We start from the raw sequence: 56,993 nt of genomic DNA on the forward strand, positions 1-56,993 counted from the left end.
AACCTGAATATTGATGCAGCTTTACCGGCCCCATCGCGGGCAAGCCCGCTCCCACAGTGTTCTGTTGTGTGAAGAAAATTTATGCAACACAACCAATCCCTGTGGGAGCGGGCTTGCCCGCGATGAGGCCGGCAAAAGTCACCGCAAATCTTTTAAACCACTGCAGCCCGACGCTGAACAAACCGGTCGACATATTCATCCGCCGGCGAATGCAGGATCTCGCGCGGGGTGCCGACCTGAATCAGGCGGCCGTCCTTGAGGATCGCGATACGGTTGCCGATGCGCACGGCCTCGTCGAGGTCGTGGGTGATGAAGACGATGGTCTTGTGCAGGGTCTTTTGCAGTTCCAGCAACTGGTCCTGCATCTCGGCGCGAATCAACGGGTCAAGGGCACTGAACGCTTCGTCCATCAGGATGATGTCGGTGTCGGCGGCCAAGGCGCGGGCCAGGCCCACACGCTGACGCATGCCGCCCGAGAGCTGATGCGGGTATTTGTTTTCGTAGCCCTTGAGGCCCACGGTGTTGATCCAGTGCAGCGCGCGCTCGGAGCACATTTGCTTGCTCTCGCCGCGCACTTTCAGGCCGTAGGCGACGTTGTCCACCACAGTCTTGTGCGGCAGCAGGCCGAAGCTCTGGAACACCATGCTGATCTTGTGCCGGCGAAATTCGCGCAGGGCTTCCATGTCGTATTGCAGGATGTCCACGCCGTCCACCAGGATCGCGCCGCTGGTCGGGTCGATCAGGCGGTTGAAGTGGCGCACCAGGGTCGATTTGCCGGAACCCGACAGGCCCATGATCACGAAGATCTCGCCCGTGCCGATGCTCAGGGACAGATCGTTCACGCCGACTACGCAGCCGGTTTCGGACAGCACCTGGTCTTTGGTCTTGCCCTGGCCAATCATCGCCAGCGCATCCTTGGAGCGGTTGCCGAAAATCTTGAAGACGTTTTTGACTTCAATCTTGCTCACGGTCGCGTTGTTCATTTGCTCACCTCATGCCGTGCCCGACCGTACGCCTGAGTAATGCGGTCGATCACCACAGCCAGAATCACGATCGCCAGACCGGCTTCCAAGCCACGTCCGACGTTGAGGGTCTGAATCCCCACCAGTACGTCTTCGCCCAAGCCACGGGCACCAATCATCGAGGCAATCACGACCATCGACAGCGCCATCATGGTGGTCTGGTTGATCCCGGCCATGATGCTCGGCAGGGCCAGGGGCAGTTGCACGCCAAACAGTTGCTGCCAGCGGTTCGCACCGAAGGCGTTGATCGCCTCCATCACTTCACCATCAACCTGGCGAATGCCCAGGTCGGTCAAGCGAATCAGCGGGGGGGCGGCGTAGATCACGGTGGCGAAAATCGCCGGGACCTTGCCCAGACCGAACAGCATCAGCACCGGGATCAGGTACACGAAGCTCGGCATGGTTTGCATGATGTCGAGCAACGGCATCAGCACCGAACGCAGGCGATTGCTACGTGCCGAGAGAATGCCCAGCGGAATGCCGATCAGCACCGAAATGATCGTCGCGACCATCATCAGCGCCAGGGTTTGCATCAGCTTGTCCCAGAGGCCGACCGCACCCACCAGGAACAACAACCCGACAATCACGGCCGTGGTCACGACTTTGCGCGTGGCGTGCCAGGCAATGCCCGCGACGATGGCGAGCATCAACCACCAAGGCGCCGCACGCAGCAGGCCTTCAAGGTTGACGATGGCCCACAGCAGCGTGTCAGAGATCTGCCGGAACACGTCGCCGTAGTTGGTGACCAGCGAATCGACCCAACCGTTGACCCAGTCGGCGATGGAAAAGGTAAAGCTTTCGGGAAACATAGGAGACTCTCAATCAAGGGGTTGCGATCAAGCGTCCGACTGCCGCTACCGGCAGTCGGAGAGGCTCAACCTACAAGGCCGCGTCGATTTTCTTGGCTGCGTCTTCGCTCACCCACGCGTGCCAGACTTCAGGATGTTCCTTCAAGAAGATCTTCGCCAGTTTTGGCGACTCGATCCGCTCTTTGGTCATGCGCCCAAGGTTCTGGTTGAGGATGTCGATTGGCACGTTGACCTTTTCCAGCACGGCCACCAGTTCCGGGGCCTGTTCGTGGAAAGTCTTGGACAGGCCGACCTTGATATCCACGGTCTTGTTCACGCCTGGTTTCTCTTCGAGTTTCACCGCGTCGATCTGGCCCATCAGTGGGGTTGGCGACCAGTAGTAGAACAGGATCGGCTCGCCACGCTTGTAGCTCGACAGCACGGCCGCATCCAGCGCCGGGCCGGTGCCTGGGCGGAAGTTGGTGTAGGTGCTTTCCAGGCCGTAGCTCTTCAGCATTTCGCTGTTGTCCAGCTCGCAGGTCCAGCCGGCCGGGCAGTTGTAGAAACGGCCCTTGGAGGGCTCTTCAGCGTCCTTGAAAATCGCCGAGTATTTGCCCAGGTCGGCAATGTTTTTCAGGTCGGGAGCTTTGGCTTCCAGCTTGCGCTTGGCATCGCCTTCGATGACGTAACGCGGCACGTACCAGCCTTCGATAGCGCCCACCACAGGTGCGCCGACACCGACGACCTTGCCGGCCTTCTCGGCCTTGTTCCAGACTTCGCTGCGACCGACCCACTCTTCGGCAAACACCTGAATGTCGTTGCTGCTCAGGGCGTTTTCCATGGTGATGGAGTTGCCCGGCAGGCTGTCGGTCTTGCAGTCGTAGCCCTTCTCCAACACGACTTGCATCACGTCGGTCAGCAGCATCGCGCTTTCCCAGTTCAGGCCGGCAAATTTCACCGGTTTGCCCGACTCGCACCAACCAGCCGCCTGAGTGGCGCCAGCACTGGCCAGCAGGCCTATGGAAAGCAATGTGGTCAGCAGGGTCTTGTTCGATTTCATTGTTGTGACGCTCCTAATCATGAATTGGCTTACGGCAGTCAAGAGGCATCCAGCCCTGTCCACGTCCAATCAGGCCTGCGTCGCAACGCGACCGGTCCCGTTTGTTTTAGGTTGTACAACACTGTCCTGCTCGATCGGCAGAATCAGTTGATCGGGCACGGTGCCGTGCCATTTTTTCGCACACACGTAATACAGGGCCGCGGGAATCACCAGACCGATGATCCAGGAGATATCCACATCACCCAGGGCCGCCACCAGCGGACCGGTATAGAACTTGGTGGAGATGAACGGCAACTGCACCAGCACACCGAAGACATAGACGCTGATACCGAGGGCGTTCCAACGGCCGTAGCGACCGTTAGGATCGGCCAGTGCCGGCACGTCATAGCGCTCGCGGGTGATGCAGTAGTAATCCACCAGGTTGATCGCGCTCCATGGCGTGAAGAACGCCAGCAGGAACAGGATGAAGGACTTGAACGCACCGAGGAACGAGTGCTGGCCGAGCAACGCCATCAGGGTCGCAGCACCAACGATCACCAGCACGAAGACCAGACGCTGCAGGCGCGATACTTTCAGGTCACCACGGAAACCGCTGATGATGGTCGCAATGCACATGAAGCTGCCGTAGGAGTTCAGCGTGGAGATGGTGACCTTGCCGAACGCGATGCTGAAATACAGCAGCGCAGCGGTGGCACCGGTACCGCCCAGACCAACGATGTAGGCGACTTCATGCCCAGCGAATTGGCCATTGGCCGATGCAGCAGCGAACACGCCGAGGACCATCGCGACCTGCGCACCAATGACCGAACCTGCGCCTGCGGCAAAAAAAGTTTTCACCGAAGAAATCTTGCTCGGCAGGTAGCGCGAGTAGTCAGCCACATAAGGGCCGAAAGCGATCTGCCAGGAGGCCGCGAGCGATACCGCAAGCAAGAAACTGCTCCAGCTGAAGTGGCGGATTTGCAACAGTGCGCCCACATCAACCTGGCTCATCAGACGGCTGAACAGATAAACAAAGGCAATCACGCCAATGACACTGGCCACACGGCCGATCCAATGGATCACCCGATAACCGAGCACCGTGACCAGCACGATGACACTGGCGAAAATAAGGATGCCGACGCTGTCGCTGACGCCAAACAACTGGCCCAGCGCCTGACCGGAAAGCACGGTACCTGTTGCGGTGAAGCCCAGGTACATCAAGCAGACCAGCACGATCGGGATGGCCGCGCCATACACGCCGAACTGGACCCGACTGGAAATCATCTGCGGCAGGCCCAGCTTGGGACCTTGCGCCGCATGCAACGCCATGACCCCGCCGCCGAGCAGTTGACCAATCAACAGACCGATCAACGACCAGAACACATCACCGCCCAACACCACGGCCAGGGCCCCGGTGACAATCGCGGTGATTTGCAGGTTGGCACCCATCCACAGGGTGAACTGGCTAAATAGACGACCGTGTCTTTCCGCTTCCGGGATGTAGTCGATCGAGCGCTTCTCGATCAACGGTTTGTTGCCTGCACGTTCGCTGACAGCCATGGTTCAACCTCTGTGGATTGTTTTGTAGGTTTACGCAATCCCTGTAGCAGCTGCCGCAGGCTGCGTTGGGTTGCGAAGCGACCCCGGCATTCCAATGTGGAACGAAGGTCCTTCGGCCCTTAACGCAGCCTTCGGCAGCTGCTACTCGGGTTGTTTATTTGCCGGTAATCATCGGCAGGTTCAGCCCTTGTTCATTGGCGCAGTCGATCGCGATCTGGTAACCCGCATCGGCGTGACGCATAACGCCGGTCGCCGGGTCGTTATGCAGCACGCGAGCAATACGCTCGGCCGCTTCGTCCGTACCGTCGCAGACAATCACCATGCCCGAGTGCTGTGAGAAGCCCATGCCGACACCGCCGCCGTGGTGCAGGGACACCCAGGTCGCGCCGCTCGCCGTGTTCAGCAGAGCGTTGAGCAGTGGCCAGTCGGATACGGCATCGGAACCGTCCTGCATCGATTCGGTTTCTCGGTTCGGGCTGGCGACCGAACCGGAGTCCAGGTGGTCGCGACCGATCACGATCGGCGCGGACAATTCACCGCTGCGCACCATTTCGTTGAAGGCCAGGCCGAGCTTGGCGCGCAGACCCAGGCCAACCCAGCAGATACGCGCCGGCAGACCCTGGAAGCTGATGCGCTCGCGGGCCATGTCCAGCCAGTTGTGCAGGTGGGCGTCGTCCGGGATCAGCTCTTTTACCTTGGCGTCGGTCTTGTAGATGTCTTCGGCGTTGCCCGACAGTGCAGCCCAACGGAATGGGCCGATGCCGCGGCAGAACAGTGGACGGATGTAAGCCGGTACGAAGCCTGGGAAGTCGAATGCGTTTTCCACGCCTTCTTCCTGGGCCATCTGACGGATGTTGTTGCCGTAGTCGAAGGTCGGGATGCCCATTTTCTGGAAATCCAGCATCGCTTTAACGTGCACGGCCATCGATTGCTTGGCGGCTTTGACCACAGCAGCAGGCTCGGTCTTGGCGCGAGCGCGGTACTCTTCCCAGGTCCAGCCGGCCGGCAGGTAACCGTTGAGCGGGTCGTGGGCGCTGGTCTGGTCAGTGACCATGTCCGGGCGTACGCCACGACGAACCAGTTCCGGCAGGATTTCAGCGGCGTTACCCAGCAGTGCGATGGAAATCGCTTTGCCTTCTTTGGTGTATTTTTCGATGCGCGCCAGTGCGTCGTCGAGGTCTTTGGCCTGCTCGTCGACGTAGCGGCTGTTCAAACGGAAATCGATGCTGACCTGTTGGCATTCGATGTTCAGCGAGCAAGCGCCAGCCAGAGTGGCGGCCAGAGGCTGGGCGCCGCCCATGCCGCCCAGACCGGCGGTCAGGACCCAACGACCTTTCAGGTCATCGTTGTAGTGTTGGCGACCGGCTTCGACGAAGGTTTCGTAGGTGCCCTGGACGATGCCCTGGCTGCCGATGTAGATCCAGCTGCCGGCGGTCATCTGGCCGTACATGGCCAGGCCTTTGGCGTCCAGCTCGTTGAAGTGTTCCCAGCTCGCCCAGTGTGGCACCAGGTTGGAGTTGGCGATCAGTACGCGCGGTGCATTGGTGTGAGTCTTGAACACGCCGACCGGCTTGCCGGATTGCACCAGCAGCGTCTCGTCGTCGTTCAGGTTGGTCAGGCTTTCGACGATCTTGTCGTAGCACTCCCAGTTACGTGCCGCACGTCCGATACCACCGTAAACCACCAGTTCTTTAGGGTTCTCGGCGACTTCCGGGTCGAGGTTGTTCATCAGCATGCGCAGCGGCGCTTCGGTCAGCCAGCTCTTGGCGGTCAGCTTGTTACCGCGTGCGGCACGGATTTCAACGTTACGAAACTTGGTAGGTTTCTGGGTATTGTCAGTCACGAAAAAGACTCCTCAGCGATCAATTCAAACCAACCCTGGCAGTGGGCAAGCCAGCCTGTGCGCATCGTTGCGCCACAAGCGAATCAGTGGACGCTGCGGAGAGTCTCGGTCGACTCATACGCATACGTCTTTACTTGTACATACAAGCATATGCAATCAAGCGGCCAACTTGTTTGATGGGTGTTCAAGAAAGTTTTTGGATGGGCTGGAACGCTTGTAGATCAAGGGTTCTGGTAGAGATGAAATTTTTCGGGGGGATTGTTGCAGAAGGGTGACGGCTGTTACTTGAGCGAGGTTTTGCGCCACGCTGGGGCGTTCGGTAACAAGATGGTGCGCGCAGGGGAACAGTTTTTGCGAGGCAAAAAGCATCGCGGGCAAGCCCGCTCCCACAGGGAAATCATCGTACCTGTGGGAGCGGGCTTGCCCGCGATAGAGGCGACTTGATATTGAATCAGTGCGCAGTCAGTTCGATCACACAGCATGGGCCATTGCTGGAGACTTCCAACAACCCAGTGTTACCGTCCAGTTGCAGGCAATCATGGCGACCCAGTTGCGAAACGCTGTTACCGGCTTTCACCTCCAATGCGTCGGCGATGCTGAACACCAACACGGTCCCCGCCGAACTGAAAAACCGCTGCTCACCCGCCAGCCACTGCAACCGCGCGCTGTAACGTTGCGGCGCATAAATCAGGTTGAAATCGCGGATCGGCCCGCCGAGCAGTGTGCAGGACACTTCGCTCTCACCACTGAAGGCAAACGGGTGCAGCGGTAACAACGGATGCGTGTCCTGGCCATCCACCCGCAAGGTCATGCCGTCACCTTGCAGCACAGTGATGACCCGCTCGTAACCGGTGAATGTCGAGAAACCACCCGACTCGCCGATGTCGGCAATCGACAGGCGCCAGCCGAAACCCTCAAGGCCAACGCCCGCATCGCGGGTGATTTCTTCAGTGCTGCCGCCGCCGTTTTTCCACGGCATGCGCGGGTAATCTTTGGCGCGTAAAACCATTGTTCTCATTTATGAAACCGACCTTCCAGACGATGACGGGAACCGGGGTGGATCAAACGGGCGGCGGTCACGGGCTGACGGCCGGACCAGGTGCGGCGACGAATCAGCAGGCACGGCTCGCCCTTTTCAATCTGCAGCAATTTGCACTCCGACGCCTCGGCCAGAATCGCCTCGACCACGTGCTCACCTTCGGTCAGCGGCGCGACCTGGTTCAAGTAGGCATAAGGCGTTTGCAGGGTGAAATCCTGCTTGAGGTACTCCGGGGCGACCAGCGCGTTGACGAAACGGTCTTCGATTTGCACCGGGATATCGTTTTCGAAATGCACGATCAGCGAATGGAAAACCTTCTGCCCTTCGCGCATATCCAGCGCCAAAGCGCGCTCGGAGCCGGCGGCCTCTTCTTCAAGGGTGATCACCTTGCAGGTATGGCGATGGCCACGGGAGGCGATCTCGTCGGCGATGTTGTGCACTTCAAACAGCGCGGACTGGCTTTTCGGCTCGGCGACGAACGTACCCACGCCTTGCATGCGCACCAACAGACCGTCGGCGGTCATCTCGCGCAGGGCACGGTTGATGGTCATGCGGCTGAAGCCGAGCTGGCTGACCAGCTCGCTTTCCGACGGAACGCGGTAGTGCGGCGGCCAGTTTCCACTGTCGATTTGCTGGGTAATCATCTGTTTGACGCGGGCGTACAAGGGCGCCGGACTGTCGCCCATGTTCGCGGCCAACGGTGACACTGGGGGCGGAGTCGGCACGGTTAATCCTTGTTCGTTTGAGAAGAGTTGCTAGCTTGCCGGAGTTTACCGAGCAGGCAAACGTCTGTATATGTATATACAAATAACACACGATGGGGTGCTGAACCATGTCCGCCTTCTTTGCCGAACGCGCGCTGCTGCCTAGTGGATGGGCCAACAATGTACGTCTTGAGGTCAACGCCGAGGGCGTATTGACCCATATCCAGGCCGATTCCCATGCAGATGGCGCCGAACGGCTAAGCGGTCCGCTGCTGCCGGGGATGCCGAATCTGCACTCCCATGCCTTCCAGCGAGCGATGGCCGGTTTGGCGGAAGTGGCGGGTAATCCGAACGACAGTTTCTGGACCTGGCGCGATTTGATGTATCGCCTCGTCGGAAAAATCAGCCCGGATCAACTCGGCGTCATCGCCCGTCAGCTCTACATCGAAATGCTCAAGGCTGGTTACACCTCGGTCGCGGAATTTCATTACGTGCACCACGACACCAATGGCCAGCCTTACGCCGACCCGGCCGAACTGGCGCTGCGTATCAGCCAGGCGGCGAGTTCCGCCGGTATCGGCCTGACCCTGCTGCCGGTGCTCTACAGCCATTCCGGTTTCGGTGGCCAGACGCCCAACGAAGGCCAGCGCCGCTTTATCAACAGCACCGAGAACTACCTGAAACTTCAGTCGCGCTTGCAGCCGATCCTGGCGCAGCAACCGGCGCAGTCGCTGGGCTTGTGCTTCCATTCGCTACGCGCAGTAACCCCGCAGCAGATCAGCGAAGTGCTGGCCGCCAGCGACAAACAATGCCCGGTGCACATTCACATTGCCGAACAACAGAAGGAAGTCGACGACTGTTTGACCTGGAGCGGTCGTCGTCCGCTGCAATGGCTGTACGAAAACAATGAGGTCGATCAGCGCTGGTGCCTGGTTCACGCCACCCACGCCAACGCGGAAGAAGTCACGCTGATGGCCAAGAGTCGCGCCATTGCCGGTTTGTGCCTGACCACCGAAGCCAACCTTGGCGACGGAATTTTCCCGGCGGTGGATTTCCTCGCTCAGGGCGGACGCATGGGTATTGGTTCCGACAGTCATGTGTCGTTGAGCGTGGTGGAAGAATTGCGCTGGCTGGAATACGGCCAGCGTCTGCGCGATCAGCGGCGTAATCGTTTGTATGGCGCGGAGCAGCCGATGGTGGGTCGCACGCTGTACGACGCAGCACTGGATGGCGGCGCTCAGGCGTTGGGTCAGCCGATTGGCGCATTGGAAGTCGGTAAGCGTGCGGATTGGCTGGTACTGGACGGCAACGATCCGTACCTGGCGACGGCCAGTGGCGACGGGATTTTGAATCGCTGGTTGTTTGCCGGTGGTGATCGTCAGGTGCGTGATGTGCTGGTCAATGGCCAGTGGGTCGTGCGTGACGGGCGTCATGCGGGAGAAGAAGAAAGCAATCGCGCCTTCACCCAGGTCCTGCGCGATCTTCTGGGCTAACCCCAAACAAAATGTGGGAGCGAGCCTGCTCGCGAAGGGGCCATCAGATTCAACAGAGATGTTGACTGACAGTCCGCCTTCGCGAGCAGGCTCGCTCCCACATTGGGTTTCTGCAAACAGTTAGTTCGAGGTCTTGGCCATCTGCGTATCCGTCGCACGCCAGATCAGCCGCGTGGTGTCGTAACCTTGCTGACGCGCCTTGCTCAGCAATTCCTCTCGAACCACGCCATTGACCGTCGGGGTCCGCGACAGCAGCCACAGGTACTTGCGACTCGGGTCGCCCACAATGGCTGTCTTGTAGTCATCGCTGACGTACAACACCCAGTATTCGCCCTTCGCCGTACCGGGCAGCAGACGAGAAAACCAGGTATCGAACTCGACCCACAGTTTGTCGAATTTACCCGACACCTGTGGATAAGCCGTGCCCTTGACCTCTTCCCACTGCCACTGCGGTGTCAGGCAGCGGTTCAACACCGCCATGTTGCCGTCAGGCTTGAGGCTGTAATGGGCTTCGGACTGCGCGCAGTCGCGCTGGAAATACATCGGCAGGCGAGCCAACTCGTACCAGGTTCCCTGGTAACGCTTGAGGTTGACGCTGTTAACCGTTTTTGGCGCCAACGAATCATGGCCAGAAGTGGCGCAGCCAGCCAATACCAGGCCGGCAAAAAGTACGAACAGGAACCGCTTCATTGTTTTTCTCCCGTGGGCGCAACGCCCCGGTTTACTTCAGGCCTTGGCCGGAAAACATCAATACTTTGTCACCGGCGTACTGCACGCTGATAAAGCTGTTTTTGTCGCCCCAGGTGCAACTGGACATACCGAGCGCGCCCGAGCAATCAGCAGGTTGACCCAACAACGTTTCGACCTCGGCCTTAGGCATGCCGGTCGACAGTTTCGAGTAGTTTTCCTGATTGACCTTGCTGCATGCGGCCAACAACACGCAGAACGAGAGCAAGGCGATAGATCGCAGCGACATGGTGAAACTCCTGGAGCGAAGGGGAATGGCATGGCTGCCAAGCAGAAGCTTAGAAGAGAAAACCCTCTTCTGGTTCCCCGACCGTCACGCTATTTATCAGGCCACTCGTCTGCCTTTTTTCGAAAAATCAGCCACTTTCTTACGCAAATGGGTATTTCGTCAGTTTTTGCAAAAAGACGCCTAATCTTTGGCGCTGGCCAGTCGACACAGAGGGATCCCACAGCCCTGACTGTGGCAAATTGACGCCCCCAGTTGATCAGCCCCTCCGCGGTAGCTCATTTAATGACCAGAAACATGAAGTTCAGCCACAAGATCTTGCTGGCTGCCGCCCTCGTGGTGGCCGTTGCATTCGCTTGTTTCATCCTGTTCAACGACTATCGCCAGCGCCAGACCCTGCGCAGCAGTACCGAATCTTCGATGCAGGAACTCGGCAGCCTGACCACCAGCAACATCCAGACCTGGCTGGAAAGCCGCATTCAGTTGCTGCAATCGTTGTCCCAGCAGATCGCCATGGATGGCAGCGCACCCGCCAGCCTGAAACGCGCCATCGACCTGCCGGCTTACACCAGCAACTTCCAGCTGAGCTATTTCGGCGGCACTGACGGGGTGATGTTCTCGGTCCCGGCCGGCAATCGCGCCGCCGACTACGACCCTCGCGCTCGCGGCTGGTACAAGGCGGCCAACAGCGCGCAACAGACCATCGTCACCGAACCGTACATCGCTGCGTCCTCGGGCAAATTGGTAATCACCGTCGCCACGCCCGTGAAGAATCAGGGCCAGATGATCGGTGTCGCCGGTGCGGACATCGACCTGTCCAGCGTCAGCGCAATCATCAACTCGCTGAATTTCGGCGGCCACGGCCATGCATTCATCGTCAGCGCCGACGGCAAGATCCTGATCCACCCGGACAGCAAACTGGTGCTCAAAGGACTGGCCGATGCCTACCCGAACGGCGCGCCGAAAGTCAGCCCGGGCATGAAAGAAGTCGAGTTCGACGGCAAGACCCAGTTCATCTCCTTCACCCACGTCAACGGCGTGCCGTCGGCGGACTGGTATGTGGCGCTGGTGCTGGATCAGGACACCGCGTTCTCGATGCTCAGCGAATTCCGCACCTCGGCGATCATCGCCATGGTCATCGCCGTGGTGATCATCATCGCGTTGCTGGGCATGTTGATCAGCTTCCTGATGCAGCCGCTGCTGACCATGGGCCGCGCGATGCATGACATCGCCGAAGGCGAAGGTGACCTGACCAAACGCCTGACCATCCACGGCCAGGACGAATTCGGCGCACTGGGCACCTCGTTCAACCGTTTTGTAGAACGTATTCACACCTCGATTCGCGAAGTGTCCTCGGCCACCGGCCAGGTCAACGAAGTCGCCCTGCGTGTGGTGGCCGCGTCCAACTCGTCGATGTTCAACTCCGACCAGCAAGCCTCGCGCACCAGCAGCGTGGCCGCCGCGATCAACGAACTGGGGGCCGCCGCCCAGGAAATCGCCCAGAACGCCGCCCTCGCCTCGCAGCATTCGAGCGACGCCCGCGCCCTCGCCGAGGACGGTCAGCAAGTGGTGGATAAAACCATCGCTGCGATGCAGCAGCTGTCGGCGAAGATCAGCGATTCGTGCGGCAACATCGAAACACTCAACAGCAACACCGTGAACATCGGGCAGATTCTGGAAGTGATCACCAGCATCTCCCAGCAAACCAACTTGCTGGCCCTGAACGCGGCCATCGAAGCAGCCCGTGCCGGTGAAGCCGGTCGTGGCTTTGCCGTGGTGGCGGACGAGGTGCGCAACCTCGCCCACCGCACTCAGGATTCGGCGCAGCAAGTGCAGAAGATGATCGAGGAGCTGCAAGTCGGCGCCCGTGAAGCGGTCAGCACCATGACCGACAGCCAGCGCCAGAGCGAAAGCAGCGTCGGCATCGCCAACCAGGCCGGTGAACGCCTGGGCAGCGTGACGCAGCGCATTGGTGAAATCGACGGGATGAACCAGTCAGTGGCGACGGCGACGGAAGAACAGACCGCGGTGGTGGAGTCGATCAACGTCGACATTACCGAGATCAACACCTTGAACCAGGAAGGGGTGGAGAACTTGCAGTCGACCTTGCGTGCGTGTGCGGATCTTGAGCAGCAGGCGGCGCGATTGAAGCAGTTGGTGGGTAGCTTCAGAATCTAAGGCGCTCTTACTGGCCTCTTCGCGGGCAAGCCCGCTCCCACAGGGATCTTCGGTGGACAGAGATCATTGTGGGAGCGGGCTTGCCCGCGATGGCGGCATTAGCAAAAAAGAAGCATCAGAACCGAGATCCAGGCCCCGAAAGAAACTCTATTTCCTCAGCCGTAGACGCCCGCCCCAACACCGCATTGCGATGCGGAAACCGTCCAAACCGCGCAATCACGTCCCGATGCCGCTCGGCATAATCCAGGTTATCGGCAAACACCGCCCGATCAGCCTCCGGCTGCTGCGCCACCAATTCGATGAACCGCGAAACAGCTTCGTTCTGCACCGCCAGATGCTCGCAATGCTCCAGCACCAGGTAAATAAACACCCGCTGAATCGGCTGCAGCTGCCGATCAAAATCCGCAGCAATGCCTTGCGCCACCAGAGCCTGAGCCCTGAGATCGCCGGAAAAGGATTTGGGAGTGTCGCGGTAGATCATTCGCGGGAGTTGATCGAGCAGCAGCACCAGAGCCAGCCAACCTTCGGGGCGTTGCGCCCAGTCAGTCAATCCGCCGACCAGTGCCTGCTCGACCCAGTCCCCGAAACGCGTTTGCGCTTCGAGGTCCTGGCTGTTGCGCTTGCCGAACCATAACTTGCCCTTGGCGGCCGCTGTTTCGTTCGCTGATCCGGAAGAACCGAACCACCAATCGAGCAACGGCTGCCAGGGCGCGGTCATGGTTTAGGCCTTGTGGTAAGCCGTGACGCGTTCGACTTCTTCTTTCGAACCGAGGAACACCGCGACACGCTGGTGCAGGCCGTCCGGCTTGATGTCGAGGATGCGTTGATGGCCATCGGTGGAAGCGCCGCCGGCCTGTTCAACCAGGAACGACATCGGGTTGGCTTCGTACATCAGACGCAGCTTGCCCGGCTTGGACGGCTCGCGGCTGTCGCGCGGGTACATGAACAGACCGCCACGGGTCAGGATGCGGTGCACGTCCGCGACCATCGCGGCGACCCAACGCATGTTGTAGTTCTTTTTCAGCGGGCCTTCTTCGCCAGCCAGCAATTCGCCGACGTAACGTTGTACCGGGGCTTCCCAGTGACGCTGGTTGGAGGCGTTGATCGCGAATTCCTGAGTGGAGGTCGGGATCTTGATGTCTTCGTGGGTCAGCACGAAGCTGCCCATTTCACGGTCCAGGGTGAAGCCTTTAACGCCATCACCCAGGGTCAGGATCAACATGGTCTGTGGACCGTAGATCGCGTAACCGGCAGCCACTTGCTCGGTGCCTGGCTGCAGGAAGGCCTTCTCGTTCAAAGGCTCGTTCTGGCTCAGGTATTCGTTCGGGCAACGTAGCACCGAGAAGATCGTACCGACCGGTGCGTTGATGTCGATGTTCGACGAACCGTCCAGCGGGTCGAATACCAGCAGGTACGCGCCTTTCGGGTATTTGCCCGGGATCTGGTAGGCATTGTCCATTTCTTCGGACGCCATGCCGGCCAGGTGACCGCCCCATTCGTTGGCTTCGAGCAGGATCTCGTTGGAGATCACGTCGAGTTTTTTCTGCACTTCACCTTGGACGTTTTCAGTGCCCATGCTGCCCAGAACACCACCCAATGCGCCTTTGGACACGGCGTGGTTGATCTCTTTGCAAGCACGCGCCACCACTTCGATCAGGAAACGCAGATCGGCAGGGGTGTTGTTGCTACGGGTCTGCTCAATCAAATAGCGACTCAGGGTAACGCGGGACATGGAAGGCTCCGGTGGAATGGGGGGCTAAAAACCCGCGCAGTTTAACGCGAGTCGAGGCGCATTTCCTCCTATCAGACGTGATACGCCCAAGAGAGTTCATGCACCGGGATGAGCGTAGTTCGAAACGGGCATTTTTACCGGCCGATAAACCGCTATCGCGAGCAGGCTCACGCCCACTTGGATCCCATGAACACGGGAGATCCACTGCGGGAGCGCGCCTGCTCGCGATGGGGGCGCAACACCCACTTTCAGGGTTTGACAGGGGGCTTGCGCAGCAAGCTGAACGCCATCGCTGCCAGGAACAGCACACTCAGCAACAACACCGCCCACAACCCGATTTTTTTCCAGCTCGTGCCCGCCGTTGCCGTCGTGATCACCGTCGATGTCGGCGTCACCACCGCCCCGCCGTCCACCGTTGCCTTGCCCAATGTCGCCAGTTTCTGCGCGCTGTAATCCGGAATCAGCGTCGACAACGGCAAGCTCGCCGCTTTCACCGTCGCACTCCCCAGCGCCAGCATGTAAGGCCCGGGGCCGCGTGCCAGGAACACCAGTTGCGTCGAACGCACAGCGAACTTCAGCGTCGGCGCTTCGGCACCCAGGCCGCCGCCACGCTCGTCCACCACCAGTCTCAACTGCTGCACGGTTTGCCCCGACAACTGCAATTCGTTTTGCACCACGTCCTGGCCACTCTGGGTCAGGCGATACAGCAAACCGCTGCCCAGCGGCTGCCACGGCAAACTGCTCTCGCGGCGACCCGACAACGTCACCGGCGCCAGACTGTTGGGCTGACTCAGATCGACCTGCACCCGTTCGACATTCAGCCCCATCGGCAACTGCCAAGTGTATTCACCGACCTTCGCGCTGCTGCCGGCCAACGCTTGAGACCAGACCAACGGCAGCGGCAGGCTGCGGGTGCTGGCGCTTTCCAGCTGCGCCGAGGTCAGCGCTGGCGCCGATTGCGGCGAATTCCACAGCAAGCGCAGATAGCGCGCCGATTGCCCCGGCAACCCGACTTCATGCTGCTCGACCTGTTCGTCGGCAAACGTCAGCCGTGCGACCTGCCCTTCGCCCCACGATTGCCAATGCTGCAAGTCGTCGCTGGCTTCTATGCTGAATCGCTGGAAGCCGTCACGCTCGCTGGTCCAGTCGAGGACCAATTGCTGCAACGGCGCCTTGATGCCACTGGCATCGAGCAACCAGCCGCGCAGGACTTCTTCGCCCGCCTCCAACTGACTGGACGGCTGCACTTCGACCAGGGTGCCGTTGGCACTCGATTGCACCCGCACGCTGGGCGCGCGCTCGGTGGAATCCGCCGAGTTGTACAGCGGGAACCACTTCACGTCGGTCAGCGTGCGATCTTTGCGGGTCTGGGCCGATTCCCGCGCCAGGGCATACGCCTGAACCTGACCGGCGGCGTTGAACACACGCACATCACTCAGGTCGGTTTGCCGCGCATTCAACTGCACGCTCAACGGCAATTCGAGGCGATACCACGGGCCTTCGCCGCTCACGGACAACGGCACTTGAGTGGTGAAATCCGCCGGTTGCTCCTGGGCGCTGACTGACAACGTCACACCCAGCGCAACGGCACCCAACCATCCCAGGTTCAGCTTCTGACTCAAGACGACACTCCTTCGGTTTCCGGGGCCGGTTTTTCAGATTCCGGCACAGCCTCGGCACGCTTGGGCGGCAGCGGCGCGAAATAGCCCACCACCAGTAGCAGCACACCCACGCCGATAAACGACACGATCCGCGCGAGCCCGCCGCGGTTACTCAATTCCACAAAGAACAGCTTGGCCACCACCACGCCAATCAACGCCGCACCGATCAGCCAGACCTCGCGACGATGGCGCAAATGGCCACCGATCATCAGACTCAGCGCCATCAGGGTCCAGACGATGGACAGGCCGGCCTGCACCAGCATCGATTCCAGCAAGGCATCGAATTCGAACGGCACACCGCCCCATTGGTGCGCGGTGCGCATCACCAACGCAGTGAAGAACACGAACAGCGAAACCCCGGCGATCAATTGCGTGGCGTGTTCGGCGTAATCCTTGCGGATCGCCAGCTGCGTCACCGCGCTGCGCGACCAGACGTAGACGCCGAACAGCGCACATAGCAGGCCCAATTCCAGCGGGTTGATCAGCGGCACATAAGGCAGCGGTTCGGCGGTGCCGTCGCTGACCACGTTCGCCAGCCAGAACCAGCCGAGCATCAGCAGCGCCAACGGTGCCGCCGCATACAGTCGGTACTCGCGGGGATACGCCGACACCGGCCACGGCCAAGTGCGCGGCGCCGCCATCAGCACCAGGTACAGACTCGGCAGAATCGCCCAGCCCAACCAGCGCCAGGCGTTGTACTGCTCGGACAACAACAGCAAGCCGTAACGCAGTTCCAGCGCCAGCACACCGATCAACAACCAGCAGCCAAGCACATGCGCGGTGCTGAGCGCGCGCACCCGCAACATCGGCGCCAGTCGTTTCAGCGAAACGAAATGCACGACAAACACCGCCGCCCAGGCCAACCAGCCAAAACTGGCCGCCGGGTGATAACGCGAATGCCACGCCGCGAGCAACACCACGCCGGCCGCGGGTATCAGCAAGGTGCAGAGCAAACCCAGCGAAGACCATTTCAAGCGCAGTGCCAACAGTGTCCACAGCGCCACACTAATGGCCGCCACCGCCAGCAGCAGCGGCGCTTGCAGATTCACCGGCGCAAAGCGCAGCACTTCACTGACCCACGCCAGCGCCCACCAACCTGCACCCCACACCAGCAGCACTTCGGACAAACGCTGCAAGCTCAACACATCGAACGCCGAAGCATGGTTGCCCAGCTGCAATCGCCAGGCCCCGACCAGCGCCGCCAAGCCCAGTACCAACGGCGTCCAGAAACCGCTGTGCGCCAGTGGCTTCAGTCCTTCGCTGGCCAACGGTCCGAGCAGGTCCGGCCCGGCAAACAGGAACGCCGCGCCGCCAATCACCTGCAACAGCAAACCGAAGACAAAACTCACGCGCTGCTTGAGATACAGGCTCAACCAGATGATGAACAAACCACTGGCCGCCCACACCGCACTCGCGGTCTGCCATGGCAGCACGAACAGCACCGCCAGATTGATCAGCACCAGGCCGGCCAGCAACACCACCGACAAACCGCGCAGCAGTCGCACGTCGCTGCGCACCATGTCATCACGGGCCGCCAGCAGCATGCCGGCGATCAACGCCAGGCCGATCAGCGAGGCACTGAGCAAACCGCTCCAGCCGGCACTGAACACCGCCGCCGATTCACCGCCAGCACCTTGCAGACGCAGCAGGAACAACGCGCCACCGAGCAATTGCACAGCAAACGCGGTGAACAGGAACGTGCGCGATTGCAGGCGCAGACCGACAAACAACGTCGCCAGCCCGGCCAGCGCCCAACTGATCGCCGTACCGTGGGTGAATAAAAACAACGGCGCCAATAGGTAAAGGAACATCAGGCCGAGGCAAGCCAGTACCGGCAGCCCTTTGCGTTCCCATTGCGCCGTGTGCTCCGGCGAGGCTTGGCGCAATTGGTAGAAGCTGAACAACAACGCCACGCCGAGCATCAACGCACCCAACGGTGCGCCGTCGAGCAGGCTGCTTTCGCCGATCCGCAGCTCGCTGAGAAACGCCAGCGCCGAACCCAGTTGCAGCAACAAGGCAAAGGCCCTGGCCAACGGGCGTTGCTGACGCAAGCCGAGCCAGAAAATCCCGGCACCTTCGACGGCCCAGGCCGCCGACGTCCAGCGCGCATCCAGCCCCAATGGAATCGCCAGACTGGCGAAAATCACACCCAGTGCCAGACAGGTTTCTGCCACCAACAACGCGCGGCCGCCCATCAGCAATCGGGCCAGCCCCATGTAAATCATACCCAGCGCCAATGCGCTGAACGCGGCGGCAAACTCAAGGTGCTGGACCAGCGCGAACTGCAAGCCGAAGCCCACCAACGGCGGGCCAAACAGCATCGTGCCGTCGACGTAATCACCTTTACGCGCCGACCAGCGCAGCAACGCCTCGCGACTGTCGTCCTCGGGCGCATCGCTCATTTCCAGTAACTTGCGCCGGGCGAACAGCAGGCCGATGGCCAGGTACATCAGGAAAAACAGGATCAGGAACGGCTCGGTGCTCCACAGCAACTCTGGCGTGTAGGAACGCAGGCCCCAGGCGAAACCGATACCGAAGGTGCCGACGAAGCCAATCAAGTTGAGCAATCGCCAGGCCTTGAACCAGGCGATGGCGAGGATGCCGGCGTTGAGCAATGCAAAGTAGCTGAACAGCGCGACGTGATTGCCGGCGCCAGTGGACGTGAGAATCGGCGCGGCAAAACCGCCCAGCGCGGCGACGCAGGCCAACGCCAGGGAGTCCTGGGTGATCGCCAGAATGGCCGAGAACACCGTCACCGCCACCAGCAAGCCAAGCGCTGCGGTGGGATCAAGCAACGGATGCAAACGCATGGCGGCGAACACCGTCAGGTACAGCACGGCAATGCCGGTGCCTTGCAGCATCAATGCGTAATGGGTGTTGCGATGACGCAGCCACCAGCCCAGTCCGAGCAGGCCCAATGCTGCCGCCGCAACCCCGGCGTAACGCAGTTCAATCGGCACCACCATGCCTTCGGTTGCGTAGCGCAGCAGAAAGGCCAGACCGAGGAACAACAGCACCACACCGACCCGCAGCACAGTGTTGCCACCGAACAGCCAGGCGCGGGCGCCACTGATGGCGCGATCGATAAAGTTAGGGCCGCGCGGGATGGCAGGTTCGCGGGCAACCGGCTCGGGTTTCCAGACATCGGCCGGCAGTGGCTGACTGGACTCAGTCGCCGCAGTGGTGATCGGTTCGAGTTCGGCAGGGAGGTCCCAGATCAGTTCCGGGGTGTCGGCAGGGATTTCGTCGAGCGTAAATTCAGGAGGTGCAACGGACTCGCTGGCGATCGGTTCGCCGGTTTCAGACGCCTTGACGCCGGACACTTCGAGCAAGGTCAGTCGTTGCTGCATGGCATTCAGCGCAACTTGCGTCTGCTCCAGCAAAAGGTGCTGCTCGGCCGCTTTTGAACCTAAACGGGCGATGTGAATGGCTTGGCCAATACCCAAGCCGAGCAATGCGCCCAACAGCGCATCACTGAACGACTCATCGAGTATCCAGCCGAGCACCAGCCCAATCAGCATGAAAATCCATTGCATGGTCGATATCCCTAAGCGGCTCATTGCCTTGTGGCGTCTGCACTGACGTCATCGCGGGCAAGTCACGCTCCCACAGGATTTTCATGAGCCGCAAGAACGACGATGACCTGTGGGAGCGTGACTTGCCCGCGATTGAGCGCGCAGCGCTCACTGAAACTGGTGCTTAGTATATCGGCCAGGCCCAACAACCGTCGGGCCTTGCACGCAATTATTGCGAAAAGTTACTCCAGTGCCTTCCAGATGTCCGTCGCGTACTCACGAATAGTCCGGTCCGAGGAGAACCAGCCCATCCGCGAGGTGTTCAACACCGCCGAACGCCACCATTCCTTGGAGTCGTGCCAATGGGCTTCAACGCGCATCTGCGCGTCCCAATAAGAGTCGAAGTCGGCACAGACCAGGAAGCGGTCGTAGTCCACCAGCGAATCGATCAACCCGGTATAACGGGACGGATCATCCGGCGAGAACACCCCGCCACGAATCGCTTGCAGCACGTCGCTCAGCCGATGGGACGCTGCGATATCCGGCGTCGCGTTGAACTCATGGTTCTGTTTGCGTGCTTCAACCTGCTGCGCACTGAGGCCGAAGATGAACATGTGCTCGGCGCCGATGCGTTCGCACATTTCGACGTTGGCCCCGTCCAGGGTGCCAATAGTCAATGCACCGTTGAGGCCGAACTTCATGTTGCTGGTGCCAGAGGCTTCGAAGCCTGCGGTGGAAATCTGCTCCGACAAATCCGCCGCCGGAATAATGCTCTCCGCCAGGCTGACGTTGTAGTTGGGCAGGAACACCACTTTGAGCAGACCGCGCACGGTCGGGTCGTTATTCACCACCCGGGCAATGTCGTTGGTCAATTTGATGATCAGCTTGGCCTGGTGATAACTGGCGGCGGCCTTGCCGGCGAAGATCTTCACGCGCGGCACCCAGTCGACTTCCGGTTCGGCCCGAATCGCCTGATACAACGCTACGGTGTGCATCAGGTTGAGCAACTGGCGTTTGTACTCGTGGATCCGTTTGACCTGCACGTCGAACATCGCCGCCGGGTTGACTGCCACGCCCAGCCGCTCGTGAATCAGGTACGCCAGGGCTTTTTTACTGTGCAGACGCTGATCGGCGAAGGCTTTTCGGAACGCGGATTTCTCGGCGAACGGTTCCAGATCGAGCAAGCGCTCTTCGGGGTTGTCGAGCAAATCAGGCCCGAGGGCATCGACCATCATCGACGTCAGTTCAGGGTTGGCCTGGTACAGCCAGCGGCGGAAGGTGATGCCGTTGGTCTTGTTGTTGATCCGGTCGGGGTAGAGTTTGTGCAGTTCGGAGAATACGGTTTTACGCATTAACTGCGTGTGCAGCCCGGAGACACCGTTGACGCTGTGCGAACCAAGGAACGCGAGGTTGCCCATGCGCACACGGCGGCCATTGTCTTCTTCGATCAGCGACACCGCGCGCAACACGTCGAAGTCGTGAATCCCTTTGGCCCGCAGCGAATCGATGTGTTGGGCGTTGATCAGGTAAATGATCTGCATGTGCCGCGGCAACATCCGCTCCATCAAGCCGACCGGCCAGGTTTCCAGCGCTTCCGGCAGCAGCGTGTGGTTGGTGTACGACAGCGTGTCCACGGTGACTTGCCATGCTGCATCCCAGGCGACGTCGTAGACATCGACCAGTTGGCGCATCAATTCGGCCACGGCAATCGAGGGGTGCGTGTCGTTGAGCTGGATCGCCGCGTGGTCGCCCAGGGTCAGGACCGAGGTGTGCATGTTGCGGTGACGGCGCAGCAAATCCTGCAATGAGGCAGCGACGAAGAAATATTCCTGGCGCAGGCGCAGTTCCTGCCCGGCTTCGGTGCTGTCCGCGGGATAAAGCACGCGGGAAATACTTTCGGCCCGGGCGACTTCGGCCACGGCACCCAAGTGGTCACCGGCGTTGAAGCGTTCCAGGTGCAAATCTTCCATCGCGCGCGCGCGCCACAGACGCAAGGTATTGACGCTCGCCCCGCGCCAGCCGACCACCGGCGTGTCGTAAGCAATCGCGCGGACGGTTTCCACCGGGGTCCAGACTTGCTTGGTCTTGCCGTTTTCATCGGTGACGGTTTCGACGCCGCCGCCGAAGCCGATCGGGTAAACGACTTCTGGGCGCTCGAATTCCCACGGGTTGCCGAAGTCCAGCCAGTGTTCGGTCTGTTCCTGCTGCCAGCCGTCGACGATGGCCTGGCGGAACAAACCGTGTTCATAACGAATGCCGTAGCCGTGGCCGGCGATGCCCAGGGTCGACATGCTTTCCATGAAGCAGGCGGCCAGACGACCGAGGCCACCGTTGCCCAGCGCCGCGTCGGGCTCCAGCAGGCGAATGCGTTCGAGGTCGACACCGAGTTCGGTCAGCGCTTCGCGGGCGACGTCGAGCAAGCCCAGGTTGCTCAGGCTGTCGTAGAGCAGCCGGCCGATAAGAAATTCGAGGGAGAGGTAATAAACCCGTTTCTGTCCTTTGCGGTAGATCTGCCGGGTGTGGTCCATCCAGTGCTCGACCATGTGATCCCGCGCCGCCAGGGCGATGGCTTCGAACCAGTCGTGGTCGAAGGCGTGATCCGGGTCTTTACCCACCGCATAGGTGAGTTTGGTCAAGACGGCGTCGCGGAATGCGGCCACCTCTGCTTCGCGAACAAGTGGTTCTTGAGTCATCGATAGGACCTCGAGCGAGCGTGGAGTTGTTGAGCCTAGACGGTCTGACAGACGGTGAGGGCTCTGGTTCGGCAGTTTTTCCTGATAGTGCGAGATAGGTCGGCATTACCTTGTCGTGTGCCTGAATCAATGCAGGGGCCGTGCCGGATTAACGGTGCTTTTTGGGTGATACAGAAAAAATCTGGCGAAAGGTTGTTCAAAAATCCACCAGTCCCGGTATGATCGCGCGCCCTGATGCACGTAGCTGGTAACAACCGATGATGAAGCCCAACCTGATCGCCGCCGCTGAGATCGATCGCCTCGATACCTGGGCCAAGTACTCTGCGCCGATGTGCGGTTCCTGCGTGTCCAGCTGCTGCACGCTGCCGGTCGAGGTCAAGATCAAGGATCTGATCCGTATCGGCATCGTCGACGAGTTCGAACGCGGCGAGCCGGCGAAGAACATCGCCAAGCGCCTGCAGAAGGAAGGAATCGTCGAACGCTACAGCCAGAAGACCGAGATCTTCACCCTCCAGCGCATGAGCAACAACGATTGCCTGTACCTGGATCGTAAGAGCCGTCTGTGCACTATTTATGAAAAGCGCCCGGATACCTGCCGCAATCACCCGAAAATCGGGCCACGGCCGGGGTATTGCGCTTACAAGCCAAAGGAAGTGGCGCGCGAGACCAGCAGTAGCCGTCGTACCCTCGAAAAATTCTGATCCTCAGCCTGTGAACTGTGGCGAGGGAGCTTGCTCCCGCCTGAGTGCATAGCACTCAGAAAATCAGCTAGCTGCAAAAATCTGGGGCCGCTACGCAGCCCAGCGCGAGCAAGCTCGCTCGCCACAGTTACCGCACAAACCCCAGACAAACAAAAACGCCCCCGACCTTGCGGTCGGGGGCGTTTTTTTAAGCGTTAACTAAGTCGAAACTCAGTTGCCGCTTTTCTTGGCAGCGCGGGTACGCTCGCTTTCGCCCAGGATCTTCTTACGAAGACGGATGGACTTAGGAGTGACTTCGCACAATTCGTCTTCTTGAACGAATTCCAGAGCCTGCTCCAGAGTGAAGCGGATAGGCGGAACCAGAGCGATGGTTTCGTCTTTACCCGAAGCACGCATGTTGTCGAGCTTCTTGCCTTTGGTTGGGTTGACGCCCAGGTCGTTGTCGCGGCTGTTGATGCCGACGATTTGACCTTCGTACACGTCTTCACCGTGACCCAGGAACAGTTTGCCGCGAGCTTGCAGGGTTTCCAGCGAGTAAGTCAGTGCCTTACCGGTAGCAACCGACACCAGCACGCCGTTCTGACGGCCGGACATGTCGCCGGACTTCATCACGTCGTAACGGTCGAAGATCGAGGTCAGGATGCCTGCACCGGAGGTCAGGGTCAGGAACTCGTTACGGAAACCGATCAGGCCACGGGCCGGGATGTTGTACTCAAGGCGCACACGGCCCTTGCCATCCGGAACCATGTTGGTCAGGTCGCCCTTACGGATACCGATCTGTTCCATGATCGAACCTTGCGATTCTTCCGGCAGGTCGATGGTCACGTTTTCGTACGGTTCGTGCTTGACGCCATCAACCATGCGGATGATCACTTCCGGACGACCAACACCCATTTCGAAGCCTTCGCGACGCATGGTTTCGATCAGTACCGAGAGGTGCAGCTCACCACGGCCGGAGACTTTGAACTTGTCGGCGGTGTCGCCTTCTTCAACGCGCAGGGCAACGTTGTAGAGCAGTTCTTTGTCCAGACGTTCCTTGATGTTACGGGAAGTCACGAACTTGCCTTCTTTACCGCAGAAAGGCGAGTCGTTTACCTGGAAGGTCATGGAAACGGTTGGTTCGTCAACGGTCAGCGGCTTCATCGCTTCGACGTTCAGTGGGTCGCACAGAGTGTCGGAGATGAACAGCTGGTCGAAGCCGCTGATGCAGACGATGTCGCCGGCAGCTGCTTCGTCAACGTCGATACGGTGCAGACCGTGGTGACCCATCAGCTTCAGGATACGACCGTTACGCTTCTTGCCGTCGGCGTCGATAGCGACAACCGGAGTGTTCGGCTTGATGCGGCCACGAGCGATACGGCCAACGCCGATAACACCCAGGAAGCTGTTGTAGTCCAGAGCGGAGATTTGCATCTGGAATGGACCATCGCGGTCGACTTTCGGCGCAGGTACGTTGTCGACGATCGACTGGTACAGCGGGGTCATGTCTTCAGCCATGTCGGTGTGTTCCAGACCGGCAATGCCGTTCAGGGCCGAGGCGTAGACGACTTTGAAGTCCAGCTGTTCTTCGGTAGCACCGAGGTTGTCGAACAGGTCGAAGATCTGGTCCAGAACCCAGTCCGGACGCGCGCCTGGACGGTCAACCTTGTTGATGACCACGATTGGACGCAGGCCGGCTTCGAAAGCCTTCTTGGTCACGAAACGGGTTTGCGGCATAGGGCCGTCTTGAGCGTCAACCAGCAGCAGAACGGAGTCAACCATCGACATTACGCGTTCAACTTCGCCGCCGAAGTCGGCGTGGCCCGGGGTGTCCACGATGTTGATGTGGTAGCCGTTCCAGTTGATGGCGGTGTTTTTCGCCAGAATGGTAATACCGCGCTCTTTCTCCTGGTCGTTGGAGTCCATCACGCGCTCGTCGTTGAGCTCGTTGCGCTCCAGGGTGCCGGATTGACGCAAGAGTTTGTCTACCAGGGTGGTTTTACCATGGTCAACGTGAGCAATGATGGCGATGTTGCGTAGATTTTCGATCACTTGTGTATCTCGATCAGAGGATTCGGTGTGCTGACAAGTCTTGGCAGCGATTAACAGTAGAGTCAGGCCTTGCCGTTACAGCTTGACGGCAGAGTCGGGGGGCCGGTGACGCAGGCCACAGGCATACAGCCCCGGGCTCTTAGCTCGGTCGATAAACGCGCACATTGGCATGCCCCTCACTGAGCAAATGGTGGGCATGCAGGCGACTCATCACGCCTTTGTCGCAATACAGCAGGTACTGGCGAGTAGGGTCCAGTTCCTTGAAACGAGCGTTCAATGCATAGAAAGGCATCGCTTGTACCTCGATACCAGCCAGGGCCAGCGGATCATCTTCAGCGGCATCCGGGTGACGGATGTCGATGATGATTTGCCCCGCCAGCGCTTCGCTGACTTCTTCAATCTGCAAGTCCTGGCCCAATTCGTCGATTACGCGATCGATCGGGACCAGTTTGGCGTTCTCGAGCGCACGCTCAAGGACCGCCATGTCGAATTCTTTCTCTTCATGCTCCACGCGCGGACGCTTGGCGTGGGTCTTTGGGTTCACCGAGATGACCCCGCAGTATTCCGGCATGTGCTTGGCGAAGTCGGCAGTCCCGATTTCGTTGGCCAGGTCGATGATGTCCTGCTTGTGACTGGCGATCAGCGGACGCAAGACCAGCTTGTCGGTCACGCAGTCGATCACGGACAGGTTCGGCAACGTCTGGCTCGACACCTGGGAAATCGCTTCACCGGTGACCAGCGCTTCAATGTCCAGCCGATCAGCAATACGGGAAGCAGCGCGCAACATCATACGCTTCAAAACTACACCCATATGACTGTTATCGACTTTCCCGAGAATTTCTCCCAGAACTTCCTCGAACGGCACACTGACAAATAACACGCGTTGGGAGCTTCCGTACTTCTTCCAGATGAAGTGCGCGACTTCCATGACGCCCAGTTCATGGGCCCTTCCGCCCAGATTGAAGAAGCAGAAATGGCTCATCAGGCCACGACGCATGATCTGGTACGCCGCCACGGTGGAGTCGAAGCCACCGGACATCAGCACAAGCGTCTGCTCCAGTGCACCCAGCGGATAACCGCCGATGCTGTTGTGCTGGCTGTGGATCACAAACAACCGTTTGTCGCGAATTTCGATGCGAACTTCGATTTCCGGCTCTTTCAGCGAGATTCCGGCGGCGCCGCACTGACGACGCAGTTGGCTGCCGACGTATTTTTCGACGTCCATCGAGCTGAATTCGTGCTTGCCGGCACGCTTGCAGCGCACCGAGAAGATCTTGCCGGCCAGGGACTCACCGAAGTGCTGCTTGCACTTGGCGACGATGTCGTCGAAATCGCCCAACGGGTATTCATCGACCTGCAGGAAATGCGCGATGCCCGGCATGCAGCTCAGGCGCTCGGTCATCTCCTTCAGGGCTTTGGGCTCGCTGACGCGGGTTTCCAGCTCGAGATTGTCCCACACACCGTTCACCACCACGGCCGGGTCCAGGTCGCGGAGCACGGTGCGGATGTTTTTAGCCAATTGGCGGATGAAACGCATCCGTACCGGGCGGCTCTTGATGGTGATCTCGGGGAAGACTTTTACGATTAGTTTCATGAAAACAGCGCGCGCTGGGCCAGCCGAAAAAGGGGGGCGCGGATTATAGCGGAAATTGCTCAAGGTTTAACCAGTTAATGTGCAGAAGGTTTTGCGCGCACCAAAACAGGTCATTTATGGATTTTAACGCTACATTGTAGGGCGAGATTTTTCACCTGAAGACGCTTTGTGCCTTTATAAGCGTGAAATTGGGGCAAAAAACCCATGGTGGGGCACTGGCATGCAATTTGCTCCCTTGTGAGGCAGGTTGCCTTGGCAGAGTATTCGCGCCGGCATCACCCACATTCCAAGGGCATCCACTACTAAGCCCGAAGCCACCCGGAGGACACTATGTCGAAGTCGGTTCAACTCATCAAAGATCATGACGTCAAGTGGATTGATCTGCGCTTCACGGACACCAAAGGCACTCAGCACCACGTGACCATGCCGGCTCGCGACGCGCTGGATGACGCTTTCTTCGAAGAAGGCAAAATGTTCGACGGCTCCTCCATTGCTGGCTGGAAAGGCATCGAAGCCTCCGACATGATCCTGATGCCGGACGACAGCACTGCCGTACTTGACCCGTTCACCGAAGAGCCGACCCTGATCCTGGTTTGCGACGTGATCGAGCCTTCGACCATGCAAGGCTACGACCGCGACCCACGTGCGATCGCCAAGCGTGCCGAGGAATACCTGAAGTCGACCGGTATCGGTGACACCGTATTTGTGGGTCCAGAGCCTGAGTTCTTCATCTTCGACGAAGTGAAGTTCAAGTCCGACATCTCTGGCTCGATGTTCAAAATCTTCTCCGAACAAGGTTCGTGGATGTCCGACCAGGACGTGGAAGGCGGCAACCGTGGCCACCGTCCAGGCGTCAAAGGCGGCTACTTCCCTGTTCCGCCATTCGACCACGACCACGAAATCCGTACCTCCATGTGCAACGCCATGGAAGAAATGGGCCTGGTCATCGAAGTTCACCACCACGAAGTGGCGACTGCTGGCCAGAACGAAATCGGCGTGAAGTTCAACACCCTGGTTGCCAAGGCTGACGAAGTTCAAACCCTGAAGTACTGCGTACACAACGTTGCTGATGCATACGGCCGCACCGCGACCTTCATGCCTAAGCCTCTGTACGGCGACAACGGTTCGGGTATGCACGTCCACCTGTCCATCGCCAAAGATGGCAAGAACACCTTCGCTGGCGAAGGCTATGCCGGCCTGTCCGACACCGCCCTGTACTTCATCGGCGGTATCATCAAGCACGGTAAGGCACTGAACGGCTTTACCAACCCGTCGACCAACTCCTACAAGCGTCTGGTCCCAGGTTTCGAAGCACCGGTAATGCTGGCCTACTCGGCTCGCAACCGTTCCGCTTCGATCCGTATTCCTTACGTGTCCAGCCCTCGCGCTCGCCGTATCGAAGCCCGCTTCCCGGATCCAGCAGCCAACCCGTACCTGGGCTTCGCTGCACTGTTGATGGCTGGCCTGGACGGCATCCAGAACAAGATCCACCCTGGCGATGCTGCTGACAAAAACCTGTACGACCTGCCGCCTGAAGAGGCGAAAGAGATCCCACAAGTTTGCGGCAGCCTGAAAGAAGCCCTGGAAGAGCTGGACAAAGGTCGTGCGTTCCTGACCAAAGGCGGCGTGTTCTCCGATGACTTCATCGACGCTTACATCGCTCTGAAAAGCGAAGAAGAAATCAAGGTCCGCACCTTCGTACACCCACTGGAATATGAGCTGTACTACAGCTGCTGATCCGGTAGCGCTGCGACACGCAGCGTGACAAAAAGAGGCCTCCTTCGGGAGGCCTTTTTTGTTGGGGCAATTTCCCACAATGAAATTCGCCATCTCCTCGGGCGCACGCAGCATCGTCCGGCATCAACCACTTTTAATGACTCGTAGCCTGTCCTCTGCCCGAACTCAAAGGATGGATCGATGAAAACCCTTACGCTAAAGACATCACTGGTCGCTCTCTGCGCCCTCGCCCTTCAAAGCTGCACCACAACCACCATGGAAATCGAACGAGAAGTCCTGCTCAAAAGCAGCCGATCGTGGGATGACACACCTTACGTTCGCTACCCGGATGCGACACCCGAGCTGACAGTGCTCAGACTCAAGATACCCGCCAACACCCAACTGCCTTGGCACACCCACGCCATGCCCAATACGGGCTATGTCCTCTCCGGCGAGCTGATGATCGAGAACAAGGACAACGGCCAGACCAGACGCGTCAAACAAGGTGAAGCCGTGGCGGAAATGGTCGATATCGCCCATCGCGGGGTCACCGGTGATGAACCGGTAGAGCTGATTGTGTTCTATGCTGGCAGCGAAGGTATTCCACTGTCGGAGTAAATCCTTGCTGCTCACAGGGAGTCTGAATGCAGCCACTTTTAATGCTTTTGCTGCTGTCCTTCGTTTTTCCCGTGATGGCCCAAATCTACAAATACACCGACGCCGACGGCAACACTGCCTACAGCAATCAACCGCCCGATGGCGTCACGGCCCAACCGGTAGAACTGCCGCCGCTCAATAATATTGAGCACCCGCCGCTTCCCGCACCGCCTACCGATACCGTTAACCATCAGCAGCCACACAGCACCTATGAGGTACTGCAACTGACCGGCCTGCCCACCGAAGAGGCCCTGCGTGCCAACAATGGCACTTTCACCGTCAGCGTCCTGATCAAACCGCGCCTGAAAGCGCCGCACCTGCTGAGATTGCTGCTGGATGGACAACCGTATGGACAATCAAGCAATGTGCCGATCCTGCAACTGGTGAACATCGACCGCGGCGAGCACAGCCTGGCGGTACAAGTGGTTGATGGCGAGGATGCCCTTCAGCAAAGTCCGACCGTGACATTCACCGTGCAACGGGTGCACAAGCCGTGAGGCTGTGGCTGCTGATCGCCAGCTTGATCGCCTTCCCTGCGACAGCAGAGGTATTCACTTATCTCGACGCACAAGGCAATCGCGCATTCACCGACCAGCCGCAGCACGGCAACGCCAAACGCATACCGCTGCCGACCAGCAATCGCATGGCTGCCCAGCCCACGGCTGCGAAGCCGCTGATTGCCGCGAATCCGCCCGAAGAACAACCGCTGTTTCACTACGACTTGTTGCGCATACTGGTGCCAGAACCAGACGCGACAATCCGCAGCAATGCCGGCGAAATTATCGTCAGCGTCACCAACGAACCCCGCCTGCAACCGGGTCATCGCTACCGCCTGCTACTCGACGGCCAACCCACCGCCGAACCTGGCCTGAGCCCTGTATTTCCCCTGACCAATATCGATCGCGGCAGCCACAACCTGTCAGTGGAAATCCTCGACGAACAAGGCCGCACCATCGAACGCACCGCCAACCAGCCCTTCCACATGCTGCGCACCTCACTCGCGCAACAACGCCGGGTCAAACCCTGCACCCTCGCCGACTACGGCCAACGACCGGAATGCCCCCTCGAAGACAAACCGGAAGAAGAAAAAAATCCGTTCCTGCGTTTGTTCTAACGCCGTTCAGGTTTGCGCACTATATTGGTGCAATAGGGTGCACCGTACCCACATCGCAACCCATTTTGGTTCGAAAGTACCCGGGAAAGCTGGCAGAACGCCACGCAAACGAGCGTCAAACGCCCGTTTCAGGCCTTAATTGCTTCTTTTCGGAGCCTTGGTTTGGTTTTTGCATTTTCCCCGCATCAGCGCTTGTTTCTCGCGCATGCTCCGCTCCAAAAGAGGTCCTGATGACCATTAGCGACGCACTACACCGCTTGCTACTCGACAACCTGACCACCGCCACCATCCTGCTCGACGCCGAATTGCGCCTCGAGTACATGAACCCGGCGGCGGAAATGCTGCTGGCCATCAGCGGCCAGCGCAGCCATGGGCAGTTCATCAGTGAGTTGTTCACCGAATCCACCGAGGCGCTGAATTCCCTGCGCCAGGCGGTCGAGCAGGCGCACCCGTTCACCAAACGCGAAGCGATGCTCACGGCCCTCACCGGCCAGACCCTGACTGTCGATTACGCGGTCACGCCGATCCTGGCCAACGGCGCCACCATGCTGTTGCTGGAAGTCCATCCCCGTGACCGCCTGCTGCGGATCACCAAGGAAGAGGCGCAGTTGTCGAAGCAGGAAACCAGCAAGATGCTGGTCCGCGGGCTCGCCCACGAGATCAAGAATCCGCTGGGCGGGATTCGCGGCGCGGCGCAACTGCTCGCCCGCGAACTGCCGGAAGAAAGCCTGCGCGATTACACCAACGTCATCATTGAAGAAGCCGATCGCCTGCGAAACCTCGTCGACCGCATGCTCGGCTCCAACAAATTGCCGTCGCTGGCCATGTGCAACGTCCACGAAGTGCTGGAGCGCGTCTGCCATCTGGTGGAAGCGGAAAGCCAGGGCTGCATCACCTTGGTGCGCGATTACGACCCGAGCATTCCAGACGTGCTGATCGACCGCGAACAAATGATTCAGGCGGTGCTGAACATCGTGCGCAACGCGATGCAGGCCATCAGCAGCCAGAACGAATTGCGCCTGGGCCGCATCAGCCTGCGCACCCGCGCCATGCGCCAGTTCACCATCGGCCACGTGCGCCATCGCCTGGTGACCAAGATCGAAATCATCGACAACGGTCCGGGCATTCCTGCGGAACTTCAGGAAACCATCTTCTTTCCCATGGTCAGCGGTCGCCCGGACGGTACCGGGCTGGGCCTGGCCATTACCCAGAACATCATCAGCCAGCACCAGGGCTTGATCGAATGTGACAGCCACCCAGGCCACACCACTTTCTCGATCTTTCTGCCACTGGAACAAGGAGCCACATCGACATGAGCCGTAGTGAAACCGTGTGGATCGTCGATGACGACCGTTCTATCCGTTGGGTCCTGGAAAAAGCCTTGCAGCAGGAAGGCATGACCACGCAAAGCTTCGACAGCGCCGATGGCGTGATGAGCCGCCTGGCGCGCCAGCAACCGGACGTGATCATCTCCGACATCCGCATGCCGGGCGCCAGCGGCCTGGACCTCCTGGCACGGATTCGCGAACAGCACCCACGGTTGCCGGTCATCATCATGACCGCTCACTCCGATCTGGACAGCGCTGTCGCGTCCTATCAGGGCGGCGCGTTTGAGTACCTTCCCAAGCCGTTCGATGTCGACGAAGCCGTCTCCCTGGTCAAGCGCGCCAATCAGCACGCTCAGGAACAGCAAGGCCTGGAAGTCCCGGTCGCCCTGACCCGTACTCCGGAAATCATCGGCGAAGCACCGGCGATGCAGGAAGTGTTTCGCGCCATCGGGCGCTTGAGCCACTCCAACATCACGGTGCTGATCAACGGCGAATCCGGGACCGGTAAAGAACTGGTGGCTCACGCCCTGCACCGCCACAGCCCACGGGCGGCCTCGCCGTTCATCGCGCTGAACATGGCGGCAATTCCGAAAGATTTGATGGAATCCGAGCTGTTCGGCCACGAAAAAGGCGCGTTCACCGGCGCGGCCAACCTGCGTCGCGGTCGCTTTGAGCAAGCGGATGGCGGCACGCTGTTCCTTGATGAAATCGGCGACATGCCGGCCGACACCCAGACCCGTTTGCTGCGGGTACTGGCCGACGGCGAGTTCTACCGCGTTGGCGGTCATGTGCCGGTGAAGGTCGATGTGCGAATCATCGCCGCCACTCACCAGAACCTGGAAACCCTGGTGCACGCCGGGAAGTTCCGTGAGGACTTGTTCCACCGCCTCAATGTGATCCGCATCCACATTCCGCGCCTGTCGGACCGTCGCGAAGACATCCCGACACTCGCCAAGCACTTCCTCAGCCGCGCCGCGCAAGAACTGGCGGTCGAGCCGAAGCTGCTGAAAAGCGAAACCGAGGAATACCTGAAGAACTTGCCGTGGGGCGGCAACGTCCGTCAGCTGGAGAACACGTGCCGCTGGATCACGGTGATGGCATCGGGTCGCGAAGTACACATCAGCGACCTGCCGCCTGAACTGCTGAGCCTGCCACAGGATTCGGCGCCGGTGACCAACTGGGAACAAGCACTGCGCCAGTGGGCCGATCAGGCGTTGGCGCGTGGTCAGTCGAGCCTGCTGGACACCGCCGTGCCGGCTTTCGAACGGATCATGATCGAGACCGCCCTCAAACACACCGCCGGCCGCCGCCGCGATGCTGCGGTCTTGTTGGGTTGGGGGCGTAATACCCTGACGCGCAAGATCAAGGAACTGGGGATGAAGGTGGATGGTGGGGATGATGATGAGGGGGATGAGGGCTAAACCCTTCACCTGATCGTTCCCACGCTCCCGCGTGGGAACGCCTCAATGGACGCTCTGCGTCCACTTCAACTGGGGACGCGGAGCATCCCGGGCTGCATTCCCACGCAGAGCGTGGGAACGATCAACTGCCAAATCCAATCGCGAGCAGGCTGACTCCTACATTTAGAGCTCTGTGCACCGACTGAATGCACCGTGAACCGCAATCGCGCACAAACGCTGATCCATCACCCCATCGCTTTTCGCAATCGAACCCCTGTCGAAAAAACACGAAAGCCCCTGAATACGGGGCTTTCGACGTTTCAGCACGGCTTTCTGTTTCAACTTGTTAAAAACTGGCACGCCCCCTGCAATAGTCCATTCAGTGATTCAGTTCACTACCCGGTTTCGGGGACCTTGGTACAGGCAGGCCGGGGATTCCCCTCTTTACATCGGGCTCACACCGCACAAGCGACGAGCCCACCCGTTTTGGGGCCCTTGATACAGGCAGGTCAGGGGTTCCTTCTTTACACCGGGCTCACGACGCAATGCGCGAGCCCCGCCGTTTTGGGAACCTTGGTACAGGCAGGCCGGGGATTCCCTCTTTTATTGCTCCCGGAGATGGATCTCCAGTCGCCAGCGGTCATTGACCTCGCTTCCGGCCCACTCGCCTTGCAGTGGCCGGGCCGCCACCACTGACAGCAACAACCCCCCATCACTCAAACGAACTCGCCAGTTGACGTTTTTATCGTCGAGTCTGAGCTGACCTTTCTGCGCCTTGCCTTCAGCCTCGAACAGCAGCGCGAGGCTACCGTCGACAAACTCGCCGTGGCTTTTGGGTTCGTTGTTGAACCACACCACCAGGCCGTCGCTGGTGACCTCCACTTGCTGCAAGACCGTCGGGTCTGGCGCGGTCAGGCGACCAATCATCAGCCCCACCATCATCCCGACAATCGCCAACGAACCGAGCACACGCGGGAATAGTTTCGAACGTGGGTCCTTTGGCGGCGTAGAATGCCCGTCATCTTTATCTTCGGAGCCGTGCATGTTTCACGTCATCCTTTTTCAACCAGAAATTCCGCCGAATACCGGCAACGTTATCAGGCTGTGCGCCAACAGTGGCTGCCACCTGCATTTGATCGAGCCGCTGGGCTTCGAGATGGATGACAAGCGCCTGCGCCGGGCCGGCCTCGACTACCACGAGTACGCCACCCTGCAGCGCCACGCCGACCTCGCCAGCTGCCTGGAAAGCCTTGGCCACCCCCGGTTGTTCGCCTTCACCACCAAGGGTTCGCGACCGTTCCACGATGCCAGCTTCGCCGAGGGCGATGCCTTCCTGTTCGGTCCGGAAAGCCGAGGCCTGCCGGCTGACGTGCTCGACGCCCTGCCCGGCGACCAGCGCCTGCGTTTGCCGATGCGTGAAGGCTGTCGCAGCCTGAACCTGTCGAACACCGTGGCCGTCGCCGTTTATGAAGGCTGGCGTCAACTCGGGTTCAAGTAATAATCCGACCATCATTTTTGCCTGACAGAAACAATCGCGGGCAAGCCCGCTCCCACAGGTTTTGCACAATCCTGTGGGAGCGGGCTCGCCCGCAATTTTCAGCAGCGCAGCTTATTGAACGGTCGGAGTCTCGCCGGCCGCCTGCATGCGTTGCAGTTCTTGTGCGTACAGCGCGTCGAAGTTCACCGGTGCCAGCATCAGGGCCGGGAACGAACCACGGGTGACCAGGCTGTCCAGGGTTTCGCGAGCGTACGGGAACAGGATGTTCGGGCAGAACGCGCCAAGGGTGTGGCTCATCGAAGCGTCGTCCAGGTTCTTGATCAGGAAGATCCCGGCCTGTTGCACTTCAGCGATGAACGCCACTTCGCCGTTTTCACCGTTTTTCACGGTCACGGACAAGGTCAGCACGACTTCGTGGAAATCGCCTTCCAGAGCCTTTTGACGGGTGTTCAGATCCAGACCGACGCTCGGCTCCCACTGCTGGCGGAAAATCGCCGGGCTTTTCGGGGCTTCAAAGGACAAGTCACGTACGTAGATGCGCTGCAAGGAGAATTGCGGTGCGGTTTCTTCTTCGCTAGCTGCAGTGTTCTGTTGGTCAGTCATCTCAGATCCTTTCTGATCTTGGGGTCTTATAGGGAAGGTATTCAGGCCTTGAGCATGGCGTCGAGCTTACCGGCGCGCTCAAGGGCAAACAAATCATCACAACCACCCACGTGGGTGCTGCCGATCCAGATCTGCGGCACGGACGTACGTCCGGCTTTCTGAGCCATGGCGGCGCGCACCTGCGGCTTGCCATCGACCTTGATCTCTTCGAAGGCCACGCCTTTGTTCTCGAGCAGACACTTGGCTCGCGAGCAGTAGGGGCAGTAATCGCTGGAATAGACGACGACGTTGCTCATATCACTTCACCAACGGCAGGTTGTCGCCCTTCCAGCTGGAAATACCACCGGAGAGCTTGGCGGCGGTGAAGCCGGATTTCATCAGTTCGCGGGCATGGGTACCGGCGGTCTGGCCCAGGGCGTCGACCAGAATGATGGTCTTGGCCTTGTGCTTTTCCAGTTCGCCGATGCGCGCGGTCAGTTTGTCGTGAGGAATGTTCAACGCGCCAACGATGTGACCGGCGGCGAAGTCCTTGTTCGAACGGATGTCGATCACGACGCCTGCGTCCTTGTTGACCAGCCCGGTCAATTCACCGGTACTCAGGCTACGGCCGCCGCCTTGCATTTGATAGGCAATCAGCGCCGCCAGCAGTACGACGAAGATACCGACAAGAATGTAGTGGTTAGTGGCAAATTCAATCAGGTGAGCAACCATCGAAGGAGGTTCCAGGGCGTTAAAATGTCGGCCAGTATACACAGCCACTATGGTGGGCCAAACCCCGTCCGGCGGTGACGTGGCCGGAACTTGGCTGTAGGGCGTGTTGACCCTCAATTGCGAGTCGCGCCGCGCCCCGTAAATCGCAAGACTAGGCATGAGGAGTGAGGTTTGGCGTTTCAAATGAACGACGAATAACGACGGATTGCGCTTTACGGGGCGTGACCCTCCGGGTTTGCCCTGTGAGCGCGCCATGCTGCGTTGCGGGACTCGGCAACGAAACAACCCTTACCCACGTCCCGCGCCTTGCCTGGCACGCTCACAGGGCAAACGCGACTCGCAATTGAGGGTCAACACGTCCTAAACTTGCCACTCCCTTTTTAATCGCCCTCTTTTAACCTCAGCCACGAGTGGAATCCATGACTACCACGCCTAAACCTTTGGTCCTGATTATTCTCGATGGCTTCGGTCACAGTGAGAGCCCTGAATCCAACGCCATCTTTGCCGCGAAGAAGCCCGTACTGGACCGTTTGTGGGCTACCGTACCGAATGGCCTGATCTCCGGCAGCGGCATGGATGTCGGCCTGCCGGACGGCCAGATGGGCAACTCTGAAGTCGGCCACATGAACCTCGGCGCCGGCCGTGTGGTGTATCAGGACTTCACCCGCGTGACCAAATCGATCCGCGATGGCGAGTTTTTCGAGAACCCGACCATTTGCGCCGCCGTGGATAAAGCCGTTGCCGCCGGCAAAGCCGTGCATTTCATGGGCCTGCTGTCCGATGGCGGCGTTCACAGCCACCAGGACCACCTGATCGCCATGGCGGAACTGGCGTTCAAGCGCGGCGCTGAAAAAATCTACCTGCACGCCTTCCTTGATGGCCGCGACACGCCGCCAAAAAGCGCTCAGTCGTCCATCGAACTGCTCGACGCGACCTTCCAGGCGCTGGGCAAAGGCCGGATCGCCAGCATCATCGGCCGTTACTTCGCCATGGACCGCGACAACCGTTGGGACCGCGTGTCCCAGGCCTATAACCTGATTGTCGACGGCAAAGGCGAGTTCAACGCCGCCACCGCCCAGGAAGGTCTGGAAGCCGCCTACGCCCGTGGCGAGAGCGACGAGTTTGTCAAAGCCACCTCCATCGGCGAGCCGGTCAAGGTCGAAGACGGCGATGCCGTGGTGTTCATGAACTTCCGCGCCGACCGCGCCCGAGAGCTGACTCGCGTGTTCGTCGAAGACGATTTCAAGGAATTCGAACGCAGCCGTCAGCCGAAACTGGCCGGTTTCGTCATGCTGACCCAATACGCCGCGAGCATTCCCGCGCCATCGGCCTTCGCCGCCGGCAGCCTGGAAAACGTGCTCGGCGATTACCTGGCGAAAAACGGCAAGACGCAACTGCGCATCGCCGAAACCGAAAAATACGCCCACGTGACCTTCTTCTTCTCCGGCGGTCGTGAAGAACCGTTCCCGGGCGAAGAACGCATCCTGATCCCGTCGCCGAAAGTCGCTACCTATGATTTGCAGCCCGAGATGAGCGCGCCGGAAGTGACCGATCGCATCGTTGATGCCATTGAACACCAGCGTTACGACGTGATCGTGGTCAACTACGCCAACGGCGACATGGTCGGCCACAGCGGCGTGTTTGATGCCGCGGTGAAAGCGGTTGAATGCCTGGACCGGTGCGTCGGGCGTATCGTCGAAGCCCTGGAAAAGGTCGGTGGCGAAGCGCTGATCACTGCCGACCATGGCAACGTCGAGCAGATGGCTGATGAAGCCACCGGTCAGGCGCACACCGCGCACACTACCGAGCCGGTGCCGTTCATCTATGTCGGCAAGCGTGACCTCAAGGTCCGTGAAGGCGGCGTACTGGCGGATGTGGCGCCGACCATGCTGATGCTGATGGGCCTGGAAAAACCGGCGGAAATGACCGGGACATCGATTCTGGTGTAACCCGCTCGCTCGAACACAACCGAAACCCTGTGGGAGCGAGCAAGTCGAATCGTCGCATCGCCGCTCCCACATTGGTTTTGGGGTGTTTTTTTGTCCAGTTATCACACAGTCCCAATTGGGCATTTTTTTTGCCACGCTTGGCGGGCATACTAGGCCGTCCCTTTCCCTGGTGTCGCCCGCCTCTATGCTCCGCGTCCTGATAGCCCTTGCACTGACTTGCCTGCTCCAACCGGCTTTTGCTGACGAGCGCGAGCAAACCCAACAACAGTTGGACGCCACGCGTCAGGACATTGCCGAGCTGAAAAAACTGCTGGGCAAGCTCCAGGAAGAAAAATCCGGTGTGCAGAAAGAACTCAAAGGCACCGAGACCGAAATGGGCAAGCTCGAGAAGCAGGTCGATGCCCTGCAAAAAGAACTGAAGAAAAGCGAATCCGAGCTGCAGCGACTCGATGCAGAGAAAAAAAAACTCCAGAGCGCGCGCACTGAACAGCAACGACTGATCGCCATTCAGGCCCGGGCGGCCTATCAGAACGGCCGTGAGGAATACCTGAAGCTGCTGCTCAATCAGCAGAACCCGGAAAAATTCGCCCGCACCCTCACCTATTACGACTACCTGAGCCAGGCCCGCCTGGAGCAGCTAAAGAATTTCAACGAAACCCTGCGCCAACTGACCAATGTCGAAAAAGACATCGACGCCCAACAGGCGCAGTTGCTGGTGCAGAAGAGCAGCCTCGACACCCAGCGCGATGAGCTCGATAAAGTCCGCAAGGAACGCCAGCAAGTCCTGGCCAAGCTCAACGACGACGTAAAGGCGCGCGACCAGAAACTGGCATCCCGCGAGCAGGATCAGGCAGACCTGTCTAAAGTCCTTAAAACCATTGAAGAAACCTTGGCTCGCCAGGCCCGTGAGGCAGAAGAAGCGCGGAAAAAAGCGCTGATCGCCCAGCAGGAAGCCGAAAAAAAGCGTTTACGTGAGGCCCAGGCGGCTGCAGACGCAGAGAACACCGACGCCCCACGCAAACCGGTTAAATCGACACCCGGCGCCCTGGTTTCAAGTTCCGGCGAGACCTTTGGCGGCCCTTTCGCGTCAACCCGGGGAAAACTTCCCTGGCCGGTTGATGGTCGACTGTTGGCACGCTTCGGCGAATCCCGTGGCGACGATGCCCGCACCAAGTGGGACGGCGTGATGATCAGCGCCTCCGCCGGCAGCCAGGTGCATGCCGTGCATGGTGGTCGCGTGGTGTTTGCAGACTGGTTGCGTGGCGCCGGGCTGCTGGTGATTCTCGACCACGGCAACGGTTTTTTGAGTCTTTATGGTCACAACCAGACGCTGCTCAAGTCTGCGGGTGACGTGGTAAAAGCCGGTGAGTCCATCTCCACTGTCGGTAACAGCGGCGGGCAGGACACACCAGCGCTGTATTTCGCAATTCGTCAGCAGGGTCACCCGAGTGATCCGGCGCAATGGTGTCGCGCGCAAGGATAAGCACGCTACCTAATTTCAGGAGTTCGTTAGACATGCTGCATTTGTCCCGCCTTACCTCGCTGGCCCTGACGATCGCCCTGGTGATCGGCGCGCCTCTGGCGTTCGCCGCTCAACCGGCCCCGGCAGTCGCGCCTGCGGGCACTGCCGCGACGACCAAGGCGCCGTTGCCGCTGGAAGAATTGCGCACCTTTGCCGAGGTCATGGACCGGATCAAAGCCGCTTATGTCGAGCCGGTGGACGACAAGACCCTGCTGGAAAACGCCATCAAAGGCATGCTCAGCAACCTCGATCCGCACTCCGCCTACCTGGGCCCGGAAGATTTCGCCGAACTGCAGGAAAGCACCAGCGGTGAATTCGGCGGCCTGGGCATCGAAGTCGGCGCCGAAGACGGTTTCATCAAGGTGGTTTCGCCGATCGATGACACCCCCGCCTCCAAGGCAGGTATTCAAGCCGGCGACTTCATCGTCAAGATCAACGGCCAGCCGACTCGCGGCCAGAGCATGACCGAAGCCGTGGACAAGATGCGCGGCAAGATCGGCCAGAAAATCACCCTGACCCTGGTGCGCGATGGCGGCACGCCGTTCGACGTCACCCTGGCCCGCGCCATCATTCAAGTGAAGAGCGTGAAGTCGCAATTGCTGGAATCCGGGTACGGCTACATCCGCATCACGCAATTCCAGGTCAAGACCGGCGAAGAGGTCTCCCAGGCCCTCGCCAAGCTGCGCAAGGAAAATGGCAAGAAGCTCAACGGCATCATCCTCGACCTGCGTAACAACCCTGGCGGCGTGCTGCAGGCCGCGGTGGAAGTGGTCGACCACTTCATCAAGAAGGGCCTGATCGTCTACACCAAGGGCCGTATCGCCAACTCCGAGCTGCGCTTCTCCGCGACCGGCAAGGACGAAAGCGAAGCCGTGCCAATGGTCGTGCTGATCAACGGCGGCAGTGCCTCGGCGTCCGAGATTGTCGCCGGTGCCTTGCAGGATCAGAAACGCGCTGTGCTGATGGGCACCACCAGTTTCGGCAAGGGCTCGGTGCAAACCGTACTGCCACTGAACAACGATCGCGCGCTGAAGATCACGACGGCGTTGTATTTCACGCCGAACGGCCGCTCGATTCAGGCCCAGGGCATTGTTCCGGACATCGAAGTGCGCAAGGCAAAGATCACCAACGAGCAGGACGGCGAGTACTTCAAGGAAGCCGACCTGCAAGGCCACTTGGGCAATGGCAACGGCGGCGCCGACAAGCCGACCAGTTCCAGCAAAGCCAAGGCCATGCCGCAGGATGATGATTACCAGTTGGCCCAGGCCTTGAGCCTGCTCAAAGGGTTGAGCATCACGTCCGGCCGCTGAGATGTTCCAACGGTTTATCCTGGGTTTATTGCTCTGCCTGACGGGTGTTGCTCACGCAGCCCCCGTCGAGACGGCCCCTCAAAAAGCGTATCTCAGCCTGATCATCGATGACCTGGGGCAGAACCTGCCCCGGGATCGCCGCGTGCTGGCCCTGCCCGGCCCGGTGACCACGGCGATCATGCCTGACACGCCCCACGCCACCGAGTTCGCCCGCGAAGCCCATCGCGCCGGCAAGATCGTCATCCTGCACATGCCGATGGACCCGGCCACGGGGCCGTTCGCCTGGCATCCCGATCTGCCCATCGAAGAACTTGAGAGGCGCCTCGACGCGGCATTCAAGGTCGTGCCCTACACCGCGGGCATCAACAATCACATGGGCAGCCGCATGACCGCACAGCAACCGGCCATGGTCTGGTTGATGGCGGACTTGCAGCAACGGCACAAGTTCTTCGTCGACAGCCGTACCAGCGCGCAAACCGTTGCTGCCGCCGAGGCGCAGAAGATCGGGTTGGCGAGTGTTTCGCGGGATGTGTTTCTGGATGATGAGCGCACCGAGGCGGCAATCTTCACGCAGCTACAGACAGCGATCAGCCTGGCGCGCAAGCAGGGTTCGGCGGTGATGATCGGGCATCCGTATCCGCAGACACTGGCGGTACTGGAACGCGAGCTGCCGAAGCTGAAGGCGCAGGGGATTGAGTGGATTGATATCAAGCAGATGATCAGCGTGCGGGGTAACCGCGCGACGGCCGCCCATGGCAAGGATGGCGTTTACCGGTAATCCGTCACACCGCCGCTCCCACATTTTGATCACTGGGTCTTAGAGATACCGCGCCATGATCTCGTCCACCTTGCCTTCCTTGCGCAGCTGATCCAGCGCGGCCTGAAGCTTGGCGACCATTTCGTCCGGCACGTCTTTGTTCAATGCCAGATACAGTTCGGCGCTGTTGAAACGCAGTATCGTTTTCAGACCATTCACGCCTTCCTGCCGCGCCAGATAACGCCCGGCCGGGTCGCCCGTGGCCCACAGATCAATCTGGCCATTGACCAGCTTCTTCGCGTTGTCCTGGTCGCGCAGCACAACGATCGGATTCAACCCCTGCTTGCCCAGCGTCTCGGCAATCGCATCACCCTTGTACGCGCCAATCTTGTATTTGCGCGCGTCATCCAGCGTTTCAAGGCTGATCTTGCTGTCAGCCTTGGCCAGCATGATCCAGTCATCCGGACCAATCGGGCCAACCCATTTGAAGAGCTTCTCGCGGTCGGGCAAACGCGCCATCACGAACACGCCATAACCGGGTTTTTCCAGCGCGAGTTTGTAGATGCGCTCCCAGGGGAAACGCAGGGTCAGGCTGTAGGTGATGTCGGCACGTTTGAACATCTCGCGGACGATGTCCACGGCGATGCCATTAATGTTCTCGTCCTGAGCGAAGTTTTTGCCGTTCTTCGCCATGTTGTACGGCGGGAAGTTTTCCGTCAGCAACACCAGGTCGGTGTCGGGACTTTCTTCGGCGCGCACCCCATTGATGAGCAATAGAGAAGCGCTGGCGAGGATAAGAAGAAGGCGTTTAAGCATGTCTGGCTACCGAAATCCATGGCGTACCCAAGAGTGCCTTGAGCTCGCCACACTGTCTACTGGCCTTTTAATAACAGCCTTATCGACATCGCAAACAAAATGAGTGTCACAGTCACTGTGGTAGATAGTTACCGCCCTTCACCCAGCCTCACCTGATTAATTGCTAATACCCGGCGACAGGCCGGTTTTACATAATTAATCAGAGGCACCATTCAATGAATTCGATCCCCGTACTTTTTATCAGCGCATTGTGTTCGCTATGTCTACCGTGCTTCGCTGATACCAGAGATTATGGAGAAAACCTGCAAAATCTCGCTGCTTCCAGGGTTCTTAAAAACATCGATGGTTCGCAGGACCACTGGCAAGGTATCGGACGCCTGGAAATCAATGGTGCCAGATGCACCGCAACGCTTCTGGACACGCGCGATGAACTGGCATCCCCACCGACTCCCGCTTACGTGCTCACCGCTGGGCACTGCATCGAATTGACCAACGGAAACATCGTAACGGACAAGCCGGTAAGCGGAACCATGCAGTTCAATTTCTTCGCCGACATTCCCGGATTCAAATCTTATCCGTTGAAAGCGGTGGTATGGCGGAGCATGCAAGGCGTTGATCTGGCTATCGTTGAACTGGAAGTCAGCCTTCAAAAGCTCATCGATGAGGGCATACAACCGTTGAAACTGGCCCGGGATACACCGGCGAACGACACCGATGTGTTGATCGTGGGCGCCCCTACAGGCTTTGAGGACGTCACATTGCGCATGGCCGCCTGCACCTTACAACCCGCTCTGGAGATTGTTGAAGGTGCATGGGTATGGCGAAACACGTTTATGACTCGCTGTCAGGATATCCGGGGAGGCAGCTCTGGAAGCCCCTTACTGGATCGATACACCAATGAGATCGTAGGCGTCATAGGAACGGGGAACTTTGATGACAGCATCATTCCATGCCGCGATCATGCCCCCTGCACACCTGTTGGAAATGTCTATCTGGCTGTGCCGGGGAATGTGTACGGCAACCCGACGGCATTTCTCAACGGGTGCTTCTTGCAGGGCCGCATTGCTAAAAACCCACCGTCGTCTTGCCAGCTCTACCCGGCGTTCACCGTCGACACGGACGCGAATAAGCTGGAAAGATACAAAAGGGTCAAACAGCAGGATAACGGTTCGATTGCCATCCCTACGTGGAACTATCGATTTTCAATAAGTACTGCTTTTTACCGTCATAAAGGCGTCCGCACGGCAATGGACTGTGAGAGCCCCCATCACTACAGCGATGCCGTAAGCTCAATTGATACCTTCATCAATTCCGAGATAGGCACGGAGCCCGGATTCTATTTTCTTTGCATTCTCGGTGTTGATTCCTTGGCGCAAGAACCTGAATCAGGGCTTCTGAAAAATGCGCTGTCCCTGCCGGTCGAGGTTCTGGAGAACAAGCCAACCTCGCCACCCGATTTATCGATCAAGGGCGACGTCAATGTGACACTGGCGAAAACAGCAGAGCCCTATAGGACCTATTCCATCAAATTTGGTCCAGCAGCAACAACAGACTGTCATCAACCTGAGAAATACGTCGACGACATGGACATGGACTTCTGGATTGATAGCGAGGAGCTTCCAGGGAAGCTCTGCTCCATTGCTTATGACAAATCGGGACAGGCTTCCGAACCGAGGACCGACTTACTGAGCCCCGTGACAGGGATTCATAAGGCTGCGTCATCCAACGCCCAGATTAATCCATAACATAGGCCCGGAACATCTTCTCCGGGCCACGGGCCTTCACCGCATCACGATGCCGCGATGGGCCATGTAGGCCTTGGCTTCCTGCACGGTGTATTCGCCGAAGTGGAAAATACTCGCGGCCAGAACTGCACTGGCGTGACCTTCGATAATGCCGTCGGCCAAATGCTGCAGGTTGCCGACGCCGCCGGAGGCGATCACCGGAATACCCAACGCATCGCTGATAGCGCGAGTCACGCCAAGGTCGAAGCCGTTTTTCATGCCGTCCTGATCCATGCTGGTCAGCAGGATTTCACCGGCACCCAGGCCTTCCATCTTCTTCGCCCACTCGACGGCATCGAGGCCGGTAGGCTTGCGGCCACCGTGGGTGAAGATTTCCCAGCGCGGGGTTTCGCCCGGGCCGGAGACCTTCTTCGCATCGATGGCAACCACGATGCACTGCGAACCGAAATGTTGCGCCGCCTCGCCCACAAATTCCGGATTGAACACTGCAGCGGTGTTGATCGAGACCTTGTCCGCACCGGCATTCAGCAGGTTGCGGATGTCTTGCACGGTACGCACGCCACCGCCCACGGTCAGCGGGATGAATACCTGGCTGGCCATGCGCTCCACGGTATGCAGCGTGGTATCGCGACCGTCGACGCTGGCGGTGATGTCGAGGAAGGTAATCTCGTCAGCACCCTGCTCGTCATAACGACGAGCGATTTCCACCGGGTCACCGGCGTCGCGAATATTCTCGAACTTCACACCTTTGACGACCCGGCCGTTGTCCACGTCCAGGCAAGGGATGATGCGTTTGGCCAGCGCCATGGTCAGTCCTCAGCCTTTGTACGAATCGCAGAAAGCTTGCGCTTCAGCGACGTCGAGGGTGCCTTCGTAGATCGCCCGGCCGGTGATCGCGCCGATGATGCCGGGCGCCTTGGCGTCGAGCAGCGACTTGATATCGCCGAGGTTGTGAATACCACCGGACGCGATCACCGGAATGCGCGTGGCAGCGGCCAGCGCGGCGGTGAACGGTACGTTGCAGCCCTGCATCATGCCGTCTTTGGCGATGTCGGTATAAACGATCGCGGACACGCCATCGGCTTCGAATTGCTTGGCCAGGTCGATCACTTGAATGGTGCTGATTTCCGCCCAACCGTCAGTGGCGACGAAACCGTCTTTGGCGTCCAGACCGACGATCACTTTGCCTGGGAACGCACGGCAGGCTTCAGCCACGAAAGCCGGATCTTTCACAGCTTTGGTGCCGATGATCACGTAGCTCACGCCCGCTTTCACGTAGTGCTCGATGGTTTCCAGGGAACGGATACCGCCACCGATCTGGATCGGCAGGTTCGGGTAGCGCTTGGCAATCGCGGTGACCACTTCGCCGTTGACCGGCTGGCCTTCGAAGGCGCCGTTTAGGTCGACCAGATGCAGACGACGGCAACCGCCCTCCACCCACTTGGCAGCCATGCTCACCGGGTCATCGGAGAACACCGTGGAATCTTCCATGCGGCCCTGGCGCAGACGAACACAGGCACCGTCTTTGAGATCGATAGCGGGAATAATCAGCATCTGGCAAACCTTCAAATTCGAGTGTTCAGCTTCGCTCGGAAATCAGTTTTTCTCGAGCGCCCACAAGTCGCTTTCGATGCTTTCGAACCTCTCTTTGAGGTGCGTCTGCACATCGAAAATCGCCCTGTTGTAATAATGCGGAGCAATTTCACGGGTAAACAGTTCAAGGATTTCGGCCGCTTCGAACGAACCCAGGTCCAGTTCGAAGCGATCCTCCATGAAGCGTTTGATCTTCTGGTTGGCCTCGTTCTCCTGTTCAGGAGTGAGGGTCAGGATCGGTGGCTTCGTTTTCTTGACGGCCATTTACCAGCGACCATCCCACGCGGCGAAGTTCTGCAGCAATTGCAGGCCATGGGTATGGCTCTTCTCCGGGTGGAACTGCACGGCGAAACGCGAACCATCGGCCAGCGCCGCGGCGAAATCGACACCGTAGTGACCGCCACCGACCACCTGCCGTGCATTGCCGGCGGCGATGTAGTAGCTGTGCACGAAGTAGAAACGCGCCAGGTCCGGAATGTCGTGCCACAGCGGGTGACTCACCTTCTGTTTCACTTCGTTCCAGCCCATGTGCGGGACTTTCAGGTGTTCGCCGTCTTCATGCAGGTCCTTGCCGAAGAACTTCACCGCGCCCGGGAACAGGCCGATGCAGTCGACGCCGTCGTTCTCTTCACTGCTGTCGAGCAAGGCTTGCATGCCCACGCAGATGCCGAGGAACGGGCGGTCCTGGCTGACTTCACGCACCAGCGAATCGAAGCCCAAGCGACGAATTTCCGCCATGCAATCGCGAATCGCGCCGACGCCGGGAAACACCACCCGGTCAGCTTCGCGAATCACGTCGGCATCGCTGGTGATCAAGACCTTGCCGGCACCGACGTGCTCGAGGGCCTTGGCCACCGAGTGCAGGTTGCCCATGCCGTAATCGATAACCGCGACCGTCTGCATTACAGAACGCCTTTGGTCGATGGCATCTGACCGGCCATGCGGTCATCGAGCTCGACGGCCATGCGCAGGGCGCGGCCGAAAGCCTTGAACACGGTTTCGATCTGGTGGTGGGTGTTGGTGCCACGCAGGTTGTCGATGTGCAGGCTGACGAGGGCGTGGTTGACGAAGCCCTGGAAGAATTCCTGGAACAGGTCAACGTCGAAACCACCGACGGTAGCGCGGGTATACGGCACGTGCATCTGCAGGCCGGGGCGGCCGGAGAAGTCGATCACCACGCGCGACAGCGCTTCATCCAGCGGCACATAGGCGTGGCCGTAGCGACGGATGCCTTTCTTGTCGCCGATGGCTTTGGCGAAGGCCTGACCCAGGGTGATACCGACGTCTTCCACCGTGTGGTGGTCGTCGATATGCAGGTCGCCCTTGCTGACAATATCCAGGTCGATCAGCCCGTGACGGGCGATCTGGTCCAGCATGTGCTCAAGAAAAGGAACACCGATATCAAATCGGGCCTTTCCGGTGCCATCCAGGTTGATCGAGGCTTTGATCTGGGTTTCCAGAGTGTCGCGCTCGACTGACGCCTTACGTTCGGCCATCACCAGCTCCGCAAAATCATTGGGCGAAAAAGGCAGCCATTATAGGGGCGCGGGGCCGAAACAGAAACACGAGACGTGATATGGCTGACGGATAGAATCCCGTGCTGTCGGGGATAGACATGTCCATACAAGCCATTTTTGCCCCCCCAAAACAACTGTAGGAGTGAGACCGGCTTGCCGGCGATAGGGCCCTCACATTCAACATTTCTGTCGACTGTCAGACCGCTATCGCCGGCAAGCCGGCCTCACTCCTACAGGGGTACTGCGTTTACTTAGTGGAAGAGGACTGCAGTTTTCTGCAAGGTCACCCAAACACCCCACGCCAACGGAATACCCACCACCAGCCATGCAGCAATCGCCAAAGGCTTGGAGCCCGGCGCAGCTTTCCACTCCAGCACGGTGCTGCTGTCAGCGCCCTTGTCGTGGCCCAGCGCCTGTTCGGCAGCCAGTTCAGCGTCGGTCATGAAGTACTTGTCGGCCACTGGACGCACCAGCAGGTTGCACAGGAAACCCAGCACCAGCAGGCCCGCGAGGATGTACAAGGTGATGTCGTAAGCGGCGGCACGTTCAACGCCGATGCTCAGCTGATACTCACGCAGGTAGTTCACCAACACCGGACCCAACACGCCCGCCGCGGCCCATGCCGTCAGCAGACGACCGTGGATTGCACCGACCATTTGCGTACCGAACAGATCCGCCAGATACGCCGGGACCGTCGCAAAACCACCGCCGTACATCGACAGGATGATGCAGAACGCGGCCACGAACAGAGCAACGTTGCCCAGATGACCGAGGTTCGGGATCAACGCGTACAGCGCGAAACCGAGGGCGAAGAACACGAAATAGGTGTTTTTGCGACCCAGGTAGTCCGAGAACGAGGCCCAGAAGAACCGGCCACCGATATTGAACAGGCTCAGCAAACCGGTGAAACCGGCAGCAATCGCCGCAATCGAAGCCAATTGCCCGGCGTCCAGTTGACCGAATGGCAGGTCCACACCGATCAATTTACCGCCGAACACTTCCTGCAACAGCGGCGACGCCATGCCAAGAATGCCGATGCCGGCGGATACGTTCAGGCACAGCACCAGCCACACCAGACGGAACTGCGGAGTTTTCCACGCCACATTCACGTGAACGTGACGGTGAGTGATCATCGCATTCGAGGCTTTTTTCGCCGGAGCGGTCCAGCCCTCAGGCTTCCAGCCGGTTGGCGGAACGCGGTAGGACAGTGCGCCACCGATCATGAACACGAAGTAGATCGCGGCCATCACCAGGAAGCTTTGCCACACGCCCACGCTTTCTGCCGAAGCGAAATGGCCCATCAGGGCTGCGGCCAGCGGAGCACCGACCATCGCGCCACCACCGAACCCCATGATCGCCATGCCGGTCGCCATGCCACGCTTGTCCGGGAACCACTTGATCAACGTCGACACTGGTGAGATATAGCCCAACCCCAGGCCGATACCGCCAATGACCCCGGAGCCGACCCACATCAGCCAGATCTGGTGGGTATAGATCCCCAGCGCAGAAATCAGCAGACCACCGCACCAGCACAGCGCCGATACAACGCCCGCCTTGCGCGGCCCGGCGTGTTCCAGCCAGCCGCCCCAGATCGCTGCCGAGCAGCCGAGGAAGATGAAGAACAGGGTGTAGATCCAGCCGAGCATCGAGATCGGCCAGTCGCATTGCGACGAGAATACTTGCGAGATAAAGCTCATGTCCGGCGCACAAGCCACCGGTTTGGTCACACCCAAGGCTTTGGACAGTGGCAACCAGAACACCGAAAAGCCGTAGGCCATGCCGATGCAAAGGTGGATGGCCAACGCGGCCGGTGGTACCAGCCAGCGGTTGAAACCGGGCTTGGCGATGATGCGTTCCTTGGACAGGAACGCAGGCTGGCCGGCGTAGAGGCCGTCCGCCGCGAGGCTTGTAGTCATTGTGTATCCCCCAATTATTAGTAGGGTTCGCCAGCCACTCCTCACCCCCGGCCTTTATGCGCACGCATGACCGTTTTGTTGAGTGAAGTGCCTTTTTGTGCGACATCGGGTCGCAGCGGGACGGACGAACGGGCAAAGGTTACCATTTGCACGTGACAGAAAAACCAAACTGATATCACCTTTTGTAAGTCATCTGTTCTCGTACCTCTTTAAGGAGACGCCATGCCGATCATTGTCGAACCGCTGAACGAGGTCACTTATCAGGATCAGCAGGATCTGCAGAAGATTTACCGCGACGCTCCGGACTGGCTGTACGCCCCGTTTTCCGGGGATGTACAGCTGATCGAAAGCTGTTTGCGGGACGGTTCGCTGATCGCCGGACGCTTCAATGATCGACTGCTGGGCGCAGCGCGTTTGCAACGGCACCAGGACGTTTGGCACTTGTCCCAACTTTGCGTACGAAAAATTACCCGACGCCGTGGTGTCGCCGAGCGGCTGGTGAGCGAAGCGCAGAAATTGGCCTCTGATTCGGGCGCCACCCTGCGCCTGCTGGCTCCCGCCGGGCATCTCGAAGCCCAGGCGCTGGCGGCCAAGCTGAAACTGCCGCTGGATGTGTTACCAGCGTGATCGCCTGACCGGTCGTCCGCATTGGAGCGCTATACTCCCCGGCTAAATTTCGAATTTGACTAACTACAAGGACTCGCCCATGAAAGCGTTCGGCAAAATCCTGGGTCTGGTACTTCTCGGGCTGTTGCTGATCATTGTGGCGCTGGGCTTTGCCCTGACCCACCTCTTCGATCCCAACGACTATAAAGACGAGATTCGCCAGATTGCCCGCGACAAGGCCCACATCGAGCTGACGCTCAATGGCGACATCGGCTGGAGCCTGTTCCCGTGGCTGGGCCTGGAGTTGCACGACGCCAGTGTTGCGACCCTGGTCAAACCGACAGAGCCGTTTGCCGACTTGCAGATGCTCGGCCTGTCGGTGCGCGTGTTGCCGCTGCTGCGCCGCGAAGTGCAAATGAGCGATGTCCGCGTCGAAGGCCTGAACCTGCGCCTGACCCGCGACAAGGACGGCCATGGCAACTGGCAGGACGTCGGCAAGGTTCCGGCGCCAGCCACTGCGGCCACGACACCGGCCACACCTGGCGAACCGGCACCGGAAACCACCGTTCAAGTGGAAAAACCGGCCCAGCCCGTTCGTCTGGACATCGACAGCCTGACCGTCAACAACGCCCGCGTTGAGTACAACGACGAGCAGACGGGCAAGCAGTTCAGCGCCGAGAGCATTCAGCTCAGCACCGGTCCGGTCCACGACTCGACCAATATTCCCGTCAAACTCACCGCGTTCCTGGGCACCAACCAACCGGTTCTGCGAGTGCGCACCGAGCTCAATGGCGAGCTGCGTTTCGAACGCGCCTTGCAGCGCTACAAGTTTGAAGACATGAAACTGTCCGGCGAAGTCGCAGGGGATCCGCTGCAGGGCAAGACCATGACCTTCGCGGCGCAAGGGCAATTGCTGCTGGATAAGGCGGCAAACGTCGCCGAATGGACCGGCATCAAGATTTCCGCCAACCAACTGCGCGCACTGGGTGAGCTCAAGGTCAACGACCTCGACAAGACCCCACAGATCAGTGGCGGCATTTCGATTGCCCAGTTCGACCTGGCGAAATTTGTCGACAGCATCGGCCAGAAACTGCCAGCGATGGCCGAAGGCAGCCTGAGCAAAGTCGAACTGGTCAGCCGTGTGGCCGGCACGCCGACCAGCGTGTCGTTCGACAACATCAACCTGAAAATCGATGACAGCACCTTCAGCGGCCGAATCGCTGTCGAAGACTTCGCCAAGCAATCGCTGCGCGCGGCCCTCAAGGCGGACACGTTCAACGTCGACCGCTATCTGCCACCCAAATCCGCCGAAGCCAACAGCGCGACACAAGTGCGTCAGGCCGAAGTCGCCAGCACCGAGGCTGACGCCATGGCCGGCGCGGGCAGCACACCGCTGCCGGAGTCGCCGACCAAGACAGCCTGGAGCACCGAACGCCTGCTGCCGGTCGAGCGCTTGAGCAAGCTCGACGTGGACGCCGACCTGACCTTTGGCCAGTTGACCCTCGACAAGCTGCCGATCAACAACGCGGCGCTCAAGGCCTCCGGCCAGGGCGGCCTGCTGACCCTGGAGAACCTGCGCGGCGATCTGTACGAAGGCAACTTCGAAGCCAAGGGCACCCTCGATGTGCGCCAGCAGGTTCCTGCGCTGAACATGCAGACGCGCATCAGCAAAGTGCCAGTGGAAAAAATCCTCGAAAGCCAGGGCAAGAATCCACCGGTCAAAGGCCTGGTGACGCTCAACAGCGCGCTGACCGGCAGCGGCAACAGCCAGAAAGCGCTGATCGACAGCCTCAACGGCACCGCCAGTTTCGTCATCAACAACGGCGTGCTGCTCAATGCCAACCTTGAGCAACAGCTGTGCAAAGGCATCGCCACCCTGAATCGCAAAACCCTCAGCGGCGAGCCTCGGGGCAAGGACACGCCGTTCCAGGAACTCAAGGGCAACCTGACCTTCCGTAACGGCGTGGCCAGCAACCCGGACCTGAAAGTACGCATCCCGGGCATGACCGTGAATGGCGACGGTGACGTCGACCTGCGCGTGCTGGGCATGGATTACCGCGTGGGCATCATCGTCGAAGGCGACACCAGCGCCATGCCGGACCCGGCTTGCCAGGTCGGCGACAAGTTTGTCGGTGTCGAGTGGCCACTGCGTTGCCGGGGTCCGCTGGAACTTGGTGCCAAGGCCTGCCGTCTGGATAACGAACGCATGGGTCAGGTCGCGAGCAAAATGGCCGGCGACAAGATCAGCGAAAAAATCGACGAGAAGCTGGGCGACAAGGTCAGTCCTGAACTGAAAAACGCATTGAAGGGGCTGTTCAAGCGATGAAAGCCGAGCAGTTTTCAACGGCGGTGCTGGATTGGTACGACCGCCACGGCCGCCACGATTTGCCCTGGCAACAGGGCATCACCCCGTATCGGGTGTGGGTCTCGGAAATCATGTTGCAGCAAACCCAGGTCAGCACCGTGTTGAATTACTTCGACCGCTTCATGGCTTCGTTGCCGACGGTCGAAGCCCTGGCCGCAGCGCCGGAAGACGAAGTGCTGCACCTATGGACCGGCCTGGGTTACTACACTCGCGCACGCAATCTGCAGAAGACCGCGAAGATTGTTGTCGCTGACTACGCTGGCGAGTTTCCCCGCGACGTTGAAAAACTGGTTGAATTGCCCGGCATCGGCCTGTCGACGGCGGGTGCCATCGCCAGCCTGAGCATGGGCCTGCGGGCGCCGATCCTCGATGGCAACGTCAAACGCGTCCTGGCGCGCTTTACTGCGCAAGAGGGTTACCCGGGGGAGCCGAAGGTCGCCAAACAGCTATGGGCGAACGCTGAGCGCTTTACGCCGCATGATCGGGTCAACGCCTACACCCAGGCGATGATGGACCTGGGCGCCACGCTGTGTACGCGCAGCAAACCGAGTTGCCTGCTCTGCCCGCTGGAAAAGGGCTGCGAAGCGCACATGCTCGGCCTGGAAACCCGCTACCCCATCCCCAAACCGCGTAAAACCGTGCCACAGAAGCGCACGCTGATGCCGATGCTCGCCAACGGCGAAGGCGCGGTTCTGCTTTACCGGCGGCCTTCCACGGGCCTGTGGGGCGGTCTCTGGAGTTTGCCGGAGCTCGATGACCTCGACGACCTGCACCATCTGGCCGCGCAACACTCGCTGGAACTGGGCATCCAACAGGCGCTACCGAGCCTGGTGCACACGTTCAGCCATTTTCAATTGTCCATCGAACCCTGGCTGGTCCATGTCCAGGAGGCCGGCCATCACGTGGCCGAGGCCGACTGGCTCTGGTATAACCTCGCCACCCCGCCGCGCCTGGGCCTTGCCGCCCCGGTCAAAACCTTGCTCGAACGCGCGGCCGCCGTATTGAACGCAGGAGAATTGTCATGACCCGCACCATCATGTGCCGCAAGTACAAAGAAGAATTGCCCGCCCTGGAACGCGCTCCCTTCCCGGGCGCAAAAGGCCAGGACATTTTTGACCATGTCTCGGCCAAGGCCTGGGCCGACTGGCAAAAGCACCAGACCCTGCTGATCAACGAAAAACGCCTGAACATGATGAACGCCGAAGACCGCAAATATCTTCAGGGCGAGATGGACAAGTACTTCTCCGGCGAGGAATACGCCAAGGCTGACGGCTACGTGCCGCCGGCTGAATAATCCCGATTTCTCGGGGGGCGGATCGTAAGCGACGGTAATAATTAAATTTTTTTTGAAAAGTTTGTTGACGACCCCCTGAAAAACCAGTTTAATGCGCCCCGTTGCCCAGATAGCTCAGTCGGTAGAGCAGGGGATTGAAAATCCCCGTGTCGGCGGTTCGATTCCGTCTCTGGGCACCAAATACCGAAAACCCTGAATCGCAAGATTCAGGGTTTTTTTATGCCTGCGATTTGATAACCGCCTGAAACCTGCAGCGCTCCCCCCTGAAAAACAAATCCCTCCTTATTGCTCTAGCCCAATGATGGCTCCGTGCTATTATTTTTCCGTTACATGGAAGACGACCTACATTGGTGCCGATGCCCCCCCCGCATCCGAATCAGTCGATACAGGATCGAGACAGCGCATGGAGTGCGTGCTTTTTACCCCCTCCCCGCAAAACACTGACCTCCCCTGTTGGACCTGTGTAGCCAGTCTTGCAAGCACGCTCTCCTCTCGAAATCCTGAACATGGAACAGTTATGTCTGACATCAATGAACTCAAAGACAAGATCAACACTAAAACCTTGAATATGGTTTTGCTGTCGGCCGCAACCGTTGGGCTGTACCTGTTGCTGTGGCTGGTCAGAACCAATCAGAAAATCAGCGAAACCACCAAAATCAAACTGGTCGATAACACCTACATCATCTGGCTGGCCGTCTGCCTTGGCTGGAGCGGTGCTTTGTCCAATTCGGGTGAAGTACTGTTCGATGCGCTGTCCGGCATTCTGATCATTGCAACCAACGCGCTGTACATCGTCTGGGCGTTCAAAGCCAAGAATGCACTGTCGGAATACGCCCTCAGCGAACACAAAATCGATCTGCGGATGAACGCGTTCTATACGTTCTTCCTGAATGTTTTCTACATCAACTACTGCATCAACGACCTGCCTGAAGAGCAACGCAAGCAACTGATCCTGCGTGGCTCGACGACACAAGCCTGATTCAGGGTAATGGGCGGGCAGCCCCCAGTGGCTGCCCGTCTAATCTGCAGCCTCCCTCATTCGCTACTGTTCCAGTGGAACACCAGATTCCTCGCGCCAGCACTGCCGATATCCGTCGTGTCACGTTTCGCTTCACCGTTGCGCGTTGCCACGACCGTGTACTTGCCGGCAGGTAATTGGACATAAACCAGAGGACCCGCCTGACTCAGCGTCAGCACCGGCCCTTTAGCGTTCTGAACCAGCAACTGCACGTCCGGAATGTATTCGTCTTGCGGACCGACCGAGAAGGTCATGTGCAGGTTGTAGCCCGTCGTTTGCTGGATGGCTTTCGCCTCATCCTCGCCGATACCGCCGGAGAGGTAAGAAATCCCGTTTTGTTCCTGCCGTTGAACTTGCACGCCAGTAGCATCAACAGGGTCAAGGCTGGCGGCATTCAACATCGCCGGAAACGCCAGGACACCGACAGCAACAAAGGACAACATGAAGGCATGGACGTATTTCATGATGACGACTCCCGGGCTCCTCAGAACCCTCTCATTCCCTTGAGTTTTGATTTCCTGGACGCGGTTCCGGTTTTAGATTGATTCGATCTTGGGTTCACTGCGAAACGGACTACACCCTGTATTCCACAAACACGTCCCGTCATCGGCTTGGTCCTGCAAAACGTATCCGGTATTTCCTTCCGGATTGGCAGCGGCGTACTGCATCGCTACCCCATGCACGCTTGGCATCCTCTTTCGCCTGCTTCTCCAGCCGCGGAAGACTTCATGACCCTCGTCAAACCCGATAACACTCAAGATTCACCACTCACCTCATTGGTGGACAACCTTGGCGAACTGATCCGCCAGGCACGCCTTAAAGCGTTGCGAGCGGTCGATACGGCGCAATGGCAGATCGGGCGGCATATCGTTGAGTTCGAGCAGGAGGGGCTCGTAGGGCGGGGTATGGGAAGCAGTTGTTGGCGTCGTTGGCCAAAGCCCTAACCGCCAAGTTTGGGAAAGGTTTTGACGCATCCAACCTCCGCTACATGCGCCAGTTCTATCAAGCCTTCCCGATTTGTGACGCACTGCGTCACGAATTGAGCTGGACCCATTACCGAAGGCTTCTGCGCGTCGACAACGACCATGCCCGTCAGTGGTACATGAACGAATCAGCCCACCAGAACTGGTCAAGCCGCGCCCTTGAGCGTCAGATCAACACGCTGTATTACGAACGTCTGCTGGCGAGTCGTGATCGGTCCACTGTCAGGGAGCGCTTTTCGGTACTGGAGGGCCATGAGCAACTGTTCGCCAGCAAGTACAAACGAGTGCTGCCGAGTGAAGAGGAACTTCGAGTGGAGCTGGATCGGGAACGGGTCCTGCTTGAGGATCGGCTGGTCAAGAAACGCCGATAAAAATGGGTGGATTGTCCGAAACCGTCATGAAGTCTATCGTTGGCAGCTACGCGCAAAGGTACGTCATCGATGAATTTCAAGGACACGCCTGCACTGGCGCCTGCTCAGATCGAGCGGCCATTGCCTGCCACCCCACCCGGCGCCCCCTTCAAGGAGACCGCCGCAGACGGCTTCATCCTCGGTGGCTTCACCTGGCGGCACACCGCGCAAGACCCGGCCCGCCCCGTCGTGATCATCAACGCCGCCACCTCGGTGCGCTGCCGCCATTACTCGCGTTTTGCCGATTACCTGTTCGCCAACGGGTTCGATGTCATTACCTACGATTACCGGGGCATCGGCGAATCTCGTCCCGCCTCGCTGAAAAACCTCGACGCCTCATGGACCGACTGGGGTGCGCTGGACTTTGAGGCGATGCTCAAGCGCGCTGAGCGTGAATTCCCCGGCCAGCCCATCGATGTCATCGGCCACAGCTTTGGCGGCTGTGCAGCGGGCCTGGGAGCGTCTGGGCATGTCATTCGACGGATGGTGACGGTCGGCGCGCAATTCGCTTACTGGCGCGACTATGCGCCCGCCCATCGCTGGCGGATGTTCGGCAAATGGCACGTGGTGATGCCGTTGATGACGATGTTTCACGGCTACTTCCCCGGCAAACGCCTCGGCTGGCTGGAAGACACGCCCGCCGGCGTGGTTCGTGACTGGAGCACACCGACCGACCGCTTTGAAACACGCCCCAGCGGTCGGCGCCTGCATCTCGGAAGCGGTCGATTACCCTTCGAACGCGTCGGCGCAAATATCCTCGCGATCAGCGTCAGCGACGATCCTTATGGTACGATTTCGGCCATCGAACGCCTGCTCGGCTACTTCACTCAAAGCACCCGCACCCATCTGCGAATCACCCCGCAAGACATCGGCGAAGAAGAAGTCGGACATTTCGCCTTTTTTCGCAGCGCATACCAAGCCACACTATGGCCCATTGCATTGTACTGGCTGCAAAACGCCGAACTGGCCCCCGACACACCCGGGCGGCGAGTCCCGCGCAGCTGAGCCCTCTCAAAAAATTACGGAACGACGTCCATGGCCTCCGCCAACAAGCAAAACAAACGCGCCTCCCGCGCCAAAGCCAAGGCCAAGCAAAACCGCACCCAGCGTGCCGCCGCGCCGGTCGAGCTGGACCCGAACGACGACCGCATCGACTTCGAATCGGTGGACCTGACCGAGCTGTTCAAGAAAATGATCGACGCCGAAAAGACCAGCCAGCAAGCAATGTGCCTGGCGTTCCTGGAAGACCCGCTGCTGGAATTGGTCTATGAACAGGAAGGCGAAGAAGGTGCGATGGACTTCATTCTCGCCGCGCTGATCGAGTACCGCCAATGGTCGACCGAAGTCGACGAGGCCGGTGCCCTGGCGTGGATCGAATCACCAGCCTTCCAGGCTGACTATGTCGCGGCGTCCGATAGCATCGCCGCGCAAACCCAACAGAAAGCAAACTGAGCTCCCATGGCATCCCTGAACAAGCAACAAAAACGCGCCAAGCGCGCAAAGGCCAAAGCCAAGCAAATCAACATCCACGGCCGCAAACCTGCCGCGCTGGACGATGACCTGGACGAAATCGGCGAGCCGATCCCGGAATACACCCTG

General features: G+C 59.3%; 52 protein-coding genes, 1 tRNA gene and 2 pseudogenes (1 of these 55 only partly in view). 27 read left to right on the forward strand and 28 right to left on the reverse strand.

Features of this window, described 5'->3' with window-relative positions:
• Positions 1-152 precede the first annotated feature (152 nt).
• The 7 genes from H8F22_RS26650 to hutC all read right to left on the reverse strand — a co-directional run bounded on the left by H8F22_RS26650 (position 153) and on the right by hutC (position 7,977).
• The gene (locus H8F22_RS26650) at positions 153-983 is read right to left on the reverse strand and encodes a quaternary amine ABC transporter ATP-binding protein (protein WP_007948989.1); all 831 of its coding nucleotides are present in this window, start codon (positions 981-983) and stop codon (positions 153-155) included.
• Positions 980-1,831: an ABC transporter permease gene (locus H8F22_RS26655; RefSeq protein WP_027922139.1), complete on the reverse strand. Its 852-nt coding sequence runs from the start codon at positions 1,829-1,831 to the stop codon at positions 980-982. Before H8F22_RS26655 ends, H8F22_RS26650 begins: the two co-directional genes overlap by 4 nt.
• A gap of 70 nt (positions 1,832-1,901) precedes the next feature.
• Complete coding sequence (locus H8F22_RS26660) at positions 1,902-2,870, reverse strand: ABC transporter substrate-binding protein (protein ID WP_194940885.1); 969 nt, start codon at positions 2,868-2,870, stop codon at positions 1,902-1,904.
• A 69-nt stretch (positions 2,871-2,939) separates the two neighbouring features.
• Positions 2,940-4,409 carry a purine-cytosine permease family protein gene (locus H8F22_RS26665; RefSeq protein ID WP_027922141.1) on the reverse strand — a complete coding sequence of 490 codons (1,470 nt, stop codon included), beginning with the start codon at positions 4,407-4,409 and terminating at the stop codon, positions 2,940-2,942.
• Between the two features lie 154 nt (positions 4,410-4,563).
• Positions 4,564-6,252 carry a urocanate hydratase gene (gene hutU / locus H8F22_RS26670; RefSeq protein ID WP_194940886.1) on the reverse strand — a complete coding sequence of 563 codons (1,689 nt, stop codon included), beginning with the start codon at positions 6,250-6,252 and terminating at the stop codon, positions 4,564-4,566.
• A gap of 451 nt (positions 6,253-6,703) precedes the next feature.
• Positions 6,704-7,270, reverse strand: a complete 567-nt coding sequence (locus H8F22_RS26675; protein WP_027922143.1) for a HutD/Ves family protein — start codon at positions 7,268-7,270, stop codon at positions 6,704-6,706.
• A complete protein-coding gene (hutC, locus tag H8F22_RS26680) occupies positions 7,267-7,977 on the reverse strand; it encodes a histidine utilization repressor (protein ID WP_172825957.1) in 711 nt (236 codons plus the stop codon). Before hutC ends, H8F22_RS26675 begins: the two co-directional genes overlap by 4 nt.
• A gap of 146 nt (positions 7,978-8,123) precedes the next feature.
• On the opposite strand from hutC, the gene H8F22_RS26685 reads away from it, so the two are divergent.
• Positions 8,124-9,488 (forward strand): formimidoylglutamate deiminase, encoded by a 1,365-nt coding sequence (locus tag H8F22_RS26685; RefSeq protein ID WP_059181785.1) that lies wholly within the window; start codon positions 8,124-8,126, stop codon positions 9,486-9,488.
• A 120-nt stretch (positions 9,489-9,608) separates the two neighbouring features.
• Here H8F22_RS26685 and H8F22_RS26690 read toward each other — a convergent pair whose 3' ends face one another.
• Positions 9,609-10,178, reverse strand: coding sequence for a lipocalin family protein (locus tag H8F22_RS26690; protein ID WP_027922146.1), 570 nt, complete (start codon positions 10,176-10,178; stop codon positions 9,609-9,611).
• A gap of 31 nt (positions 10,179-10,209) precedes the next feature.
• On the reverse strand, positions 10,210-10,464 hold the full coding sequence (locus H8F22_RS26695) for a hypothetical protein (RefSeq protein WP_027922147.1): 255 nt from the start codon (positions 10,462-10,464) through the stop codon (positions 10,210-10,212).
• A 25-nt stretch (positions 10,465-10,489) separates the two neighbouring features.
• On the opposite strand from H8F22_RS26695, the gene H8F22_RS26700 reads away from it, so the two are divergent.
• The 3 genes and pseudogenes from H8F22_RS26700 to H8F22_RS33195 all read left to right on the forward strand — a co-directional run bounded on the left by H8F22_RS26700 (position 10,490) and on the right by H8F22_RS33195 (position 12,639).
• Positions 10,490-10,648 (forward strand): hypothetical protein, encoded by a 159-nt coding sequence (locus H8F22_RS26700; RefSeq protein ID WP_155953701.1) that lies wholly within the window; start codon positions 10,490-10,492, stop codon positions 10,646-10,648.
• Between the two features lie 110 nt (positions 10,649-10,758).
• Positions 10,759-11,781, forward strand: a pseudogene (locus H8F22_RS33190) (HAMP domain-containing protein); the annotation flags it as partial.
• Between the two features lie 93 nt (positions 11,782-11,874).
• Positions 11,875-12,639 carry a methyl-accepting chemotaxis protein gene (locus H8F22_RS33195; protein WP_370694726.1) on the forward strand — a complete coding sequence of 255 codons (765 nt, stop codon included), beginning with the start codon at positions 11,875-11,877 and terminating at the stop codon, positions 12,637-12,639.
• 115 nt (positions 12,640-12,754) lie between these two features.
• Here the strand turns inward: H8F22_RS33195 and H8F22_RS26710 are convergent, their stop codons facing one another.
• The 5 genes from H8F22_RS26710 to H8F22_RS26730 all read right to left on the reverse strand — a co-directional run bounded on the left by H8F22_RS26710 (position 12,755) and on the right by H8F22_RS26730 (position 22,240).
• Positions 12,755-13,357: a DUF924 family protein gene (locus tag H8F22_RS26710; RefSeq protein ID WP_027922150.1), complete on the reverse strand. Its 603-nt coding sequence runs from the start codon at positions 13,355-13,357 to the stop codon at positions 12,755-12,757.
• Positions 13,358-13,360: 3 nt separating this feature from the next.
• On the reverse strand, positions 13,361-14,371 hold the full coding sequence (locus H8F22_RS26715; protein WP_059181786.1) for a class 1 fructose-bisphosphatase: 1,011 nt from the start codon (positions 14,369-14,371) through the stop codon (positions 13,361-13,363).
• A 248-nt stretch (positions 14,372-14,619) separates the two neighbouring features.
• Positions 14,620-15,993, reverse strand: a complete 1,374-nt coding sequence (locus tag H8F22_RS26720; RefSeq protein ID WP_194940887.1) for a DUF3999 domain-containing protein — start codon at positions 15,991-15,993, stop codon at positions 14,620-14,622.
• A complete protein-coding gene (locus H8F22_RS26725; RefSeq protein WP_194940888.1) occupies positions 15,990-19,568 on the reverse strand; it encodes a DUF2339 domain-containing protein in 3,579 nt (1,192 codons plus the stop codon). The genes H8F22_RS26720 and H8F22_RS26725 overlap by 4 nt, the downstream gene beginning before the upstream one ends.
• Before the next feature lie 221 nt (positions 19,569-19,789).
• Positions 19,790-22,240 carry a glycogen/starch/alpha-glucan phosphorylase gene (locus H8F22_RS26730; protein ID WP_027922154.1) on the reverse strand — a complete coding sequence of 817 codons (2,451 nt, stop codon included), beginning with the start codon at positions 22,238-22,240 and terminating at the stop codon, positions 19,790-19,792.
• 260 nt (positions 22,241-22,500) lie between these two features.
• On the opposite strand from H8F22_RS26730, the gene H8F22_RS26735 reads away from it, so the two are divergent.
• On the forward strand, positions 22,501-22,941 hold the full coding sequence (locus H8F22_RS26735; RefSeq protein WP_027922155.1) for a YkgJ family cysteine cluster protein: 441 nt from the start codon (positions 22,501-22,503) through the stop codon (positions 22,939-22,941).
• 210 nt (positions 22,942-23,151) lie between these two features.
• Here the strand turns inward: H8F22_RS26735 and typA are convergent, their stop codons facing one another.
• Together typA and thiI are read right to left on the reverse strand one after the other, a co-directional pair.
• Complete coding sequence (gene typA, locus H8F22_RS26740; protein ID WP_027922156.1) at positions 23,152-24,972, reverse strand: translational GTPase TypA; 1,821 nt, start codon at positions 24,970-24,972, stop codon at positions 23,152-23,154.
• Positions 24,973-25,111: 139 nt separating this feature from the next.
• Entirely contained in the window at positions 25,112-26,566 is a 1,455-nt protein-coding gene (gene thiI, locus H8F22_RS26745) for a tRNA uracil 4-sulfurtransferase ThiI (protein ID WP_027922157.1), read from the reverse strand.
• Positions 26,567-26,896: 330 nt separating this feature from the next.
• On the opposite strand from thiI, the gene glnA reads away from it, so the two are divergent.
• The 6 genes from glnA to ntrC all read left to right on the forward strand — a co-directional run bounded on the left by glnA (position 26,897) and on the right by ntrC (position 32,802).
• Entirely contained in the window at positions 26,897-28,303 is a 1,407-nt protein-coding gene (gene glnA, locus H8F22_RS26750) for a glutamate--ammonia ligase (protein WP_027922158.1), read from the forward strand.
• A gap of 180 nt (positions 28,304-28,483) precedes the next feature.
• A complete protein-coding gene (locus H8F22_RS26755; RefSeq protein WP_194940889.1) occupies positions 28,484-28,900 on the forward strand; it encodes a cupin domain-containing protein in 417 nt (138 codons plus the stop codon).
• 26 nt (positions 28,901-28,926) lie between these two features.
• On the forward strand, positions 28,927-29,436 hold the full coding sequence (locus H8F22_RS26760; protein WP_059181788.1) for a DUF4124 domain-containing protein: 510 nt from the start codon (positions 28,927-28,929) through the stop codon (positions 29,434-29,436).
• Positions 29,433-30,053: a DUF4124 domain-containing protein gene (locus tag H8F22_RS26765; RefSeq protein ID WP_059181789.1), complete on the forward strand. Its 621-nt coding sequence runs from the start codon at positions 29,433-29,435 to the stop codon at positions 30,051-30,053. Before H8F22_RS26760 ends, H8F22_RS26765 begins: the two co-directional genes overlap by 4 nt.
• Positions 30,054-30,283: 230 nt before the next feature.
• Complete coding sequence (glnL, locus tag H8F22_RS26770) at positions 30,284-31,369, forward strand: nitrogen regulation protein NR(II) (protein WP_008024908.1); 1,086 nt, start codon at positions 30,284-30,286, stop codon at positions 31,367-31,369.
• A complete protein-coding gene (gene ntrC, locus H8F22_RS26775) occupies positions 31,366-32,802 on the forward strand; it encodes a nitrogen regulation protein NR(I) (RefSeq protein WP_027922162.1) in 1,437 nt (478 codons plus the stop codon). The genes glnL and ntrC overlap by 4 nt, the downstream gene beginning before the upstream one ends.
• 582 nt (positions 32,803-33,384) lie before the next feature.
• Here the strand turns inward: ntrC and H8F22_RS26780 are convergent.
• Complete coding sequence (locus tag H8F22_RS26780) at positions 33,385-33,825, reverse strand: hypothetical protein (protein WP_027922163.1); 441 nt, start codon at positions 33,823-33,825, stop codon at positions 33,385-33,387.
• Here H8F22_RS26780 and H8F22_RS26785 point away from each other — a divergent pair.
• Positions 33,824-34,279, forward strand: a complete 456-nt coding sequence (locus tag H8F22_RS26785) for a tRNA (cytidine(34)-2'-O)-methyltransferase (RefSeq protein WP_027922164.1) — start codon at positions 33,824-33,826, stop codon at positions 34,277-34,279. The two genes, H8F22_RS26780 and H8F22_RS26785, sit on opposite strands and share 2 nt — an antisense overlap.
• 111 nt (positions 34,280-34,390) lie before the next feature.
• On the opposite strand, the gene secB is transcribed toward H8F22_RS26785, so the two are convergent.
• From secB to H8F22_RS26800, 3 genes are read right to left on the reverse strand one after another with little or no spacing between them, the layout of a single operon-like run.
• Positions 34,391-34,882: a protein-export chaperone SecB gene (secB, locus tag H8F22_RS26790; RefSeq protein ID WP_027922165.1), complete on the reverse strand. Its 492-nt coding sequence runs from the start codon at positions 34,880-34,882 to the stop codon at positions 34,391-34,393.
• 41 nt (positions 34,883-34,923) lie between these two features.
• Positions 34,924-35,178, reverse strand: coding sequence for a glutaredoxin 3 (gene grxC / locus H8F22_RS26795; RefSeq protein ID WP_027922166.1), 255 nt, complete (start codon positions 35,176-35,178; stop codon positions 34,924-34,926).
• A 1-nt stretch (position 35,179) separates the two neighbouring features.
• On the reverse strand, positions 35,180-35,593 hold the full coding sequence (locus H8F22_RS26800) for a rhodanese-like domain-containing protein (RefSeq protein WP_027922167.1): 414 nt from the start codon (positions 35,591-35,593) through the stop codon (positions 35,180-35,182).
• A 419-nt stretch (positions 35,594-36,012) separates the two neighbouring features.
• On the opposite strand from H8F22_RS26800, the gene gpmI reads away from it, so the two are divergent.
• The 4 genes from gpmI to H8F22_RS26820 all read left to right on the forward strand — a co-directional run bounded on the left by gpmI (position 36,013) and on the right by H8F22_RS26820 (position 41,152).
• On the forward strand, positions 36,013-37,542 hold the full coding sequence (gpmI, locus tag H8F22_RS26805; protein ID WP_194940890.1) for a 2,3-bisphosphoglycerate-independent phosphoglycerate mutase: 1,530 nt from the start codon (positions 36,013-36,015) through the stop codon (positions 37,540-37,542).
• A gap of 184 nt (positions 37,543-37,726) precedes the next feature.
• Positions 37,727-39,025 (forward strand): murein hydrolase activator EnvC family protein, encoded by a 1,299-nt coding sequence (locus H8F22_RS26810; RefSeq protein ID WP_027922169.1) that lies wholly within the window; start codon positions 37,727-37,729, stop codon positions 39,023-39,025.
• A gap of 32 nt (positions 39,026-39,057) precedes the next feature.
• A complete protein-coding gene (locus H8F22_RS26815; RefSeq protein ID WP_027922170.1) occupies positions 39,058-40,374 on the forward strand; it encodes a S41 family peptidase in 1,317 nt (438 codons plus the stop codon).
• A gap of 1 nt (position 40,375) precedes the next feature.
• Complete coding sequence (locus H8F22_RS26820) at positions 40,376-41,152, forward strand: divergent polysaccharide deacetylase family protein (protein ID WP_194940891.1); 777 nt, start codon at positions 40,376-40,378, stop codon at positions 41,150-41,152.
• A gap of 39 nt (positions 41,153-41,191) precedes the next feature.
• On the opposite strand, the gene H8F22_RS26825 is transcribed toward H8F22_RS26820, so the two are convergent.
• Entirely contained in the window at positions 41,192-41,947 is a 756-nt protein-coding gene (locus tag H8F22_RS26825) for a substrate-binding periplasmic protein (protein WP_027922172.1), read from the reverse strand.
• A 215-nt stretch (positions 41,948-42,162) separates the two neighbouring features.
• Between H8F22_RS26825 and H8F22_RS26830 the strand changes: the two genes are divergently transcribed.
• Positions 42,163-43,692 carry a trypsin-like serine peptidase gene (locus tag H8F22_RS26830; RefSeq protein WP_194940892.1) on the forward strand — a complete coding sequence of 510 codons (1,530 nt, stop codon included), beginning with the start codon at positions 42,163-42,165 and terminating at the stop codon, positions 43,690-43,692.
• Positions 43,693-43,728: 36 nt separating this feature from the next.
• Here H8F22_RS26830 and hisF read toward each other — a convergent pair whose 3' ends face one another.
• The 6 genes from hisF to H8F22_RS26860 form a co-directional block, all read right to left on the reverse strand.
• Positions 43,729-44,499 (reverse strand): imidazole glycerol phosphate synthase subunit HisF, encoded by a 771-nt coding sequence (hisF, locus tag H8F22_RS26835; protein WP_007972752.1) that lies wholly within the window; start codon positions 44,497-44,499, stop codon positions 43,729-43,731.
• Positions 44,500-44,508: 9 nt separating this feature from the next.
• Positions 44,509-45,246 (reverse strand): 1-(5-phosphoribosyl)-5-[(5-phosphoribosylamino)methylideneamino]imidazole-4-carboxamide isomerase, encoded by a 738-nt coding sequence (hisA, locus tag H8F22_RS26840; protein ID WP_010464588.1) that lies wholly within the window; start codon positions 45,244-45,246, stop codon positions 44,509-44,511.
• 42 nt (positions 45,247-45,288) lie between these two features.
• Complete coding sequence (locus H8F22_RS26845) at positions 45,289-45,549, reverse strand: DUF2164 domain-containing protein (protein WP_027922174.1); 261 nt, start codon at positions 45,547-45,549, stop codon at positions 45,289-45,291.
• Positions 45,550-46,188 (reverse strand): imidazole glycerol phosphate synthase subunit HisH, encoded by a 639-nt coding sequence (gene hisH / locus H8F22_RS26850; protein WP_059181795.1) that lies wholly within the window; start codon positions 46,186-46,188, stop codon positions 45,550-45,552.
• Positions 46,188-46,781, reverse strand: a complete 594-nt coding sequence (gene hisB, locus H8F22_RS26855; protein WP_003218037.1) for an imidazoleglycerol-phosphate dehydratase HisB — start codon at positions 46,779-46,781, stop codon at positions 46,188-46,190. The genes hisH and hisB overlap by 1 nt, the downstream gene beginning before the upstream one ends.
• Positions 46,782-47,053: 272 nt before the next feature.
• Positions 47,054-48,718: an OFA family MFS transporter gene (locus H8F22_RS26860; RefSeq protein ID WP_027922176.1), complete on the reverse strand. Its 1,665-nt coding sequence runs from the start codon at positions 48,716-48,718 to the stop codon at positions 47,054-47,056.
• Positions 48,719-48,940: 222 nt separating this feature from the next.
• Between H8F22_RS26860 and H8F22_RS26865 the strand changes: the two genes are divergently transcribed.
• From H8F22_RS26865 to H8F22_RS26890, 6 genes are all read left to right on the forward strand, one after another.
• Entirely contained in the window at positions 48,941-49,345 is a 405-nt protein-coding gene (locus tag H8F22_RS26865; RefSeq protein ID WP_027922177.1) for an acetyl-CoA sensor PanZ family protein, read from the forward strand.
• Between the two features lie 79 nt (positions 49,346-49,424).
• Positions 49,425-51,650, forward strand: coding sequence for an AsmA family protein (locus tag H8F22_RS26870; protein WP_027922178.1), 2,226 nt, complete (start codon positions 49,425-49,427; stop codon positions 51,648-51,650).
• Positions 51,647-52,714, forward strand: coding sequence for an A/G-specific adenine glycosylase (gene mutY, locus H8F22_RS26875; RefSeq protein ID WP_027922179.1), 1,068 nt, complete (start codon positions 51,647-51,649; stop codon positions 52,712-52,714). Before H8F22_RS26870 ends, mutY begins: the two co-directional genes overlap by 4 nt.
• On the forward strand, positions 52,711-52,983 hold the full coding sequence (locus tag H8F22_RS26880; RefSeq protein WP_010464608.1) for an oxidative damage protection protein: 273 nt from the start codon (positions 52,711-52,713) through the stop codon (positions 52,981-52,983). The genes mutY and H8F22_RS26880 overlap by 4 nt, the downstream gene beginning before the upstream one ends.
• A 103-nt stretch (positions 52,984-53,086) precedes the next feature.
• Positions 53,087-53,162 (forward strand) — tRNA-Phe (locus tag H8F22_RS26885).
• A gap of 338 nt (positions 53,163-53,500) precedes the next feature.
• Positions 53,501-53,962: a DUF4234 domain-containing protein gene (locus H8F22_RS26890; RefSeq protein WP_027922180.1), complete on the forward strand. Its 462-nt coding sequence runs from the start codon at positions 53,501-53,503 to the stop codon at positions 53,960-53,962.
• Between the two features lie 56 nt (positions 53,963-54,018).
• Here H8F22_RS26890 and H8F22_RS26895 read toward each other — a convergent pair whose 3' ends face one another.
• Positions 54,019-54,465 carry a hypothetical protein gene (locus H8F22_RS26895; RefSeq protein ID WP_027922181.1) on the reverse strand — a complete coding sequence of 149 codons (447 nt, stop codon included), beginning with the start codon at positions 54,463-54,465 and terminating at the stop codon, positions 54,019-54,021.
• A gap of 264 nt (positions 54,466-54,729) precedes the next feature.
• On the opposite strand from H8F22_RS26895, the pseudogene H8F22_RS26900 reads away from it, so the two are divergent.
• The 4 genes and pseudogenes from H8F22_RS26900 to H8F22_RS26915 all read left to right on the forward strand — a co-directional run.
• A pseudogene (locus H8F22_RS26900) lies at positions 54,730-55,214 on the forward strand (DUF1016 N-terminal domain-containing protein); the annotation flags it as partial.
• 210 nt (positions 55,215-55,424) lie between these two features.
• Complete coding sequence (locus tag H8F22_RS26905) at positions 55,425-56,399, forward strand: alpha/beta hydrolase family protein (RefSeq protein WP_027922182.1); 975 nt, start codon at positions 55,425-55,427, stop codon at positions 56,397-56,399.
• 30 nt (positions 56,400-56,429) lie between these two features.
• Complete coding sequence (locus H8F22_RS26910; protein ID WP_027922183.1) at positions 56,430-56,846, forward strand: hypothetical protein; 417 nt, start codon at positions 56,430-56,432, stop codon at positions 56,844-56,846.
• A gap of 6 nt (positions 56,847-56,852) precedes the next feature.
• Positions 56,853-56,993: the 5' end (the start) of a hypothetical protein gene (locus tag H8F22_RS26915; protein ID WP_027922184.1), read on the forward strand. It continues 312 nt past the right edge of the window; 141 of the gene's 453 nt are visible here — the first part of the coding sequence; the start codon lies at positions 56,853-56,855; its stop codon lies off the right edge, out of view.

The organism is Pseudomonas mucoides (genome assembly GCF_015461845.1).
GTDB classification, from domain to species: domain Bacteria; phylum Pseudomonadota; class Gammaproteobacteria; order Pseudomonadales; family Pseudomonadaceae; genus Aquipseudomonas; species Aquipseudomonas mucoides.

What these genes read in the sequence shown, in the direction of transcription:
- H8F22_RS26905 (WP_027922182.1), top strand. Translation starts at nt 55,425, where the DNA reads ATGAATTTCAAGGACACGCCTGCACTGGCGCCTGCTCAGATCGAGCGG.
- H8F22_RS26815 (WP_027922170.1), top strand. Translation starts at nt 39,058, where the DNA reads ATGCTGCATTTGTCCCGCCTTACCTCGCTGGCCCTGACGATCGCCCTG.
- H8F22_RS26755 (WP_194940889.1), top strand. Translation starts at nt 28,484, where the DNA reads ATGAAAACCCTTACGCTAAAGACATCACTGGTCGCTCTCTGCGCCCTC.
- H8F22_RS26735 (WP_027922155.1), top strand. Translation starts at nt 22,501, where the DNA reads ATGAAGCCCAACCTGATCGCCGCCGCTGAGATCGATCGCCTCGATACC.
- H8F22_RS26760 (WP_059181788.1), top strand. Translation starts at nt 28,927, where the DNA reads ATGCAGCCACTTTTAATGCTTTTGCTGCTGTCCTTCGTTTTTCCCGTG.
- H8F22_RS26895 (WP_027922181.1), bottom strand. Translation starts at nt 54,465, where the DNA reads ATGAAATACGTCCATGCCTTCATGTTGTCCTTTGTTGCTGTCGGTGTC.
- hisA (WP_010464588.1), bottom strand. Translation starts at nt 45,246, where the DNA reads ATGCTGATTATTCCCGCTATCGATCTCAAAGACGGTGCCTGTGTTCGT.
- H8F22_RS26700 (WP_155953701.1), top strand. Translation starts at nt 10,490, where the DNA reads ATGGCATGGCTGCCAAGCAGAAGCTTAGAAGAGAAAACCCTCTTCTGG.
- H8F22_RS26675 (WP_027922143.1), bottom strand. Translation starts at nt 7,270, where the DNA reads ATGAGAACAATGGTTTTACGCGCCAAAGATTACCCGCGCATGCCGTGG.
- H8F22_RS26650 (WP_007948989.1), bottom strand. Translation starts at nt 983, where the DNA reads ATGAACAACGCGACCGTGAGCAAGATTGAAGTCAAAAACGTCTTCAAG.
- ntrC (WP_027922162.1), top strand. Translation starts at nt 31,366, where the DNA reads ATGAGCCGTAGTGAAACCGTGTGGATCGTCGATGACGACCGTTCTATC.
- H8F22_RS26845 (WP_027922174.1), bottom strand. Translation starts at nt 45,549, where the DNA reads ATGGCCGTCAAGAAAACGAAGCCACCGATCCTGACCCTCACTCCTGAA.
- hisB (WP_003218037.1), bottom strand. Translation starts at nt 46,781, where the DNA reads ATGGCCGAACGTAAGGCGTCAGTCGAGCGCGACACTCTGGAAACCCAG.
- H8F22_RS26890 (WP_027922180.1), top strand. Translation starts at nt 53,501, where the DNA reads ATGTCTGACATCAATGAACTCAAAGACAAGATCAACACTAAAACCTTG.
- H8F22_RS26725 (WP_194940888.1), bottom strand. Translation starts at nt 19,568, where the DNA reads ATGCAATGGATTTTCATGCTGATTGGGCTGGTGCTCGGCTGGATACTC.
- hisH (WP_059181795.1), bottom strand. Translation starts at nt 46,188, where the DNA reads ATGCAGACGGTCGCGGTTATCGATTACGGCATGGGCAACCTGCACTCG.
- H8F22_RS26880 (WP_010464608.1), top strand. Translation starts at nt 52,711, where the DNA reads ATGACCCGCACCATCATGTGCCGCAAGTACAAAGAAGAATTGCCCGCC.
- H8F22_RS26810 (WP_027922169.1), top strand. Translation starts at nt 37,727, where the DNA reads ATGCTCCGCGTCCTGATAGCCCTTGCACTGACTTGCCTGCTCCAACCG.
- H8F22_RS26870 (WP_027922178.1), top strand. Translation starts at nt 49,425, where the DNA reads ATGAAAGCGTTCGGCAAAATCCTGGGTCTGGTACTTCTCGGGCTGTTG.
- grxC (WP_027922166.1), bottom strand. Translation starts at nt 35,178, where the DNA reads ATGAGCAACGTCGTCGTCTATTCCAGCGATTACTGCCCCTACTGCTCG.
- H8F22_RS26665 (WP_027922141.1), bottom strand. Translation starts at nt 4,409, where the DNA reads ATGGCTGTCAGCGAACGTGCAGGCAACAAACCGTTGATCGAGAAGCGC.
- H8F22_RS26825 (WP_027922172.1), bottom strand. Translation starts at nt 41,947, where the DNA reads ATGCTTAAACGCCTTCTTCTTATCCTCGCCAGCGCTTCTCTATTGCTC.
- H8F22_RS33195 (WP_370694726.1), top strand. Translation starts at nt 11,875, where the DNA reads ATGTTCAACTCCGACCAGCAAGCCTCGCGCACCAGCAGCGTGGCCGCC.
- gpmI (WP_194940890.1), top strand. Translation starts at nt 36,013, where the DNA reads ATGACTACCACGCCTAAACCTTTGGTCCTGATTATTCTCGATGGCTTC.
- H8F22_RS26660 (WP_194940885.1), bottom strand. Translation starts at nt 2,870, where the DNA reads ATGAAATCGAACAAGACCCTGCTGACCACATTGCTTTCCATAGGCCTG.
- thiI (WP_027922157.1), bottom strand. Translation starts at nt 26,566, where the DNA reads ATGAAACTAATCGTAAAAGTCTTCCCCGAGATCACCATCAAGAGCCGC.
- H8F22_RS26800 (WP_027922167.1), bottom strand. Translation starts at nt 35,593, where the DNA reads ATGGTTGCTCACCTGATTGAATTTGCCACTAACCACTACATTCTTGTC.
- hutC (WP_172825957.1), bottom strand. Translation starts at nt 7,977, where the DNA reads ATGGGCGACAGTCCGGCGCCCTTGTACGCCCGCGTCAAACAGATGATT.
- glnL (WP_008024908.1), top strand. Translation starts at nt 30,284, where the DNA reads ATGACCATTAGCGACGCACTACACCGCTTGCTACTCGACAACCTGACC.
- H8F22_RS26785 (WP_027922164.1), top strand. Translation starts at nt 33,824, where the DNA reads ATGTTTCACGTCATCCTTTTTCAACCAGAAATTCCGCCGAATACCGGC.
- H8F22_RS26695 (WP_027922147.1), bottom strand. Translation starts at nt 10,464, where the DNA reads ATGTCGCTGCGATCTATCGCCTTGCTCTCGTTCTGCGTGTTGTTGGCC.
- H8F22_RS26655 (WP_027922139.1), bottom strand. Translation starts at nt 1,831, where the DNA reads ATGTTTCCCGAAAGCTTTACCTTTTCCATCGCCGACTGGGTCAACGGT.
- H8F22_RS26690 (WP_027922146.1), bottom strand. Translation starts at nt 10,178, where the DNA reads ATGAAGCGGTTCCTGTTCGTACTTTTTGCCGGCCTGGTATTGGCTGGC.
- glnA (WP_027922158.1), top strand. Translation starts at nt 26,897, where the DNA reads ATGTCGAAGTCGGTTCAACTCATCAAAGATCATGACGTCAAGTGGATT.
- H8F22_RS26780 (WP_027922163.1), bottom strand. Translation starts at nt 33,825, where the DNA reads ATGCACGGCTCCGAAGATAAAGATGACGGGCATTCTACGCCGCCAAAG.
- H8F22_RS26685 (WP_059181785.1), top strand. Translation starts at nt 8,124, where the DNA reads ATGTCCGCCTTCTTTGCCGAACGCGCGCTGCTGCCTAGTGGATGGGCC.
- H8F22_RS26715 (WP_059181786.1), bottom strand. Translation starts at nt 14,371, where the DNA reads ATGTCCCGCGTTACCCTGAGTCGCTATTTGATTGAGCAGACCCGTAGC.
- secB (WP_027922165.1), bottom strand. Translation starts at nt 34,882, where the DNA reads ATGACTGACCAACAGAACACTGCAGCTAGCGAAGAAGAAACCGCACCG.
- H8F22_RS26730 (WP_027922154.1), bottom strand. Translation starts at nt 22,240, where the DNA reads ATGACTCAAGAACCACTTGTTCGCGAAGCAGAGGTGGCCGCATTCCGC.
- H8F22_RS26865 (WP_027922177.1), top strand. Translation starts at nt 48,941, where the DNA reads ATGCCGATCATTGTCGAACCGCTGAACGAGGTCACTTATCAGGATCAG.
- H8F22_RS26860 (WP_027922176.1), bottom strand. Translation starts at nt 48,718, where the DNA reads ATGACTACAAGCCTCGCGGCGGACGGCCTCTACGCCGGCCAGCCTGCG.
- H8F22_RS26830 (WP_194940892.1), top strand. Translation starts at nt 42,163, where the DNA reads ATGAATTCGATCCCCGTACTTTTTATCAGCGCATTGTGTTCGCTATGT.
- H8F22_RS26820 (WP_194940891.1), top strand. Translation starts at nt 40,376, where the DNA reads ATGTTCCAACGGTTTATCCTGGGTTTATTGCTCTGCCTGACGGGTGTT.
- H8F22_RS26710 (WP_027922150.1), bottom strand. Translation starts at nt 13,357, where the DNA reads ATGACCGCGCCCTGGCAGCCGTTGCTCGATTGGTGGTTCGGTTCTTCC.
- H8F22_RS26910 (WP_027922183.1), top strand. Translation starts at nt 56,430, where the DNA reads ATGGCCTCCGCCAACAAGCAAAACAAACGCGCCTCCCGCGCCAAAGCC.
- mutY (WP_027922179.1), top strand. Translation starts at nt 51,647, where the DNA reads ATGAAAGCCGAGCAGTTTTCAACGGCGGTGCTGGATTGGTACGACCGC.
- hisF (WP_007972752.1), bottom strand. Translation starts at nt 44,499, where the DNA reads ATGGCGCTGGCCAAACGCATCATCCCTTGCCTGGACGTGGACAACGGC.